General features: G+C 73.8%; 56 protein-coding genes and 1 pseudogene (1 of these 57 running past the window's edge). 27 read left to right on the top strand and 30 right to left on the bottom strand.

All coding sequences use genetic code 11. The annotated features are described in order from the left end of the window. Positions 1 to 483 precede the first annotated feature (483 nt). The 3 genes from AB0B83_RS02425 to AB0B83_RS02415 are packed head-to-tail and all read left to right on the top strand — an operon-like array spanning position 484 to position 5,305. Positions 484 to 1,842, top strand: coding sequence for an MFS transporter (locus tag AB0B83_RS02425; protein ID WP_357576626.1), 1,359 nt, complete (start codon positions 484 to 486; stop codon positions 1,840 to 1,842). Beyond that, positions 1,839 to 3,389, top strand: coding sequence for an amino acid adenylation domain-containing protein (locus tag AB0B83_RS02420; RefSeq protein WP_357576625.1), 1,551 nt, complete (start codon positions 1,839 to 1,841; stop codon positions 3,387 to 3,389). Before AB0B83_RS02425 ends, AB0B83_RS02420 begins: the two co-directional genes overlap by 4 nt. A 41-nt stretch (positions 3,390 to 3,430) precedes the next feature. Then, positions 3,431 to 5,305, top strand: a complete 1,875-nt coding sequence (locus tag AB0B83_RS02415) for an AfsR/SARP family transcriptional regulator (protein WP_357576624.1) — start codon at positions 3,431 to 3,433, stop codon at positions 5,303 to 5,305. Between the two features lie 80 nt (positions 5,306 to 5,385). Here AB0B83_RS02415 and AB0B83_RS02410 read toward each other — a convergent pair whose 3' ends face one another. After that, positions 5,386 to 5,781, bottom strand: coding sequence for a RidA family protein (locus tag AB0B83_RS02410; RefSeq protein ID WP_151455537.1), 396 nt, complete (start codon positions 5,779 to 5,781; stop codon positions 5,386 to 5,388). Between the two features lie 235 nt (positions 5,782 to 6,016). Between AB0B83_RS02410 and AB0B83_RS02405 the strand changes: the two genes are divergently transcribed. Then, positions 6,017 to 6,994 (top strand): zinc-binding dehydrogenase, encoded by a 978-nt coding sequence (locus AB0B83_RS02405; protein WP_357576623.1) that lies wholly within the window; start codon positions 6,017 to 6,019, stop codon positions 6,992 to 6,994. Positions 6,995 to 7,003: 9 nt separating this feature from the next. Here AB0B83_RS02405 and AB0B83_RS02400 read toward each other — a convergent pair whose 3' ends face one another. The 3 genes from AB0B83_RS02400 to AB0B83_RS02390 form a co-directional block, all read right to left on the bottom strand. After that, positions 7,004 to 7,666: a class I SAM-dependent methyltransferase gene (locus tag AB0B83_RS02400; RefSeq protein WP_357576622.1), complete on the bottom strand. Its 663-nt coding sequence runs from the start codon at positions 7,664 to 7,666 to the stop codon at positions 7,004 to 7,006. Positions 7,667 to 7,912: 246 nt separating this feature from the next. Further along, on the bottom strand, positions 7,913 to 8,512 hold the full coding sequence (locus AB0B83_RS02395; RefSeq protein ID WP_357576621.1) for an ATP-dependent Clp protease proteolytic subunit: 600 nt from the start codon (positions 8,510 to 8,512) through the stop codon (positions 7,913 to 7,915). A 138-nt stretch (positions 8,513 to 8,650) separates the two neighbouring features. After that, positions 8,651 to 9,148, bottom strand: coding sequence for a helix-turn-helix transcriptional regulator (locus tag AB0B83_RS02390; protein ID WP_357576620.1), 498 nt, complete (start codon positions 9,146 to 9,148; stop codon positions 8,651 to 8,653). A 206-nt stretch (positions 9,149 to 9,354) separates the two neighbouring features. Between AB0B83_RS02390 and AB0B83_RS02385 the strand changes: the two genes are divergently transcribed. Continuing rightward, a complete protein-coding gene (locus AB0B83_RS02385) occupies positions 9,355 to 10,368 on the top strand; it encodes a potassium channel protein (RefSeq protein WP_121396762.1) in 1,014 nt (337 codons plus the stop codon). Between the two features lie 615 nt (positions 10,369 to 10,983). Here the strand turns inward: AB0B83_RS02385 and AB0B83_RS02380 are convergent. The 3 genes from AB0B83_RS02380 to AB0B83_RS02370 all read right to left on the bottom strand — a co-directional run bounded on the left by AB0B83_RS02380 (position 10,984) and on the right by AB0B83_RS02370 (position 15,530). Beyond that, positions 10,984 to 12,018, bottom strand: a complete 1,035-nt coding sequence (locus AB0B83_RS02380; RefSeq protein WP_089002176.1) for a 2-oxoacid:ferredoxin oxidoreductase subunit beta — start codon at positions 12,016 to 12,018, stop codon at positions 10,984 to 10,986. Then, complete coding sequence (locus tag AB0B83_RS02375; RefSeq protein WP_357576619.1) at positions 12,011 to 13,858, bottom strand: 2-oxoacid:acceptor oxidoreductase subunit alpha; 1,848 nt, start codon at positions 13,856 to 13,858, stop codon at positions 12,011 to 12,013. Before AB0B83_RS02375 ends, AB0B83_RS02380 begins: the two co-directional genes overlap by 8 nt. Positions 13,859 to 14,171: 313 nt before the next feature. After that, positions 14,172 to 15,530 (bottom strand): hypothetical protein, encoded by a 1,359-nt coding sequence (locus AB0B83_RS02370; protein ID WP_357576618.1) that lies wholly within the window; start codon positions 15,528 to 15,530, stop codon positions 14,172 to 14,174. 182 nt (positions 15,531 to 15,712) lie between these two features. Between AB0B83_RS02370 and ndhC the strand changes: the two genes are divergently transcribed. Then, entirely contained in the window at positions 15,713 to 16,090 is a 378-nt protein-coding gene (gene ndhC, locus AB0B83_RS02365) for an NADH-quinone oxidoreductase subunit A (RefSeq protein ID WP_121396759.1), read from the top strand. Between the two features lie 9 nt (positions 16,091 to 16,099). Here ndhC and folP read toward each other — a convergent pair whose 3' ends face one another. Further along, positions 16,100 to 16,969 (bottom strand): dihydropteroate synthase, encoded by an 870-nt coding sequence (folP, locus tag AB0B83_RS02360; protein WP_357576617.1) that lies wholly within the window; start codon positions 16,967 to 16,969, stop codon positions 16,100 to 16,102. A gap of 199 nt (positions 16,970 to 17,168) precedes the next feature. On the opposite strand from folP, the pseudogene AB0B83_RS02355 reads away from it, so the two are divergent. From AB0B83_RS02355 to AB0B83_RS02340, 4 genes and pseudogenes are all read left to right on the top strand, one after another. Further along, positions 17,169 to 17,531, top strand: a pseudogene (locus tag AB0B83_RS02355) (DivIVA domain-containing protein); the annotation flags it as partial. Positions 17,532 to 17,992: 461 nt separating this feature from the next. Continuing rightward, complete coding sequence (locus tag AB0B83_RS02350; RefSeq protein ID WP_132231660.1) at positions 17,993 to 18,490, top strand: SRPBCC family protein; 498 nt, start codon at positions 17,993 to 17,995, stop codon at positions 18,488 to 18,490. 190 nt (positions 18,491 to 18,680) lie between these two features. Then, positions 18,681 to 19,262 (top strand): DNA-3-methyladenine glycosylase I, encoded by a 582-nt coding sequence (locus tag AB0B83_RS02345; protein ID WP_151454727.1) that lies wholly within the window; start codon positions 18,681 to 18,683, stop codon positions 19,260 to 19,262. A gap of 13 nt (positions 19,263 to 19,275) precedes the next feature. Continuing rightward, a complete protein-coding gene (locus AB0B83_RS02340) occupies positions 19,276 to 19,899 on the top strand; it encodes a hypothetical protein (protein WP_357576616.1) in 624 nt (207 codons plus the stop codon). Positions 19,900 to 19,967: 68 nt separating this feature from the next. Here AB0B83_RS02340 and AB0B83_RS02335 read toward each other — a convergent pair whose 3' ends face one another. Beyond that, positions 19,968 to 20,759: an enoyl-CoA hydratase-related protein gene (locus AB0B83_RS02335; RefSeq protein ID WP_357576615.1), complete on the bottom strand. Its 792-nt coding sequence runs from the start codon at positions 20,757 to 20,759 to the stop codon at positions 19,968 to 19,970. A gap of 2 nt (positions 20,760 to 20,761) precedes the next feature. Continuing rightward, positions 20,762 to 21,580, bottom strand: a complete 819-nt coding sequence (locus AB0B83_RS02330) for a PaaX family transcriptional regulator C-terminal domain-containing protein (RefSeq protein ID WP_357576614.1) — start codon at positions 21,578 to 21,580, stop codon at positions 20,762 to 20,764. A gap of 189 nt (positions 21,581 to 21,769) precedes the next feature. Between AB0B83_RS02330 and AB0B83_RS02325 the strand changes: the two genes are divergently transcribed. Further along, the gene (locus AB0B83_RS02325) at positions 21,770 to 21,937 is read left to right on the top strand and encodes a DUF3117 domain-containing protein (RefSeq protein WP_007455245.1); all 168 of its coding nucleotides are present in this window, start codon (positions 21,770 to 21,772) and stop codon (positions 21,935 to 21,937) included. A 129-nt stretch (positions 21,938 to 22,066) separates the two neighbouring features. Then, on the top strand, positions 22,067 to 23,533 hold the full coding sequence (locus tag AB0B83_RS02320; RefSeq protein WP_357576613.1) for a leucyl aminopeptidase family protein: 1,467 nt from the start codon (positions 22,067 to 22,069) through the stop codon (positions 23,531 to 23,533). A gap of 46 nt (positions 23,534 to 23,579) precedes the next feature. Here AB0B83_RS02320 and AB0B83_RS02315 read toward each other — a convergent pair whose 3' ends face one another. Then, complete coding sequence (locus AB0B83_RS02315) at positions 23,580 to 24,167, bottom strand: O-methyltransferase (protein ID WP_357576693.1); 588 nt, start codon at positions 24,165 to 24,167, stop codon at positions 23,580 to 23,582. A gap of 279 nt (positions 24,168 to 24,446) precedes the next feature. Between AB0B83_RS02315 and AB0B83_RS02310 the strand changes: the two genes are divergently transcribed. After that, positions 24,447 to 25,790 (top strand): trypsin-like peptidase domain-containing protein, encoded by a 1,344-nt coding sequence (locus AB0B83_RS02310; RefSeq protein ID WP_357576612.1) that lies wholly within the window; start codon positions 24,447 to 24,449, stop codon positions 25,788 to 25,790. A 73-nt stretch (positions 25,791 to 25,863) separates the two neighbouring features. Then, positions 25,864 to 26,286 (top strand): preprotein translocase subunit TatB, encoded by a 423-nt coding sequence (locus tag AB0B83_RS02305; protein WP_151454721.1) that lies wholly within the window; start codon positions 25,864 to 25,866, stop codon positions 26,284 to 26,286. Between the two features lie 199 nt (positions 26,287 to 26,485). Here the strand turns inward: AB0B83_RS02305 and AB0B83_RS02300 are convergent, their stop codons facing one another. The 3 genes from AB0B83_RS02300 to AB0B83_RS02290 all read right to left on the bottom strand — a co-directional run bounded on the left by AB0B83_RS02300 (position 26,486) and on the right by AB0B83_RS02290 (position 29,690). Further along, positions 26,486 to 27,634 (bottom strand): Mrp/NBP35 family ATP-binding protein, encoded by a 1,149-nt coding sequence (locus AB0B83_RS02300; protein ID WP_357576611.1) that lies wholly within the window; start codon positions 27,632 to 27,634, stop codon positions 26,486 to 26,488. 162 nt (positions 27,635 to 27,796) lie between these two features. Then, the gene (locus AB0B83_RS02295) at positions 27,797 to 28,411 is read right to left on the bottom strand and encodes a DUF1003 domain-containing protein (RefSeq protein ID WP_357576610.1); all 615 of its coding nucleotides are present in this window, start codon (positions 28,409 to 28,411) and stop codon (positions 27,797 to 27,799) included. Continuing rightward, complete coding sequence (locus AB0B83_RS02290) at positions 28,404 to 29,690, bottom strand: CBS domain-containing protein (protein WP_357576609.1); 1,287 nt, start codon at positions 29,688 to 29,690, stop codon at positions 28,404 to 28,406. The genes AB0B83_RS02295 and AB0B83_RS02290 overlap by 8 nt, the downstream gene beginning before the upstream one ends. A 33-nt stretch (positions 29,691 to 29,723) precedes the next feature. Between AB0B83_RS02290 and AB0B83_RS02285 the strand changes: the two genes are divergently transcribed. Both AB0B83_RS02285 and AB0B83_RS02280 read left to right on the top strand, forming a co-directional pair. Further along, on the top strand, positions 29,724 to 30,593 hold the full coding sequence (locus AB0B83_RS02285; protein ID WP_357576608.1) for a PhzF family phenazine biosynthesis protein: 870 nt from the start codon (positions 29,724 to 29,726) through the stop codon (positions 30,591 to 30,593). A 137-nt stretch (positions 30,594 to 30,730) separates the two neighbouring features. Beyond that, positions 30,731 to 31,240, top strand: a complete 510-nt coding sequence (locus AB0B83_RS02280) for a hypothetical protein (RefSeq protein ID WP_357576607.1) — start codon at positions 30,731 to 30,733, stop codon at positions 31,238 to 31,240. A 24-nt stretch (positions 31,241 to 31,264) separates the two neighbouring features. Here AB0B83_RS02280 and AB0B83_RS02275 read toward each other — a convergent pair whose 3' ends face one another. Further along, positions 31,265 to 31,996, bottom strand: a complete 732-nt coding sequence (locus tag AB0B83_RS02275; RefSeq protein ID WP_357576606.1) for an HAD family hydrolase — start codon at positions 31,994 to 31,996, stop codon at positions 31,265 to 31,267. Positions 31,997 to 32,102: 106 nt separating this feature from the next. On the opposite strand from AB0B83_RS02275, the gene AB0B83_RS02270 reads away from it, so the two are divergent. Beyond that, the gene (locus tag AB0B83_RS02270) at positions 32,103 to 33,065 is read left to right on the top strand and encodes a DMT family transporter (protein WP_357576605.1); all 963 of its coding nucleotides are present in this window, start codon (positions 32,103 to 32,105) and stop codon (positions 33,063 to 33,065) included. A gap of 218 nt (positions 33,066 to 33,283) precedes the next feature. Then, positions 33,284 to 35,479 (top strand): APC family permease, encoded by a 2,196-nt coding sequence (locus AB0B83_RS02265; RefSeq protein ID WP_357576604.1) that lies wholly within the window; start codon positions 33,284 to 33,286, stop codon positions 35,477 to 35,479. 30 nt (positions 35,480 to 35,509) lie between these two features. Here AB0B83_RS02265 and AB0B83_RS02260 read toward each other — a convergent pair whose 3' ends face one another. From AB0B83_RS02260 to AB0B83_RS02235, 6 genes are all read right to left on the bottom strand, one after another. Continuing rightward, positions 35,510 to 36,253: a methyltransferase domain-containing protein gene (locus AB0B83_RS02260; RefSeq protein ID WP_357576603.1), complete on the bottom strand. Its 744-nt coding sequence runs from the start codon at positions 36,251 to 36,253 to the stop codon at positions 35,510 to 35,512. Continuing rightward, positions 36,237 to 37,484, bottom strand: coding sequence for an MFS transporter (locus tag AB0B83_RS02255; RefSeq protein ID WP_357576602.1), 1,248 nt, complete (start codon positions 37,482 to 37,484; stop codon positions 36,237 to 36,239). The genes AB0B83_RS02260 and AB0B83_RS02255 overlap by 17 nt, the downstream gene beginning before the upstream one ends. Further along, positions 37,481 to 38,488, bottom strand: a complete 1,008-nt coding sequence (locus AB0B83_RS02250) for an alanine racemase (RefSeq protein WP_357576601.1) — start codon at positions 38,486 to 38,488, stop codon at positions 37,481 to 37,483. The genes AB0B83_RS02255 and AB0B83_RS02250 overlap by 4 nt, the downstream gene beginning before the upstream one ends. An 8-nt stretch (positions 38,489 to 38,496) precedes the next feature. Next, a complete protein-coding gene (locus AB0B83_RS02245; RefSeq protein ID WP_357576600.1) occupies positions 38,497 to 39,591 on the bottom strand; it encodes a SagB family peptide dehydrogenase in 1,095 nt (364 codons plus the stop codon). Positions 39,592 to 39,815: 224 nt separating this feature from the next. Beyond that, entirely contained in the window at positions 39,816 to 40,580 is a 765-nt protein-coding gene (locus AB0B83_RS02240; protein ID WP_357576599.1) for a GNAT family N-acetyltransferase, read from the bottom strand. Between the two features lie 40 nt (positions 40,581 to 40,620). Beyond that, a complete protein-coding gene (locus AB0B83_RS02235; protein ID WP_357576598.1) occupies positions 40,621 to 41,445 on the bottom strand; it encodes an SDR family NAD(P)-dependent oxidoreductase in 825 nt (274 codons plus the stop codon). 125 nt (positions 41,446 to 41,570) lie between these two features. Here AB0B83_RS02235 and AB0B83_RS02230 point away from each other — a divergent pair, with 125 nt between their 5' ends. Beyond that, positions 41,571 to 42,527, top strand: coding sequence for a CoA ester lyase (locus AB0B83_RS02230; protein ID WP_132231620.1), 957 nt, complete (start codon positions 41,571 to 41,573; stop codon positions 42,525 to 42,527). Between the two features lie 58 nt (positions 42,528 to 42,585). On the opposite strand, the gene AB0B83_RS02225 is transcribed toward AB0B83_RS02230, so the two are convergent. Then, positions 42,586 to 43,101, bottom strand: coding sequence for a DUF4190 domain-containing protein (locus tag AB0B83_RS02225; protein WP_357576597.1), 516 nt, complete (start codon positions 43,099 to 43,101; stop codon positions 42,586 to 42,588). Positions 43,102 to 43,222: 121 nt separating this feature from the next. Between AB0B83_RS02225 and AB0B83_RS02220 the strand changes: the two genes are divergently transcribed. Beyond that, positions 43,223 to 44,128 carry an SDR family NAD(P)-dependent oxidoreductase gene (locus AB0B83_RS02220; protein WP_311410655.1) on the top strand — a complete coding sequence of 302 codons (906 nt, stop codon included), beginning with the start codon at positions 43,223 to 43,225 and terminating at the stop codon, positions 44,126 to 44,128. Between the two features lie 9 nt (positions 44,129 to 44,137). On the opposite strand, the gene AB0B83_RS02215 is transcribed toward AB0B83_RS02220, so the two are convergent. Further along, positions 44,138 to 44,701 (bottom strand): DUF4190 domain-containing protein, encoded by a 564-nt coding sequence (locus AB0B83_RS02215; protein WP_357576596.1) that lies wholly within the window; start codon positions 44,699 to 44,701, stop codon positions 44,138 to 44,140. A 174-nt stretch (positions 44,702 to 44,875) separates the two neighbouring features. Here AB0B83_RS02215 and AB0B83_RS02210 point away from each other — a divergent pair, with 174 nt between their 5' ends. After that, the gene (locus AB0B83_RS02210) at positions 44,876 to 46,072 is read left to right on the top strand and encodes an acyl-CoA dehydrogenase family protein (RefSeq protein ID WP_357576595.1); all 1,197 of its coding nucleotides are present in this window, start codon (positions 44,876 to 44,878) and stop codon (positions 46,070 to 46,072) included. A gap of 27 nt (positions 46,073 to 46,099) precedes the next feature. Here the strand turns inward: AB0B83_RS02210 and AB0B83_RS02205 are convergent, their stop codons facing one another. The 4 genes from AB0B83_RS02205 to AB0B83_RS02190 form a co-directional block, all read right to left on the bottom strand. Beyond that, positions 46,100 to 46,864: a hypothetical protein gene (locus tag AB0B83_RS02205; protein WP_357576594.1), complete on the bottom strand. Its 765-nt coding sequence runs from the start codon at positions 46,862 to 46,864 to the stop codon at positions 46,100 to 46,102. Between the two features lie 114 nt (positions 46,865 to 46,978). Beyond that, positions 46,979 to 47,386: a CoA-binding protein gene (locus tag AB0B83_RS02200; protein WP_357576593.1), complete on the bottom strand. Its 408-nt coding sequence runs from the start codon at positions 47,384 to 47,386 to the stop codon at positions 46,979 to 46,981. 22 nt (positions 47,387 to 47,408) lie between these two features. Then, a complete protein-coding gene (locus AB0B83_RS02195; protein ID WP_357576592.1) occupies positions 47,409 to 48,134 on the bottom strand; it encodes a hypothetical protein in 726 nt (241 codons plus the stop codon). Positions 48,135 to 48,157: 23 nt separating this feature from the next. Beyond that, the gene (locus tag AB0B83_RS02190) at positions 48,158 to 49,207 is read right to left on the bottom strand and encodes an Rv2578c family radical SAM protein (protein ID WP_357576692.1); all 1,050 of its coding nucleotides are present in this window, start codon (positions 49,205 to 49,207) and stop codon (positions 48,158 to 48,160) included. Between the two features lie 102 nt (positions 49,208 to 49,309). Here AB0B83_RS02190 and AB0B83_RS02185 point away from each other — a divergent pair, with 102 nt between their 5' ends. Further along, entirely contained in the window at positions 49,310 to 49,729 is a 420-nt protein-coding gene (locus AB0B83_RS02185; RefSeq protein WP_311410661.1) for a DUF393 domain-containing protein, read from the top strand. Here AB0B83_RS02185 and AB0B83_RS02180 read toward each other — a convergent pair. The 3 genes from AB0B83_RS02180 to trxA all read right to left on the bottom strand — a co-directional run bounded on the left by AB0B83_RS02180 (position 49,693) and on the right by trxA (position 51,619). Then, positions 49,693 to 50,601, bottom strand: coding sequence for an HTTM domain-containing protein (locus tag AB0B83_RS02180; protein WP_357576591.1), 909 nt, complete (start codon positions 50,599 to 50,601; stop codon positions 49,693 to 49,695). The genes AB0B83_RS02185 and AB0B83_RS02180 overlap by 37 nt on opposite strands. Further along, the gene (locus tag AB0B83_RS02175) at positions 50,598 to 51,038 is read right to left on the bottom strand and encodes a hypothetical protein (protein WP_357576590.1); all 441 of its coding nucleotides are present in this window, start codon (positions 51,036 to 51,038) and stop codon (positions 50,598 to 50,600) included. The genes AB0B83_RS02180 and AB0B83_RS02175 overlap by 4 nt, the downstream gene beginning before the upstream one ends. 218 nt (positions 51,039 to 51,256) lie before the next feature. Further along, the gene (gene trxA / locus AB0B83_RS02170) at positions 51,257 to 51,619 is read right to left on the bottom strand and encodes a thioredoxin (RefSeq protein WP_151454943.1); all 363 of its coding nucleotides are present in this window, start codon (positions 51,617 to 51,619) and stop codon (positions 51,257 to 51,259) included. 548 nt (positions 51,620 to 52,167) lie between these two features. On the opposite strand from trxA, the gene AB0B83_RS02165 reads away from it, so the two are divergent. From AB0B83_RS02165 to AB0B83_RS02145, 5 genes are all read left to right on the top strand, one after another. Then, positions 52,168 to 52,683, top strand: coding sequence for a MaoC family dehydratase (locus AB0B83_RS02165; protein WP_132231598.1), 516 nt, complete (start codon positions 52,168 to 52,170; stop codon positions 52,681 to 52,683). Positions 52,684 to 52,745: 62 nt separating this feature from the next. After that, positions 52,746 to 53,273 (top strand): hypothetical protein, encoded by a 528-nt coding sequence (locus AB0B83_RS02160; RefSeq protein ID WP_357576589.1) that lies wholly within the window; start codon positions 52,746 to 52,748, stop codon positions 53,271 to 53,273. Between the two features lie 198 nt (positions 53,274 to 53,471). Next, a complete protein-coding gene (locus tag AB0B83_RS02155; RefSeq protein WP_311410700.1) occupies positions 53,472 to 54,095 on the top strand; it encodes an RNA methyltransferase in 624 nt (207 codons plus the stop codon). Positions 54,096 to 54,324: 229 nt separating this feature from the next. Then, positions 54,325 to 55,026, top strand: coding sequence for a DUF6758 family protein (locus tag AB0B83_RS02150; protein WP_327030417.1), 702 nt, complete (start codon positions 54,325 to 54,327; stop codon positions 55,024 to 55,026). Between the two features lie 133 nt (positions 55,027 to 55,159). Beyond that, positions 55,160 to 55,283: the 5' portion of a hypothetical protein gene (locus AB0B83_RS02145; protein ID WP_007455302.1), read on the top strand. 35 nt of this gene lie beyond the right edge of the window; only the first 124 of its 159 coding nucleotides appear in the window; it begins with the start codon at positions 55,160 to 55,162; the stop codon falls past the right edge of the window.

The following is a 55,283-nucleotide window of genomic DNA, read 5'->3' as shown; positions in this document are numbered from 1 at the left end:
GCCGTAATCGCCTCAGATGCGGCACCGGGCGACAGAAACGCCCGTACGTATTATTCGGGTCCCGGTGGACTGTCGTGGCCGCCGCCGGAGGAGCCGGCCGACCCGCTGACGTGAGGATGGACACGTTCCCCCGGATGACCTATGGTGCAACCAGCGCAACGCAGAGTATTCCCATAAGGCGCGAAAGGGACCTTCCGCTATTGTTGGAGCCGCCTGTCGATACCCGTACGACCGCCCTGTCAACGCGCGGACCCCGATGACCTGCGACTCCGTTCAGCCCCGGCGACCGGTTCGATCGGAATTGCCGGCGATGGCCGGGGCGGAAGTGCCGGATCGGTCCCCGACCCGCTCGGCATTGCGTGTCAGCTAATTGACAAGCACGGCCGGGTAAATGGTCCCTTACCGTTTGTCCGGGTGCTGTGCGAACTTCGCGGCGGAGTTCCGATTCACTTCTCCCAATTCAAGACCGTGCGAGGGATTGTCGTGGCCACAGCTCAAACCACAGCGCAGGCGGATCCGCCCGGAGCCAGGCGGAACGAATGGATTCTGGTCATCTTCACGGGCACCACGAACATCGCCGACGCGGTGGCCCGGATCGCCCTCCCGCTGCTAGCCGCCCAGATCAGTCGATCACCCGTCGTGGTCACCGCCGTCGCGGCCATCATGAGCCTGCCGTGGTTGGTGGCCGCGCTGCACGTCGGCGTCTTCGTCGACCGGATGGACCGGCGGGCCCTGCTGATGGGCGCCGAGATCGCCCGGATGGTCTCCGTCGGCGCGCTTCTCGTCGCCGTGCTCGCCGCGAGCCCGACCCTGGCGCTGATCTACGCCGCCGCCCTCGTCATCGGCCTGGCTGACGTGGTGGCCGGGATCGCCGGAGTCTCCATCGTCCCGTCGGCCGTGCCGAAACACCGCTGGGAGACCGCCAACGCGCGGATCACGGCCCTGGAATACCTGTTCAACGGCTTCGCCGGCCAGCCGATCGGCGGCTTCCTGGTGGCGGTCGGGTTCGGGCTCGCGCTCAGCGTCACCGGGTTCGCCTACGTGGCCGGCGCGGTCCTGCTGCTCCTGCTGGTCGGCAACTTCAAGGTCGCGGCCCCCGCGCGCAAGCGCTCGGTCAACGAGGACATCCGCGAGGGCCTCCGGTTCCTCTGGCAGCACCGGCTGCTCCGGACGATGGCGCTGCTCATCGCGATCATGGCCGGTTGCTGGGCGGCGTGGCTCGCCCTCATCCCGGTCTACGCCGTCGGCGGCCCGCTCGGCCTCGACGAGCGGCAGTACGGCTTCCTGCTCACCGGCCTCGGCGCGGGCGGGGTGATCGGCACCGTCATCGTCGGGCCGGTCAACCGGTGGATCGGCCGACGCTGGTCCATGTTCACCGACATCGTGGGCGCCTTCGCCCTCGTCGCGGCCCCGGCGCTGCTGCCCGCCGCGCCGTCCAGCGCCTGGGCCATCGGCGCTGCGGCGTTCCTCGCCGGCGCCGGCGGCACGATGTGGACGGTCAACTCCCGGTTCATCACGCAGTCGCTGGTGCCGGCCGACATGCTCGGCCGGTTCAGCGCCGCGAGCCGCCTCGTGGCCTGGGGCATGACCCCGGTCGCCGCGATCCTCGCCGGCGTCCTCGCCGAGTTCTTCTCCTACCAGGTGGCGTTCGGCTTCTTCGCGGTGCTCTGCGTACTGCTGATCTACCCGTTCTTCAAGGTGGTCACCCGGGAACGCATGGCGGAGGTCGACGGCCCGGCCGCCGCCCCGGCGCCCGGCGACCCGGACGACAGCGGGGACGCCGGCACCGCCGACGACGGCGGGGACCTGCCGGAGGCGGCGACCACCGGCGGCTCCCGGTGAGCGCGGACGGCCCGACGCTCTTCCAGGGGTTCACCGACACGGTCCGCCGGCATCCCGACGCCCCGGCGCTGCGCGTCGCCGGGCACGAGCTGACGTACGCCGAACTCCTGGACCGGGTCGAGCGGCTGGCCACCCGGCTGGTCGCCCTGCACGGCCGCCCGCCCCGGGTCGTCGGGCTCTGCGCGTCGCGCAGCCTCGCGGCGTACGTCGGCTATCTCGCCACGCTGCGGCTGGCCGCGACCGTCGTGCCGCTCGGCCCCGACGCGCCGGCGGAACGGATCCGGCGGACCTGCGCCCACGCCGGGGTGGACGCGCTGCTCGCCGACGACGCGGGCGGCCGGGTGGCCGACGAGGCGGCCGGGCCGGTCGGCGTCCTGCACCTGCCCGACACGCCGGAGCAGCGCTGGTACGACGTGCCGGCCGAGCGGTGGACCGACGCGTACGCCGGCGGCCCCGACGACGTCGCGTACACCCTGTTCACCTCCGGATCCACCGGCACGCCCAAGGGGGTGCCGATCCGGCACCGCAACCTCGCCCCCTACCTCGCGCACTGTGTGCGGGCCTACCAGGTGGGGCCGGGGTCACGGCTGTCGCAGACCTTCGAGCTGACCTTCGACCCGTCGGTGTTCGACATGTTCGTCGCCTGGTCGTCCGGCGCGCTGCTGGTGGTCGCCGCGCCCGGCGACACCCTGGCCCCCGTCCGCTACGTCAACGACAACGGGATCACCCACTGGTTCTCCGTACCGTCGGTGATCTCCCTGGCCCGCCGCCTGCGCACCCTGCGTCCCGGCAGCATGCCGGGCCTGCGGTGGAGCCTCTTCGCCGGTGAGCAGCTCACCCTGGCCCAGGCGCGGGCGTGGGCGGACGCCGCACCGGGCAGCACCCTGGAGAACCTGTACGGGCCCACCGAACTCACCGTCACCTGCACCCGCTACCAGCTTCCCGCCGATCCGGCGCGGTGGCCCCGCACCAGCAACGACACCGTGCCGATCGGGCGCATCCATCCGCACCTGGAGGGGGTCCTGCTGGCGGCCGACGGGACCGCCGGGGACGACGGCGAGCTCTGCGTGCGGGGCGGCCAGCGGTTCGACGGCTACCTCGACCCCGCGCAGAACCCCGGCCGGTTCGTCGACCACGACGGCCGCCGGACGACGCCGGTCGACGGCCCGCCCGGCCCGGCGAGCTGGTACCGGACGGGGGACCGGGTCCGCCGGGAGGACGGTGAACTGGTCCACCTGGGCCGGCTCGACGACCAGGTCAAGATCCATGGCTACCGGATCGAGCTGGGCGAGATCGAGTCCGTCCTGCGCCGGCACCCGGGGGTGCACGACGTCGTCGTCCTGGCGCTGCCCGGTGCCGGAGCGGTCGAGCTGCACGCGCTCTACACCTGCGACACCGTGGCGGAGGCGGCCCTGGCGGACCTGGTGGCCGACCACCTGCCGCCCTACATGGCGCCGGCGCGGTACCACCGGGTCGAGTTCTTTCCGGTCAACGCCAACGGCAAGGTCGACCGCCGGCGGCTGGCAGCGGACGTCGGACTGGTCTGAACGGCGCCGACTCCCACCACGCTCACGAATCGAGAGCAGAGATGCCCATCCCGCGGCAAGCACCACCCGCCCGCCTGCGTTTCCGGTTGATGGGGCCGGTGGAGTTCCACGACGGCGTCCAGTGGCGGGGCATCGGGTCGGCGAAACAGCGCGCGTTGCTGGCGATGCTGCTGCTCAAGGCCGACCAGGTGGTGTCGCTCGAACAACTGGTGGCCGAACTCTGGGACGACAACCCGCCGGCCTCGGCCAGCGGCCTCGTCGCCGGGTACGCGTGGCGGCTGCGCCGCGCCCTGAACGACCGCGACGGCCGCGTCCTGACCACCCGCAGTCCCGGCTACCGCCTGGTGGTCGCCGCGGAGACGATCGACATCGGCGAGTGTGAGCGGCTGATCAGGCAGGCCCACGCCGACCTCGCGGCCGGCCTGCCGGACGCCGCCGTCGAGGGGTTCGACGCGGCGCTGGCGCTGTGGCGTGGCGCCCCGCTGGCCGACGTCCGGCCGACCCCGCTGGTGATGGCCGAGGTGGCCCGCCTGGAGGAGACCCGGATCGCCACGGTCGAGGCCCGCATCGGTGCCGAGCTGGAGCTGGGCCGGCACGGCATGCTGCTGCCGGAACTCAAGGTGCTGGTCAGCCAGCATCCCCTGCGGGAGCGCCTGCACGCCCACCTGATGACCGCCCTGTACCGCGACGGCCAGCAGGCGGTCGCCCTGGGTGCGTACCGCGACCTGCGGCGGTTGCTGGTCGACGAGCTGGGCATCGAGCCCAGCGAGTCCCTGCGCGACCTGGAACAGCGGATCCTGCGCAACGATCCGGCGCTGCGGCTGCACCATCCCGGGGCCCGCCCACCCGTACGGGTGGTCACATCGAGCCCGCCGGCCTCCCGGTTCCCCGCCGACCCGGTGGCCCTGCACGGGCGGGGGGCCGAGCTGGGCCGGCTCGTCAAGGGTGTGCGGTCCGGGCGGCCGGGCGTGGTCCAGGGGCTGGCCGGCGCCGGCAAGACCGCCCTGGCGGTGCGCGCCGCACACGAGCTGGCCGCGGAGCATCCGGGCGGGTCGGTGTTCGTACCCATGGGCGGGGGGACACCCGACGGGCCGGCGGAGGCCGCCCGGGCGGTGCGGGTCCTGGCCGAGGCGCTCGGGTTGTCGTCGCCGACGGGCGACCACCCCGCGTCGGGCTGGTCCGCCCTGTTGACCGGCCGTCGGGTCGTGGTCGTCCTCGACGACGTGGCCACCGCCGCCCAGGTACGCGTCCTCGGGCCGATGCCCGTCGGCTGCGCCCTGATCGTCACCTCACGCTCCGGGATGACCACCCTCGACGGGGCCACCCGGGTCTCCGTCGGCTCCCTGGACGCGGACGACGCGCTCGACATGCTCCGGTACCACCTCGGCGCCGAGCGGGTGGACGCCGAGCCTGAGGCGGCGCGCACGCTCGTGGAGCGCTGCGACGCGCTGCCCCTGGCCCTGCGGATCGCGGCCGCCCGGCTGGCGACGCGGCAGAACTGGTCGCTCGCCGCCTTCGCCGAGCGGCTGGCCGATCCCGCCGCCCGGCTCGACGCCCTGGTCTGCGAGTCGATGTCGATCCGGGACTGCCTTGCCGGCGCGGTGCGGGTGCTGACCCGGTACGGCGACGGCGACGGCGTGGCGCTGCGGGCCCTGCGGCTGCTGAGCCGGCTGGACCGGGGCCTGGTCAGCGTGTCGAACCTCGCCGCGCTGTCGGGCCAGCCGATGGCCGCCGCCGAGGTCGCCGCCGAACGCCTGGTCGACGCGGGGCTCGCCGAGGCGCTGCCGGACGCCCGCTACCGGATCCCCGAGCTCGTCCGCGCCCACGTGCGCGAACTGGGCCGCAGCCCGGAGTGCGACCAGGTGGTGGCCCTGCGCGGTCAGCATTCCCCCACGACTGCCCGGCCGCGCCGGTGAGCCGGCCCGAACGGGCCCGTGGCGCGGCGGCCCGGCTGCCGGCGGCTGATCGTCGCCTGACCGGCCGTCGGACGGGCCGGTCAGGCGACGGCGATCGCCTCGATCTCGATGATCCACTCCGGGTCGAAGATCCCGGTGACGATCACCGTCAGCGCGGGGCGGTGTGCGCCGAGCACCTCGTTGCGGACCTTGGTGTTGACGTCGGCGTGCCGGCGGTCGGCCAGGAACGTGGTCACCTTGACCAGGTTGTCGACGTCCATGCCGGCGTCGGCGAGGACGGCCCGGATGTTGTCCCAGACCAGCCGGCACTGCGCCTCGGGGGTGGCCGGGACGTGGCCGTCCCGGGACTGGGGGATCTGCCCGCTGATGAACAGCATCCGCCCGGCGGTCTGGACCTCCAGCGCGTTGTGGTAACCGCCCGTGGCCTCCGGCACCGACTCGGGGTTGATCGGCCTCATCTGCATGGTCTCGATCACGTGTAGTCCTTCCGATTGTCCGGGGGAATCCGGATTACGGACTGTGACCTTAGTCTAAAGGTCGTCCCGGGGGACCGAATCCCGGACGGACCGGAACCGCGTCTCGTCCGGGTGCTTCTGATACCCGGATCGGGCTCTCGCCCAACCTTCCCCGGCGACGGGAACCACGATGGTGGTGCCGACAGTCTGACTCCGGGGTTGACCTGAAGCGGGATTGAGGTTGTCGGATGGGGGCATGCGTGCCATTCGGCTTCACGAGTTCGGTCCCCCCGGAAACCTGGTGCTCGACGACCTGCCCGACCTGACACCCGGCCCCGGCCAGGTCCGGATCGCGGTGTCGGCCAGCGGCGTGCACCTGCTCGACACGACCCTGCGCCGGGGCGAGGCCGGCGGCCCGCTCCCGCTGCCCGACCTGCCCACCGTCCCCGGCCGCGAGGTCGCCGGCGTCGTCGACGAGCTGGGCGAGAGCGTGGACGGGGCGTGGCGCGGGCGGCGGGTCGTCGCGCACCTGGGCATGGTGCCGGGCGGGTACGCCGAGCAGGCGGTCACCGACGTGGGCTCCCTGTACGCCGTACCGCCGGGGCTGAGCGACGCCGAGGCGGTGGCCGCGGTCGGCACGGGCCGTACCGCCCTCGGGGTCTTCGATCTGGAGCCGCCGACGGCGGACGACGTCGTCTTCATGCCGTCGGCGGCCGGCGGGGTCGGCTGGTTGCTGGCGCAGGCCGCGCGGACGACCGGCGCCACCGTGGTGGCGGCGGCGCGCGGTGCCGACCGGACGGCGAAGCTGCGCGAGCTGGGCGCGGACCTCGTGGTGGACTACGGCCACCCGGACTGGATCGAAACGGTGCGGGACCGGGTCGGCGGCCTGAGCCTGGTGTACGACGGGGTGGGCGGCGCGGTGGGCCGGGCCGCCCTGGAGCTGACGCGGCCGGGCGGCCGGTTCATGATGTTCGGCTGGTCGGCGGGCGAGGCGACCCGGATCGACACCGGCGACGTCATCGGCCGGGGCCTGACCGTGGGCTGGCTGGGTCAGCGGCTGCGCGCCCTGCCCGGCGGCATCCCGGCGCTGGCCGCCCGGTCGCTGGAGCTGGCCGGGCAGGGCTGGTGGCGACCGCTGGTCTCGACCTACCCGCTGGCCGACGCCGCCACCGCGCACGCCGACCTGGAGGGACGCCGGGCGCTCGGCAAGGTGGTGCTCACCGTCGCACGCTGACCCGGCGCCTCAGCCGGCCGGCCGGCGGGCCACCAGGTACGCCTGCGGCGTGCGTTCCGGCTGGCCGCCGAAGGCCTCGGGCTCGCGCACCAGCCGGACGCGGACGTCCAGCCCCGCGTCGGTCAGCAGCTCGGCGACCCGGTCGGGTCGGCGGCGCCGGAATTCCAGCGAGACCGGGTGGCCGAGCGCCTCGGTCAGGTGCAGCGGCTCGTCGCCGACCTGGAACGCCAGCACCAGGTGACCGCCGGGCGTCAACGTCCGGTGGAAGTCCGCGAAGGTGGCCGGGAGCAGGTCGTCCGGGACGTGGATGGTCGAGTACCAGGCCACGATGCCGCCGAGGGAGGCGTCGGGCAGCCCCAGATCGGGCATCGCGCCCACGTCGAAGCGCAGGTCGGGGTGGGCCCGGCGGGCGACCTCGACCATCCGCGGGGAGAGGTCGATGCCGAACGCGTCGAGCCCGAGCCCGTGCAGGTACCCCGTGAGCCGGCCGGGGCCACAGCCGACGTCGGCGACGGGCCCGTTACCGGCGGCGCGCACGAGGTCGGCGAAGGCGGTGAGAACCGCCCGCTCCCACGGGTTGGCGACCAGTTCGTCCTGGAACCGCTCGGCGTAGTCGACGGCCAGGGCGTCGTAGGACGATCGGGTGTCATGCGGGTGCTCGGATTCGATCACGCCCAGGCACGCTACCGGTCCTGCGCGCCGGACGGCGAACACCTGCGCTACGCGGCGTAGGCGGACGTAACGAGAATTGTGCACAAGACGCTGCGCCGGCAGTCCGCGCGGATTCCCACTGGCGGGAATAGGCTCCGTCTATCGGCGGCCAGCACGGCGATGGCCATCGCGTACCGGAGGTCGGACGCGGATCGAGGGGGCGCGTCCGGCGCCGGTGTCGCCGCCTCCCGTCGCGGCCCGGCTCCGTCAGCTCCCCGGGAGCTGCTCGGCCCTCGTGACCACCCGGTCGATCAGGCCGTACTCGCGGGCCTGCTCGGCGGTGAACCACCGGTCGCGGTCCCAGTCCCGCTGGATCTCCTCCAGGCTGCGCCCGCTGTGCCGGGCGATCAGCTCCTGCATGGTCCGCTTCACGTGCAGCATGTTCTCCGCCTGGATCGTGATGTCCGCGGCGGTGCCGCCCATCCCGCCGGACGGCTGGTGCATCATGATCCGTGAGTGGGGCAGCGCGTAACGCTTGCCGGCCGTGCCCGCACAGAGCAGGAACTGCCCCATCGAGCCGGCGAAGCCGAGCGCCACCGTCGCCACGTCGTTGCGGACGAACCGCATCGTGTCGTAGACGGCCATACCCGCGCTGACCGAGCCACCCGGCGAGTTGATGTAGAGCACGATGTCCCGCTCCGGGTCCTCGGCGGCGAGCAGCAGCATCTGGGCGCAGATCTGGTTCGCCGAGGCGTCGGTGACCTCGGTGCCGAGGAAGATGATCCGCTCCTTCAGCAGCCGGTCGAACACCTGGTCGCCGAAGGACGGCTGCCCACCGTCAAACATCCGCACGTCGAGACCGATCATCGCGTCCGCCCTTCCGGCACTGCCGGCGGGCGCCCGGAGGGCGCCCGGGGGACCGGCACGTCCAGCCTGCGCGGAACGGGACGCGCGAGGCCAGCCATTCTGCCGGCGGCAGATCAGCCGACGGCAGAACCGGCCGGCCTAGACGACGGTCAACGTCCGCGCGCCCGCCCGCGTCCGCCCGCAGCCCAGCGCGACGCGGGTACGCGGGCCGGAGCGCCCGCCCACGGCGGAGGCGGGCCGCCCGACCCGCAGGGTCGTGCCGCCCGGGCGCGGAGCCAGGTGGAGCAGGGGGCCACCGGCCCGGGGAGCGACCCGCACGGCCGGGGTGACGGCGTCGGGCCGGCCGACCTCCGCCCGCTCCAGCCGGGCCAGGCCGGCCCGGGGCGCGGCCGGGATGCGCGGCTCGACCCGACGCAGGTCGTCGCGCGCCTCCTCCAGCAGGTCGGACAGGTGGATGCCGAGCGCCCGGCAGATCGCCGCGAGCACCTCCGAGGAGGCCTCCTTGCGACCGCGTTCGACCTCGGACAGGTAGGGCACCGACACTCCGGCGGCATCGGCCACCTCGCGCAGCGTGCGGCCCTGCCGCAGCCGGAGCCGGCGCAGCACCCCGCCGATCACTCGTCGCAGCAACGACATGCGGGCCTCACTCTCGGGCTCGTCGTCCGGGACACCCCCATCATGCCCCCTGTCGGGCGCGCGGGTCGTCCCGTCGTGCCGCGCGTCGGCGGGTGAGCCGGGGGTGAGCCGTGGCGCCCCGGGTCGACGACCCCGCCATGCGAGATCCGCGAAGGCCGCTATGTTGTGGTCGTGCAGGCGACGACAGGGCCGGGACAGGTCCTCACGTGATCCACTTTCCCGCCCAGCGACGGGGCCCCCTGAGCGCGCTGAGTCTCCGGCTGGCCGCCGCCATCGGCCTGGTCTTCGCCACCGTCGCCGTGGTCTACCTCGACCGGGACGGCTACCGCGACGTCAACGAGGACGCGCTGACCCTCCTCGACTGCTTCTACTACGCGGTGGTCACCCTCTCGACCACCGGCTACGGGGACATCACCCCGGTCAGCCAGACGGCCCGGCTGATCAACGTCGTCTACATCACGCCGGCCCGGGTGATCTTCCTGATCATCCTGGTCGGCACCACCCTGGAAGTGCTGACCGAGCAGTACCGCACCGGGCGTCGCCTGTCGCGGTGGAGGAGAGCCGTGAAGGACCACGTCATCATCTGCGGCTACGGCACGAAGGGCCGCAGCGCGGTCTCCGCCCTGCTCGAGAACGGGCTCGACAAGTCCCGGATCGTGGTGGTGGAGCGCAGCGGTCCGGCGCTGCGGCAGGCCACCTCGGCCGGCCTGGTGGCGATCGAGGGCTCGGCGACCCGCTCGTCGGTGCTCAACGAGGCGCACGTACGCAACGCCAAGGCGGTGATCATCGCGACCGACAGCGACGACGCCTCGGTCCTGGTGGCGCTGACCGTACGGCAGCTCACCGCCGGGCAGGTGCGGATCATCGCCGCCGCCCGGGAGGCGGAGAACGCCCCGCTGCTCAAGCAGAGCGGTGCCCACCACGTGATCGTCTCCTCGGCCACCGCCGGCCGACTGCTGGGCCTGTCCACCTCGGCCCCGCCGCTGATCGACGTGGTGGAGGACCTGCTCACCCCCGGCCAGGGCATGGCGCTGGCGATGCGCTCCGCCGAGCGCTCCGAGGTGGGCCGCTCCCCCCGCGAGCTGGAATCGCTGGTCATCGCCCTGGTTCGCCGGGGCAAGGTGGTCACCCTGGCCGACAAGGCCGGCGCGGTCATCGAGACCGGCGACATGCTGGTGCACGTACGCGACGACCGCCCGCAGGCGACCACTGCCCCCTGATCCGTGGTCGCCCTGTCCCCTGATCTGTAGTCGCCCTTGGCCTCCGGTCGTTCTGGCCTGCGGTCGTCCTGGCCTCCGGTCCCTTGGCCTGCGGTCGTCCTGATCGGTCGGGCGTTGGCGGCCGGTCGCAAACGTCCGATCCGGGAGGCCCGAGCCGTCACCCGCTCTTCGCGTGGACAACGCACCATCTGTGGTCACCTTCGGTAACAACTCATCCTCCGGGCGCCACTGCAGTCCGCGCCCTTTGCTCTGCATCCGTATATGCGCCAGCGACCCTGAGTACCTGGTGCGTATGTGGCTGCAGAGCAAAGGGCGCACAGGGTCGGGCCGACTCGGTGCCGCGAAATTCGCTGAATCCGCTGGTAATAGGCCTGCCAGCCTGATTGGCGGCAGTCGGGATTCGCTTCAGTGTCGAAATCGCCGTTACTGAACGTAGCGAATCGCGAGGAGATGGGTCCTGTCACTCAACGTGACATGGGGTGCAACCCCGGCTCCTGAGTTCCAGCAACCGTAGAAGGGCCCGCCACCAGTCGGTGGCGGACCCTTCTCGCGGTTCTGGCCCCTTGGGCGGCCAGCCTCCCCGACTCCTCGCTCAGGGGCGGCCGGTCGCGCCGGTCAGAGGATCGTCCAGGTGTCCCCGCTGGCGAGGAGCCCGGCGAGCTGCTGCTCCGGGGTCTCGGTGACCTTCGCCTTCGCCTCGGCGAGCTGCTCCTGCACCACGCTGTCGTACGACGGCCGGTCCACCGAGCGGAACACGCCGATCGGGGTGTTCCGCAGGTCCAGGCCGGGCAGCCGGGAGAGCGCGAAGGCGTACGCCGGGTCGGTGACCGTCGCGTCGTGCACGACGATCTCACCCGGGCTGACCGACGCGGTCTCCCGGACCTCCAGGCCGAACCCGCCGGGCGGGTGCACGACGCAGAACTGCCCGTCCTTGCCGAACGTGATCGGCTGCCCGTGCTCCAGCCGGATCAGGAAGTCGTCGCGGGTGGCCGGCTCCTTGAGCTGGTCGAACGCGCCGTCGTTGAAGATGTTGCAGTTCTGGTAGATCTCCACGAACGCCGAGCCCTGGTGCTCCGCCGCCGCCCGCAGCACCGACTGGAGGTGCTTGCGGTCCGAGTCGATGGTGCGGCCCACGAAGGTTGCCTCGGCCCCGAGGGCGAGCGACAGCGGGTTGAACGGCGCGTCGGCCGAGCCGGCCGGGGTCGACTTCGTGACCTTCCCGACCTCGGAGGTCGGCGAGTACTGCCCCTTCGTCAGGCCGTAGATCCGGTTGTTGAACAGCAGGATCTTCAGGTTGACGTTGCGGCGCAGCGCGTGGATCAGGTGGTTGCCGCCGATGGAGAGCGCGTCGCCGTCACCGGTGACCACCCAGACCGACAGGTCGGGGCGGCTGGCCGACAGGCCGGTGGCGATCGCCGGGGCTCGGCCGTGGATCGAGTGCATCCCGTAGGTGTTCATGTAGTACGGGAAGCGCGACGAGCAGCCGATGCCCGAGACGAAGACGATCCGCTCGCGCGGGATGTTCAGCTCCGGCATGAACTGCTGGATCGCGGCGAGGATCGCGTAGTCGCCGCAGCCGGGGCACCAGCGCACCTCCTGGTCGGACTTGAAGTCCTTGGCGGTGAGCTTGAGGGCGACGGGCTCAGACATTCTTCAGGACCTCTTCCAGCATCGTCTCCAGCTCGGCGGCGGTGAACGGCAGGCCGCGGACCTGGTTGTAGCCGATCGCGTCGACCAGGTACTTCGCCCGGATCACGTGGGCGAGCTGGCCGAGGTTCATCTCGGGGATCACCACGCGGTCGTAGGAGCGCAGCACCGTGCCGAGGTTGGCCGGCATCGGGGCGAGGTGCCGCAGGTGCGCCTGCGCGATGGCGTGGCCGCGCTGGCGCAGGCCCCGGCACGCCGCGCCGATCGGCCCGTACGTGGAGCCCCAGCCGAGCACCAGCACCCGGGCGTCGCCGTCCGGGTCCTCGACCTCGATGTCCGGCACCGGGATCGTCTCGATCCGGGCCGCCCGGGTGCGCACCATGAAGTCGTGGTTCGCCGGGTCGTACGAGATGTCGCCGGTCTTGTCGGCCTTCTCCAGGCCGCCGATGCGGTGCTCCAGCCCGGCGGTGCCCGGGACGGCCCACGGCCGGGCCAGGGTCTCCGGGTCGCGCAGGTAGGGCAGGAACGTGGTGCCGTCGTCGCCGTTGGGCTTCGTGGCGAACTCGACCCGCAGGTCGGGCAGCGACTCGACGTCGGGCAGCAGCCACGGCTCGGAGCCGTTGGCGACGTAGTTGTCGGACAGCAGGATGACCGGCGTGCGGTAGGTCAGCGCGATCCGGGCCGCCTCGATGGCCGCGTGGAAGCAGTCCGACGGCGACTTCGGCGCGATCACCGCGATCGGGGCCTCGCCGTGGCGGCCGTAGAGCGCCATGTTGAGGTCGGCCTGCTCGGTCTTGGTGGGCATGCCCGTGGAGGGACCGGCCCGCTGCACGTCGACGATGACCAGCGGCAGCTCCAGCGCCACCGCGAGGGAGATCGTCTCGCTCTTGAGCGCGACGCCCGGGCCGCTGGTGGTGGTGACGCCGAGCGAGCCGCCGTACGACGCGCCCAACGCCGCGCCGACCGCGGCGATCTCGTCCTCGGCCTGCATGGTGAGCACGCCGAAGCGCTTGTGCTTGCTCAGCTCGTGCAGGATGTCCGAGGCCGGGGTGATCGGGTAGGCGCCCAGGAAGACCGGCAGCCCGGAGCGGACGCCGGCGGCCACCAGGCCGAGCGACAGGGCCGCGTTGCCGGTGATGTTGCGGTAGGTGCCCGGCCGCATCTTCGCCGGCTTGACCTCGTAGCGGACCGCGAAGTCCTCGGTGGTCTCGCCGAAGTTCCAGCCGGCCCGGAACGCCGCGACGTTCGCCGCGACCAGCTCGGGGCGGGCGGCGAACTTGCGCTCCAGGAAGCGCAGCGTCGACTCGTACGGCCGGTTGTACATCCAGGAGAGCAGACCGAGGGCGAACATGTTCTTGGCCCGCTCGGCGTCCTTCTTGGACACCGCGAGCTCGGCGAGCGCGCCCACCGTCATCGAGGTCAGCGCCACCGGGTGCACCACGTAGCCGGCGAGGGAGTCGTCCTCGAGCGGGTTCGACTGGTAGCCGACCTTGGCCAGGTTGCGCTTGGTGAACTCGTCGGTGTTGACGATGATGTCCGCGCCCCGCGGCAGGTCGGCGAGGTTGGCCTTGAGCGCCGCCGGGTTCATCGCCACCAGCACGTTCGGCGAGTCGCCGGGGGTCAGGATGTCGTAGTCGGCGAAGTGCACCTGGAAGCTCGACACGCCCGGCAGGGTGCCGGCGGGAGCCCGGATCTCCGCCGGGAAGTTCGGCAACGTGGAGATGTCGTTGCCCAGCTGCGCGGTCTCCGAGGTGAACCGGTCGCCGGTGAGCTGCATGCCGTCGCCGGAGTCACCGGCGAACCGGATGACCACCCGGTCCAGTTGACGGATCTGCTTGGTCACGCCTGCACCTCGCTTCGCTGGGCGCGGTCGCGCGGGCGGCTGAACGTGATGGTGACCTCGCCTTGCCCGGCCACGTGACCTCCTTGACGCACCGCTGCACCAGACCCGCCGAGGCGGGCCCGGTCCGCTGTAGTTACCTCACCTGAGAGCCTACGTCGAATCGCGGCCCCAACCTTCTCGGAGGCCGCCCTGTGGGATGCGATCCAGCGAGATTCCACCCCGATTTGAGGTGTTTCCGTCCGCCCGCCGTAATCCAGATCACCGGTCGCGGGGTGGGCGGGACGCAGACCCGGTCGGACCAGGGCCGCCCGGGTCACTCGGTCGGTGCCGTGGACGGTCCACCCGCCGGGGCGGTCATCCGCCGCCGCAGGGAGGTGGTCGCCAGCGTGAGGGCGAACACCACCAGCAGCGTGGAGACCACGATCAGCAGGATCGCCGTCCGCCGTACCGAGCCACCTCCGCCGTCGCCGCTGACGGCCGCGGCGTCGGCGGCGAGCACGCCCTGCGACCCGGTCGGCGCGGGCGGCGAGGCCACCGGGGTCGCCAGCGCGGCGGCGGCGGTGATCCGGAAGCTCATCTGCACCTGCCGGGCCCGGCCGCTGCGCGGGTCGAGCTGGCCGAGCACCGCGCCGGCCAGCGGGGCCTGCCGCTGCGCCTCGGGGGTCGCGGAGACCGGCAACCGCAGCTGCGCGGTCCGGCCGGCGGCGAGGGTGCCCAGCTCGCAGCGCGTACGGGAGGGGTCGACCGTGGTGCAGCCGGACGGGGGCGTCGGCACGGTCACCCCGGCCGGCAGGACCACCTCGATCCGGCCCTCGGCGTCCACCCTGCCGGTGTTGCCCAGGCGCACGTCGAGCCCGCTCGACCCGCCACTGATGTCGAAGGAGACCGGGTCGGCGTCCAGCCTGATCCCCGGCACCGGCGGGCCGGGCGGGAAGAGCACGGCGAACCCCTCGTCGTCGCCCACCGGGCCGGGCACGCCGGGGGCGGTCGCGGTGACCCGGACGGAGCCGCTGAGCGGCATCCGCTTCCAGGCGTCGCCGTCGACGCGTACCCGGAGCAGGGTGCTGAACCGGGCGCCGGGCGCGCTGGCCCACTCCCCGCAGCGGTGCTCCCCGCCGCCGACCAGAGCGCAGCCCGCGGTGCCGGCGTCGGACAGCCCGGCCGGCAGCGTGTAGGACAGCCCGATCCGGGCGGGCGTGGCGCCCGTGTTCGTGATGGTCACCCGGAGCGTGGTCACCGTGCTCGCCGCGTTCCAGTACGCGGCGGTCAGGGTGATGTCGTCGGTCGTGACGCTGACCCCGGCCAGGGGCGCCGGCGGGGTGGCGGCGGGCGCGGAGGGCCGGACCGGCGGCACCGACGGCGCCGGGGGCGGTGCGGCGGTGGTCGGCGCGGCGGTGGTCGGCGCCGGCTGCTCCGGGGCCGTCGTCGTCGGGGCCGGCTCGGTCGTCGGGGCCGGTGGCGTGGTCTCCGGCGGCGGCGCGGTGGTCGAGGGCGCCTCGGTGGGCACCGGCCCCGTGTCCGTCGGATCCGCGGTGGGAGTGTCTCCGCCCGGCTCGCCGGCCGGCTCGGTCGCGATGGAGGCGGCCCGGGCGGCGGTCGGTGCGGCGGTCGCCCAGCCGGGCACCGCGGCGACGGTCAGTCCGACCGCGAGGCCGATCGCCAACAGGGGCACGACGCGTCGGTCACGCGCCCGCCGGCTAGGCCGTACGTCCACGCGAGCCATCTGTCCTCCGGTGACGATGAGTGAGATCCCAATATTCGACAATTGTTGCCAGAGGGCACTAGTCCCGCCGGGAAACGAATCCGTAACGGGTTCGACCCGAGCCGCGACGAGGAGCGGTAGGCTCAGCGACCGTGACCGGTTACCTGGGCTCGTACGCGACGCTCGGGCTGCTGCTGCTCGCCAGCGTCCTCTTCTTCGTTACGGCGTTCTCGGCCAACCGGGTGTTACGCCCTGCCCGTCCGGCGGATCCCTTCGGCAAGCGCACCAGCTACGAGTGCGGCCTCGACCCCGTCGGCGCCGACTGGGCGCAGATGCAGATCCGTTACTACGTGTACGCGTACCTCTACGTGTTGTTCGCCGTGGAGTCGGTGTTCCTCTTCCCGTGGGCGGTCGTCTTCGACCGGCCGGGGTTCGGCATGGTCACGGTCGTGGAGATGGCGGTCTTCGTCGCGGTGCTGGCGCTCGGCATCCTCTACGCCTGGCGCAAGAACATCCTGCGCTGGTCCTGACCTCGACGGTCAGGCGAGGCCGCGCCGGGTCAGCGTCGGCGGACGGTCGCCCCGGATCGAGGCGACCATGTCGAGCACCCGCCGGGTGGGGCGGACCTGGTGCGCGCGGAACACCCGGGCGCCCAGCCAGGCCGAGACCGCCGTGGCCGCGAGCGTTCCCTCCAGCCGTTCGGCCACCGGCAGGTCCAGCGTCTCGCCGATGAAGTCCTTGTTCGACAGGGCCACCAGCAGCGGCCAGCCGGTGCCGGAGAGCTCGCCGAGCCGGCGGGTGATCTCCAGGGAGTGTCGGGTGTTCTTGCCGAAGTCGTGCGCCGGGTCGATCAGGATCCCGTCGGCGCGTACGCCCAGCGCGACCGCGCGGTCGGCGAGCCCGGTCACCGTCGTGAGCACGTCGGCGACCACGTCGGCGAAGGCCGCGCGGTGCGGGCGGGTCCGGGGCGCCAGGCCGCCGGCGTGCGAGCAGACCAGGCCGGCGCCCGTCTGCGCCGCCACCTGGGCCAGGGCCGGGTCGGCGCCGGACCAGGTGTCGTTGAGCAGGTCGGCGCCCGCCGCCACCGCCTCCACCGCCACCTCGGCCCGCCAGGTGTCGATCGAGATCACCACGTCCGGGAAGGCGGCCCGGACGGCGGCGATGGTCGCCACCGTGCGACGGATCTCCTCGGCCACGTCGACCTCGGCGCCGGGACCGGCCTTGACCCCGCCGATGTCGATGATCTCGGCGCCCTCCTCGACCGCCCGCTCCACGGCGCGCAGCGCGCTGTCCTGCGCGAAGGTCGCGCCCTGGTCGAAGAACGAGTCCGGCGTGCGGTTGACGATCGCCATCACCACCAGCTCGTCCGGGCCGAACGTGCGCCCACCGAGCCGAAGCGCCCCGGCCATGCCGCCTCCTGAAGGTCACCGCCGACCCGTCCCCGCCGTCGGCCGATGACGACGCTAGCCGGTCCGCCCGGGTCGGACCCCGCCGGTCCGCCGTCGCCGCCTCCCGTACGGGTGCGTCGGGCGGGGGTCTTCGGCACGGATCCGGGGCGCGGCGGGTGGCGGGGTCGCTCCCGGCGGTTCGACATGCCACGATCTGTGCATGGGTCAGGTTCTGCTCCTGCTGGTCGTGGCGTTGACCGTCGCGGCGGTCGTGTTCGGGGTGACGGTGCTGGTCTCCGGCCGGGATCCCGGCCTGGTGCCGGCCGAGCCGGACGGACGGTCCGTGCCGCTGCCGGCGTCCCGCCCGCTCGCCGAGTCCGACGTGGGTGAGGTCCGGTTCGACACGGCGCTGCGGGGCTACCGCATGGCCCAGGTCGACCACGCTTTGCGCCGGGCGGCCTACGACATCGGCTACAAGTCCGAGCTGATCGGCGTGCTGGAGGCGGAGGTCGCCGCGCTGCGCGAGGGGCGGACGGCGGATGCCGACGCCCTGCGCCGGGCGCGGGAGCAGGCGGCCGGGGCCGCCGCCGAGTCGTCGCCGGAGGCCCGGGGGACGGTGCCGGTCGGGGCCGACCGCCCGGACGCACCGGGGGACACCGACGTGGTCGTCGCGCCGATCCCCGCGTTCGCGGGCCCGACCGTCGCGTCGGCGGCGAAGGACGCGACGCCGGCCGGCTCCGCAGCCACCGGGCACCCCGGCGACGCCGCCTTCGCCCGGCCCGGCACCGACCGCACCGCCGACCGGACCGGCGACACCGACGCCGACACCGCCGTGGACCAGACGGAGGCGGGCGATACCGCCGTGGACCGGTCTGACGCGGCCGACACCGCCGTGGACCGGTCTGACGCGGCCGACACCGCCGTGGACCGGCCCGGCGCGGGGGACACGGCCGTGAACCGGACCGACGCGGGCGACGGCACGACACAGCCGGCGGGTGACGCGACCAGCCCCGGCCCGGTGGTCGGGTCGGGGTCGGAGTCGAAGTGACCGGTCCGGAACCCGGCGACGACCTGCGCGACGTGGCGCAGCCCGGCGCGGGCGAGGTCACCGCCACGGTGATCGTCGACGCGCCGGCGGAACGGGTCTTCGCGGCGCTGACCGCCTGGGAGCGGCAGTCGGACTGGATCCCCTTCACCACCGTCCGGGTGGTCGAGGGCGACGGCGGCGAGGGCAGCCTGGTCGAGGCGGTCACGGCGCTCGGCCCCGCCGTGCTGCGTGACGAGATGCGGGTGGTCCGGGTGGACGCGCCCTACGAGGTGGGCGTGGTGCACTGCGGGAAGTTGCTGCGCGGCCCCGGCGTGCTCCGCTGCACGCCGCTGGAGCGGAACCGCACCCAGGTGGTCTGGCACGAGTGGTTCCACCTGCCCGGTGGGCCGGCGGGCCGGGTGGCCTGGCCGGTGCTCTGGCCCGGGTCGAAGTTCAGCCTCAGCCAGGCACTGAAGAAGTTCGGTCGGCTGGTGGAGCAGGGCCGGCTCCCCTGACCGGGGCGGCCGTGGATCGTGCCCCGTCGGGCGACTTGGCTTGATCGACTCGATGTCGCCGACATCGGGGTGTCGGCGTGACCGGGACGCCCCGATGTCGGCGAACCCGGGCGGACCGGGCCCGGCGGCCGGGGCGCTGCGCGGGGCCGCAGGGCGCGGGCCCGTCGGGGCCGTGCCCTAGCGTGGACGTGTGACTGACCTGGTGATCGGCGCCGACGGGCTGCCGCGATGCGGCTGGGGGCACAGCACCCCCGACTACGCCGCCTACCACGACACCGAGTGGGGCCGGCCCCTGCGCGGCGACGACGCGCTCTACGAGCGGCTTACGCTGGAGGCGTTCCAGTCGGGGCTGTCCTGGCTGACCATCCTGCGCAAACGTCCCGCGTTCCGGCTGGCCTTCGACGAGTTCCGGATCGAGACCGTGGCCGACTACGGCGACGCCGACGTCGCCCGGCTGCTCGCCGACGCCGGCATCGTCCGCAACCGGGCCAAGATCGAGGCGGCGATCGCCAACGCCCGGGCGGCGCTGGAGCTTCCAGAGGGGCTCTCCGCGCTGCTCTGGTCCTTCGCCCCGCCGCCCCGGCCGGCCCGACCCACGTCGTTCGCGGAGGTGCCGGCGTTGACCGCCGAGTCCACCGCGATGGCCAAGGCGCTCAAGAAGCGGGGCTTCCGCTTCGTCGGCCCGACCACGGCCTACGCGCTGATGCAGGCCACCGGGATGGTCGACGACCACCTTGCGGGCTGCCACGTCGTGGCGGCGCGGGCGGCGTGATGGGATGGAGGCCATGACGACCGACACCGCGCACCGGGTGGACGGGGCGCGCCCCGCCGACGGCACGGGCGCCTGGGCGGTGCTGCTGCCCACCGGGCGCTACGAGGCCGAGCGGCTCGTCCACCACGACACGCTCGAGTTGACCGGCCTGGCCGACGCCGCCCGACCCCGCCCCGGCGACCGGGTGGCCGTGCTGGTCGACGCGCCGCCCCGGCTGGTGGCGCTGGGCCGGGTCACCGGGGCCGGCGGCGAGGAGCGGGAGGACCCGGACGACCCGCAGTCCGAGCAGGTCGAGGCGCCGCTGGTGGTGGCGTACACCCGGCGGGCCTTCGACGAGCCGGCGCCGGCTGACGCGCTGGCGCTCGACGGGCCGGTGACGGCGCTGGACCCGGCGGCCTTCCGGGCCCTGGCCGACCGGCTCGGCCCGCCGCCGCAGCGGCGCTCCTGGCTGGTCAGCCTGGACCTGCCGATCGAGGCCGCGTCGCCCGCCGAGGCGGTCCGCCTGTTCTGGGCCTACGTGCAGGAGTTGGGCCCCCGCGAGCTGCCGGCCTTCGTCTCGCCCTCCGGCGACGAGCTGGCCATGCAGGCGTTCGTGCTTGGCGCGGAGGCCAACCAGGATCCGGAGGAGGACGACTGACCCGACCGGCGACGGCCGCCCGGCCCACCGGCGGTGGAATGCGGGGCCGGGCCGGCCCGGGGGAGGCGTCAGCGGCCCTCGAAGACCGGCTTCTGCTTGTTGACGAAGGCCAGGGTGCCGGCGCGGTGGTCGGCGGTGCCCCCGCAGATCGACTGCGCCTGCGCCTCGGCGGACAGGGCGTCGGCCAGCGTGCCCGCGTCGGCGATGGAGAGCTGCCGCTTGATCGCCCCGTACGCGACGGTCGGGCCGGCGGCCAGCCGGGCGGCCAGCTCCTGCGCGGTCGGCAGCACCTGCTCGTCGTCCTCCACCAGGCGGTTGAGCAGCCCGATCTGGCAGGCGTCCGTGGCGCCCACCGGCTCGGCCAGCATCAGCAGCTCGATGGCCTTCGCGTGCCCCACCAGCCGGGGCAGCGTCCAGGAGGCGCCGGTGTCGGCGGCGAGCCCGACCTTGGCGAACGCCATCAGGAAGCTGGTCGACGGCCCGCCGATGCGGATGTCGGCGAGGAACGCCAGCGAGGCGCCCGCCCCGGCGGCCATGCCCCGCACGGCGGCGACCACCGGCTTGGGCAGGTTGGCCAGCCGGGCGGCGATCGGGTTGTAGTGCGCGCGGACGGTGTCCAGCGGGTTGCCGTCGCTGGACTCCAGGGTCTGCACGTGCTCACGCAGGTCCTGGCCGGCGCTGAACGACCGACCCGCGCCCGCGAGCACCACCGCGCGGCAGGACCGGTCGGTCTCCAACTCGGCCAGCGTGTCCCGCAGCGCCTCCTTGAGCGCGACGTCGAGCGCGTTCATCGCCGTGGGGCGGTTCAGCGTCAGGGTGACGACGGCGTCGGTGCGGTCGACGAGCAGCGGCTCGGTCACTTCTAACGACCCTTCTGTCGGGCGATGCGGTTGCCGGAGTCGAGGCACTGCTCGACGTACCGGTCGGCGGCCGGCCGCAGCCGTGCCGCGTGCCGGTCGAAGAAACTGGCCGCGGCGGTGCCGGGCCAACGCTCGGGGAGCAGCGCCGGGGGCAACTGCGGGTCCCGGAACAGGAAGGTACGCCACGCGTGCACGAGCCGGAACCGGGCGGCGTACGCCTCCTCGTCGAGGCTGCGCACGGTGACCCCGGCCAGCAGCGGTCGCTGCTCGGCGACGAACTGCTCGTACGCCTGGCCGATCTCCGTCAGGTCCCAGGCCCGGCGCACCACGCCCATCGCGCCGGGGGTGCCGGCGGTGTGCGCGGCGGTGAACCGCTCGTAGCGCACGCCCGCCTCGTCGAGCAGCACGTCCACGTCCTCGCCGGGCCGGGTCGCCACCCAGGTGCACTCGTCGAGGGCGCCGTAGCCGAGGAAGGTCAGGTTGGCGGCGAGCCGCTGCCGGTCCCGCCGGGACAGGGGGGCCTCCAGGACCAGCAGGTCGAACCGCCCGTCCCAGGTGATCCGGCCCGTCCGGTAGATCCGCGCGGCCGCCTCGTCCAGCCGGCGGGCGGCTTTCGGGGTGATCGAATATCCCGGTCCGGAGGTCAGCCGACACGGGTCGAGCCACCCCTGACGGACCATCCGGGAGACCGCCGTACGCACGGCGGGCGGGGCGATCCCGAGCGGCGCCAGCAGCCTGACCAGGGCGGCGACGGGTGCCCGGCCGCCCCTCGCCCGGAGGTGGTCGCCGTACAGGTCGAAGAGTGCCGACCGTGCCTGCATGACCGCACATTGTGACAGGCCTTCTCAGGATAAGCTAGATGCTGTTACATCAATGCTGCTTCGGTTTGGGTCCGGCGGTGTTCATCAGGGAAAATCGTTGGTCGACACCCCCGCGTAGGTTGCGGTGGTCAAGACGAAGTGGCTGTGGGGCAACCCACCGACCCTGGTGTAGGTCTGAGGGGAGACAACATGGCGGCGATGAAGCCGCGGACGGGCGACGGTCCGCTGGAAGTCACCAAGGAGGGCCGGGGCATCGTCATGCGCGTCCCGCTGGAGGGCGGTGGCCGGCTCGTCGTCGAGATGACTCCCGACGAGGCCAACGCGCTCGGTGACGCACTGAAGGCAGCCGCCGGCTGACCGAGGAACGGTCCGCGCGCCCGCGTGGGCCTTTCGTCAACCCCTGAGCCACCGGCCCCGCCGGTGGCTCAGGGTCTTCATTCTCCCGCGGAGCCACGCTCCGCGAGCTTCCTGGAGGTACGGCTCCGCGTGCTCGCCATCCGTCTGCTCGCCGAGCCGGACCGGCTCGACACCCTCGTTCTGCCCGTCCGGCCAGGTGCGGCCGGCGACGAACCGGCCCGACCGGCCCCGACCGGGGCGACGCTGCCCGACGGCGTGGCCGAGGAGGCCGTCGCCCTGGTGCCGGCGGCACGACTGACCGGGCGCCCCGGTGAGGTCCATGCGCAGTTGCGACCCGGGCGGGACCCCGGCCGGCTGCTGCTGCTCGGCGTCGGCGAGGGCGACGAGGCGGGCTGGCGGACGGCCGGCGCGGCTCTGGCCCGGGCCGCGAAGGATGAGATCCACGTCACGTTGGCCATGCCGGCCGACGCCACCGAGGCGGCCGTACGCGGACTGGTCGAGGGCCTGCTGCTGGCCTCGTACCGGTTCCGGCTGACCGACGCCGGCACCGCCCCCGCCCTGGCGGAGGTCGACGTCGTGGTGGCCGACCCGGACGCGCACGGCGCGGCCCTGGAGGTGGCCCGGACGACGGCCCGGATGACCCGGTTCGCCCGCGACCTCACCAACACCCCCTCGTCGGTGAAGAACCCGCAGTGGTTCGCCGACCAGGTCGCCGCCCTCGCCGCCGACGTGCCGGACCTGCACCTGCGGGTACGCGAGCCGGAGGAGCTGGCGGCCGAGGGCTTCGGCGGGATCCTGGCCGTCGGGGGCGGCTCGGCCAGCGGCCCGCGCCTGGTCGAGCTGGACTGGCGGCCGGCCGACGCGCGTACCCACGTGGTGCTGGTCGGCAAGGGGATCACGTTCGACACCGGCGGCATCTCGATCAAGCCGGTGGCGTCGATGAAGCTGATGCGCAAGGACATGGCGGGGGCGGCGGCGGTGGTCGCGGCGACCCTCGGCGCGGCGGCCCTGCGCCTGCCGGTCCGGGTCACCACGCTGGCACCGCTGGCGGAGAACATGCTCAGCGGCTCGGCGTTCCGCCCCGGCGACATCATCCGCCACTACGGCGGCACGACCAGCGAGACCACCAACTCCGACGCCGAGGGGCGGCTCGTCCTGGCCGACGCGCTCGCGTACGCCGTCGCCGAACTCCAGCCCGACCTGCTGGTCGACCTCGCCACGCTCACCGGGGCGAACGCGGTAGCGCTGGGCAAGCGCACCGGCGCCCTCTACAGCGACAACGACGCGCTCGCCACGGACGTGCTGGCCGCGATCGCCGCCGCCGGCGAGGCCGCCTGGCGGATGCCGCTGCCCGCCGACTACGCCGAGCACCTCGGCAGCGACCTGGCCGACCTGCACAGCTCGCCGGACCGGGGCGCCGGGTCCGTGATGGCCGCGCTCTACCTGCGGGAGTTCACCGGCGGGCTGCGCGACCGGTGGCTGCACGTGGACATGTCCGCGCCGTCGTGGGCCGACGGCGACGACGCCGAGCTGACCCGGGGCGCGACCGGCTGGGGCGTACGCTCGCTGCTGCGCTGGCTGGGCTCGCTGGGTTGACCGTCCGGCGGCGCCCGCCCCCGGCGGGCCCCCGGTCAGCGGCGGGTCAGCACTTGACGGCGGCGAGCAGCCCGTGGCCGACCGGCAGCAGCGCCGGGATCCAGTGCTCGGACTCCCGGATCGCCTTGATCGCCTCGCGGACGGTCACCGTCTCGACGTCCCGGGCGGCGGGGTCGCCGATCCGGCCGCCGGCCAGCGTGCCGTTGAGCGCGACCACGCCGCCCGGCCGCAGCAGCCGCAGCGCGGCGTCCACGCAGGCGGCGAACCCGGTCGACTCGGCGTCCACGAAGACGAGGTCGTACGCGCCGTCGGCGAGCCGGGGGAGCACGTCCAGCGCCCGGCCGGTGATGATCCGGGTGCGACCGGCGGCGAAGCCGGCCTCGGTGAAGATCCGCCGGGCGATCCGCTGGTGCTCGACCTCGACGTCGATGGTGGTGAGTACGCCGTCGGCGCGCATCCCGCGCAGCAGCCAGACCCCGCTGACTCCCGTGCCGGTGCCGATCTCCACCACCGCCCGGGCGCTGCCGGCGGCGGCGAGCAGGCGCAGCGCCGCGCCGGCGCCGGGGGTCACCGCCTCCAGGCCGACCTCGTGGGCCAGGCTGCGGGCGGTGCGCAGGACGAGATCCTCGGTCACGTACGACTCGGCGAAGTGCAGGGTCTGGGCCGTCGAATTGCCGGAACCGGCGACCGTGGCGATGGGACACCTCCGGGCGGCATGCGTGGTGCGGGGGCGGGTGGGCACTGTGAGCCTAGAGGCGACGTCGAACGGGCGCAGCCGCGCGTCCGCCACCCGACGATCACGGTCGGCAACCGGTGACTCCATCCGCGGCATCCGTGTAATCCTGGAAGCGGTGTTCCGGCCAGCGCGACCGGGCGACGCTGTCGCCGGGTCCGTGGAGCGCGGGATCCGGGGATGGACTGGGAGGGCACCGACGTGACCGACGGCTGGGACTGGCGCCAGCCCGGGGGAACTCCGGCGCCGGCGCGACCGCCGGTGTCCGGACATCCGCCGGTGGGGTCGCCGCCGACGCCTCAGGGCGCCGGGGGCGGCACGACTTCGCCCTGGTGGTCCGACGCGCTGGCCGACCCGTGGCGCGACCCGGCCGCGCCGACCGCCGTGGTGCTGCCGGCCGCGCCGAGCCCCGGCACCGAGCCGGAGCCGGTCAGCGACCCGGATGCCCCGGGCCGGCCGACGCTGCGGCAGCTCCTCCTCATCCCGTTGATCACCGCGCTGCTCGCGGGCAGCCTGGGCGGCGCGCTCGGGTACGCCTTCGCGGTGCGCGGGGGCGCCATGGGCGGCACGGTGCTCGGCGCGGACCCGCAGGCGCCCGGCCTGGCCCAGCGCAGGCCCGAGTCGCTGGCCGGGGTCGCCGAGCGGGTGCTGCCCAGCGTGGTGACGGTCCGGGTGGCGGGCCTCGGCGGCACGAGCGAGGGCTCCGGCTTCATCGCCAGCGCCGACGGGCACGTCATCACCAACGACCACGTGGTGGCGGGGGCGACCGGCAAGGCGTCGGTGGTCTTCAACGACGGCAGTTCGGCCCCGGCGACCGTCGTCGGGCAGGACCCGGAGTCCGACATCGCGGTGATCAAGGTCTCCCGGACGGGCCTGCGGCCGGTCGAGTTCGGCGACTCCGACGCGCTGGCCGTGGGCGACCCGGTGCTGGCCATGGGCTCGCCGCTCTCGCTGGCCAACACGGTCACGGCCGGCATCGTCAGCGCCCTGGACCGGACGATGCGGGCCGGCGAGCCTGGCGGCCCGACGCGCTACTACGCGGCGATCCAGACCGACGCGGCGGTCAACCACGGCAACTCGGGCGGCCCGCTTGTCGACGGCGCGGGCCGGGTGATCGGGGTCAACTCGACGATCAAGTCGCTGGTCTCCGAGGGGCAGGAGGCGGGCAACATCGGCCTTGCCTTCGCCATCCCGATCAACCAGGCGAAGCGGATCACGCAGGACATCATCGGCACCGGCAAGGCCCGGCGCACGGTGATCGGCGCCCAGGTCGGCGGGTCCGGCGCGGGCACCGGAGGAGCCGGCGTACGCCTGGCGGCCGTGGAGCCGTCCGGCCCGGCGGCGGGCGCGGGGCTGCGGGCCGGTGACGTGATCCTGAAGCTCGACGGCCGTCCGATGACCGAACCGACCGACCTGATCGCCCTGGTCCGGAAGTTCGCGCCCGGCGCGGTGGTGACCGTGGAGTACCGCCGGGGCGCCAACCGGCAGAACGCCTCCGTGACCCTGGCCGCGGACGCCAAGTAGGGACCGTCACCCCCTCCCCGGCCGGTGCCCCACGTGCGTAGTCTTGCTGCTGACGCCGAAGGAGGCCCGCGCAGTGTTCGAGAACCTGAACTGGTGGGAGATCGGTGCGCTGCTGCTCCTGGCGCTGCTGATCTTCGGTGACCGGCTGCCCGCGGTGATCAGCGACGGCCTGCGCATGGTGCGCAACCTGCGCGCGATGGCCAGCAACGCCACCACCGACCTCAGCCGCGAGCTGGGCACCGACATCCAGCTGGAGGACCTGCACCCGAAGGCGTTCATCCGCAAGCACCTGCTCAGCGAGGAGGACGAGCAGGCGATCCGGAAGCCCCTCCAGGGCGTCTACGACAACCTGCGGGCGGACGTCACCGGCGTGCACAACGAGCTGAAGGACGTGGCATCCGCCGCCGACGTGCGCGCGAACGGCAGCCGCCCGGCGACCGCCACCGGCGCCGCCCCGGCCCCCGCCCCCCGGGCCAGCTACGACGACGCGACCTGATCCCGGGTCAGCTACGACGCGACGCGACCTGATCCCGGGCCAGCGGCGCCGACGCGACCTGACTCCGTGAACGGCGAGGTCGCGCCGATCCGGCCCCGGCCCGCCTCGGCGTCGCCACGGACGGCGACGGGGGCGGCGCTCCCGGGGGAACGCCGCCCCCGTGCGGGTGGCGACAGCGCCGGCCGTGGCCGGCGTACGGTCAGCGGCCGGCGGGCTTGAGGCCCAGCGGCTTGCCGAGCAGCGACTCCCGGCGCAGGGCGAGCCGGTCGGCGACCTGGCCCAGCGCCTTCGCGGCCGGCGACTCCGGCTCGGCCAGCACGATCGGGGTGCCCACGTCGCCGGCCTCGCGCACGCGGGTGTCGAGCGGGACCTGCCCGAGCAGCGGCACCTGCGCGCCGATGGTCTTCGTCAGCGACTCGGCGACCGCCTGGCCGCCGCCCGCGCCGAAGACCTCCATCCGGGAGCCGTCCGGCAGCTCCAGCCAGGACATGTTCTCGATGACGCCGACCACGCGCTGGTGGGTCTGCAACGCGATCGCGCCGGCCCGCTCCGCCACCTCGGCGGCGGCGGTCTGCGGGGTCGTGACGATCAGGATCTCGGAGTTGGGCAGCAGTTGGGCCAGGGAGATCGCCACGTCGCCGGTGCCCGGGGGCAGGTCGAGCAGGAGCACGTCCAGCTCGCCCCAGTAGACGTCGGCGAGGAACTGCTGCAACGCCCGGTGCAGCATCGGGCCGCGCCACACCACGGCGGCGTTGCCGGCGGTGAACATGCCGATCGAGATGACCTTCACGCCGTGCGACTGCGGCGGCATGATCATGTCCTCGACGCGGGTCGGGCGGCCGTCCGCGCCGAGCATCCGGGGCACCGAGTGGCCGTAGATGTCGGCGTCGACCACGCCGACGGAGAGCCCGCGGGCGGCCAGCGCGGCGGCCAGGTTGACCGTCACGCTGGACTTGCCGACGCCGCCCTTGCCGCTGGCGACCGCGTACACGCGGGTGCGGGAGCCCGGCTGGGCGAACGGGATGACCGGCTCCTGGGAGGCGCCGCCGCCGCGCAGCTTCGCCTGGAGCTCCTGGCGCTGCTCGGGGCTCATCACGCCGAACTCGATCGCCACGCCGGTCACCCCGGGCACCGCGCCGACGGCGGCCGTGATGTCCGAGCGCAGCTTGTCCTTCAGCGGGCAGCCGGCGACGGTGAGCAGCAGCTCGACCCGTACGACGCCGTCGTCGCCGACCTCGGCGGAGCGGACCATGCCCAGCTCGGTGATGGGCCGGCGGATCTCCGGGTCGTTGACGGTGGCCAGCGCGGCCTGGATCGCGTCGGAGACGGTGCTGACGGGTGCTGACATGCCCGCAATGCTACGTCGGCGGCCCTGCCCCACCGCCGTCAGCGGGGGGCGGTGTGAGCGAATCGATGGCGACGGCTGCGCTGGGCGGCATACCGGACGTAGCGGGACGATCGAGTCGGTCCCGCTGCGCCGGGCCCCCGGGGCAGGCGGCGTCCGGGCCGCTCAGGCGTCGGCCTCCCGGCCCTCCGGGCGGCCGTCGTGGGCCTGATCGCCGTCCAGGTCGTCGCGGGGCTCCTCCAGCCCGTCGCCGTGCTGCGGGACCCTGTCCTGCTGCCGGCGCTCCAGCCGCTGCCGGCGCCGGCCCGCCTCGTCCAGCTCCTCGGCCAGCCGGGCCAGCTCCGAACGGAGGAAGTCCCGGGTCGCGACCTCGCCCATCGCGTTGCGCAGCGCGGCGATCTCCCGCGCCAGGTACTCCGTGTCGGCCTTCTGCATGGTCGCCCGGCGGCGGTCCTCCTCCAGGGAGACCCGGTCCCGGTCGGCCTGCCGGTTCTGCGCCAGCAGGATCAGCGGGGCCGCGTAGCTGGCCTGGAGGGACAGCACCAGGGTCAGGAACGTGAAGGTGTACGGGTCGAAGCGCAGGTGCGCCGGGGCCAGGGTGTTCCAGCCGAACCACAGCGCGATCACGATCGTCATGTAGACGATGAAGTTCGCGGTGCCCATCCCCCGGGCGATCCCCTCGGACCACCGGCCGAAGGCCTCCGGGTCGAACCGGGGCAGCTTGACGCCCCGGGGCTCGCGCGGCTGGTCGAGCCGCTGCGCCCGTCGCTGCTCAGCCATCCGCGCCGTCCAGCGTCGGCCCGGTGGTGGACGGGCGCTCGGCGGCGTCCCGGTCCCGCCAGTCCCGGGGCAGGAGGTGGTCCAGCACGTCGTCGACCGTGACCGCGCCGACCAGCCGGTTGTTGCGGTCGATGACGGGCATGGCGACCAGGTCGTACGTGGCCATCCGGCGGGTGATCTCCGGCAGCGGGGTGGTCGGCCGCAGCGGGTCGATGTCGTTGACCACGATGCCGCCGAGCAGGTCGGCCGGCGGCTCGCGGAGCAGCCGCTGGAAGTGCACCATGCCGAGGTAACGGCCGGTCGGCGTGGTCATCGGCGCCCGGGACACGAAGACCTGCGCGGCGATCGCGGGGGAGAGCTGCGGTTCCCGGATCCGGGCCAGGGCCTCGGCGACGGTGGCGTCCGGCGGCAGGATGACCGGCTCGGAGGTCATCACGCTGCCCGCCGTTCCCGGCGTGTACTTGAGCAGCTGACGCACCGGGTCGGCCTCGCCCGGCTGCATCAGGTCGAGCAGGACGTCCTGCTCGGGCGGCGGCAGCTCACTGAGCAGGTCGGCGGCGTCGTCCGGGTCCATCTCCTCCAGCACGTCGGCGGCCCGCTCGCGGTCCAGCGCGGCCAGGATCTCCACCTGGTCGCGCTCCGGCAGCTCGCTCAGCACGTCGGCCAGGCGCTCGTCGTCGAGCGCGGCGGCGACCTCGTTGCGCCGGGTGTCGGGGAGATCCTGGAGGGCGTTGGCGAGGTCGGCGGGGCGCATGTCCTCCAGCACCGAGAGCAGGTTGGCCGTGCCCCGGCTGTCGGCGATGCCGCTGAGCCCGCGTACCCGCTCCCACTCGACCTGGTGCAGGTGGCCCCGGCGGGTCAACCGGCCGGTCTGCTCGCGTACGGCGACCCGGGCCAGCGACCACTCGCCGCCCCGGCTGCACTCCATCGCCACGTCGACCACGGAGCCCGACTGCCCGCCGGGCTCGACCTGTACCCGGCGGTCCAGCAGCTCCTGGAGCACGAGCAGCTCGTTCGGGCGCTTCTCGAAGCGGCGCAGGTTGAGCGTGCCACTGCCGAGCACGACCGCGTCGGCGTCGATGGAGGTGATCCGGTTCAGCGAGAGGAAGATGCGCCGCCGCATCGGCATCTCGGCGACCAGACCGACCACCTCGGGCGGGCGTTGCGTCGGCCGCAGCCTGCCCACCGCGTCGCGGACCCGGCCCACCTGGTCGCCGTTGGGATCGAAGACGGCCACCCCGGCGAGCCGGGCGAGGTAGACCCGGGTCGGCGTGCTCACGGGCACCAGCCTAAGCGCCTAGTGTTTATCAACATGTCGACCTTGGCCTACGAGATCGTGGACGTCTTCACCGACCGCCCGTTCGCCGGCAACCCGCTGGCGGTGGTGTTCGGCGCCGAAGGGCTGGCCACGGAGCAGATGCAGGCGCTCGCGCTGGAGTTCAACCTCTCCGAGACGGTGTTCGTGCTCCCGCCCACCCAGGTCGGCGCCACCTACCGGGCCCGCATCTTCACCCCGGCCGAGGAGCTGCCCTTCGCCGGTCACCCCAGCGTCGGCGCGGCGGTGACCGCGAGCCGCCGTGGGATGTTCGGTGTGGGGCAGGTCACCCAGGAATGTGGGGCGGGCGTGCTGCCGATCGAGGTGACCGCGACCGGGGCCACGCTCACGGGCGGCGTACCCACCCTCGGCCCCGAGCTGGACCCGGAGCCGCTGCTGGAGATGGCCGGCCTGGACGCGGACGACCACGTCGGCCCGGCGCCCCGGGTGGCCGGCTGCGGGCTGGAGTTCCCCTACCTCCCGGTCCGCCCGGACGCGGTGGCCCGCGCACGGGTCAACGCGGCGGCGGCACAGCGGTACGGAGTGGAGCACGTCAGCGTCTTCTCCTGGGACGCCGCCGCTCAAACCGCGCACGCCCGGGTCTTCGTCCCCGGGTTGGGTGTGCCGGAGGACCCGGCCACCGGCTCGGCGGCCCTGGGCCTGGGGGTGTGGCTGGTCGCCAGCGGCCTGCTGCCCGCCGACGGGCGCGCTGAGTACACCGTCCACCAGGGCATCGAGATCAACCGCCCGTCCGTGCTGGCCTGCACGGTGACCGCCGAGGACGGTCAGGCGGTGGGCGCCACCGTGGCCGGGCACGTCGTACCGGTGGCCCGGGGCGAGATCACGGTCCCGCCGTTCGTCGGCTGACCTGCGCGATCCGTGCCGCCGGACCGGATCGCCCGGCGTCGTGCCCGTGCCGTGCGTGCCGACCGCGTCGACGGCGGCGCGCGGCCGGACCCCGGGCGGCGCTGACGGGACGGGGGTGGATGCGGGAGGATGCGAGGGTGACCGACGCGGAGCGGACCAGCACGCCGCTGGTCGACGAGGCGATGAAGAAGGCCGCCGTGGCCTGGGTGAGCGTGCCCGGCGGGCCGGCGCTCGCGCTGTGGTGCCTGCCCCTGGAGGGGGCGCTCTTCGTGGTCAGCGGCCCCGGGGAGCAGTCCGCCCCAGGGCTGGCCGACGCGACCGAGGCACAGGTCACCCTGCGCGGTGACCACGGCGGGCGGATCGTCACCTGGCCGGCGCGGGTGAGCCGCCTGGCGCCCGGCACCGAGCACTGGGAGACGACCGCGCCGCTGGTGGCCGCGAAGCGGCTCAACGCGCCCGGGCCCACGGCCGAACTGGTGCAGCGCTGGGCGGCCGACGGCTGCGCGGTGAACCGGCTGGAGCCGGCCGGCGAGCCGCTCGCCGGCGCCGGGCTGCCCGCGGACTCGCTGGCCGAGGTGCCCCGCGAGACGCCGGCGGTCCGGGCGACCCGCAAGCCGTTCCGCCTGCACCGGGTCCGCCGCCGCTGAGACGCCCGGCCCGGGTCCCGGGCTTCACGCGGGGACGCAACCCGCCGGCACGGGCACGCCCGCCCGCCCCGGCACCCCGTCGACGAGGCCGACCACCTCGTCGAGCGAGCGCAGCATTGGCCCGGTCCAGGTCTCGTCGGCGTTGAACACCATGTGACCGGCCAGGTCCGGCGCGGCCAGCCGTACGGCTGTCATCCCGGCCCGCTCCGCCCCGGTCAGCTCCTGGCTGCCGCCGTCGCCGACGTAGAGGCAGTCCGCCGGCGCCAGGTCGAGCCGCCGGCACGCCGCCTGGTAGAGCGCCGGGTCCGGCTTGCAGCGCCCCACCTGCACGGAGAAGACCCGCACGTCGAGCAGCGGGGCGATCGGCAGTTGCGGCAGGAACGCCGGCAGCTCGTGCGTGCAGTCGCTGATCACTCCCGTACGCAGGCCGAGCCCCCGCAGCGCGGCGAGCGTGGGCACCGCCTCGTCGCGCAGCCGGGTGTCGGCGCGGATGGCCCGGTGGCGGGAGGCGACCGCCGAGCGGACGGCGTCGTCGGAGGGGTGCACCCCGGCCTGCTCGCAGACCCAGCGCAGGGTCGCCTCGGCGTTGCCGAGCCGCCCGCAGGCCCGCTCGTAGTAGGTGCGGTCGAGCACGTCGACGAGCGTGCGCGGGGCGCAGCCCAGCAGCTCGGCCGTCGACCGGTGGGCCTCGCCCCGCTGCACGGAACGGGTCAGCGTGCCGAAGAAGTCGAACAGGACCGCCTGGTAGATGGGCATGGGGGAGCGCCTCCGGGCGGTAGGGGAATCGCCGGCGCGGACAGGCATGATCGTAACGGAGTGCTGACGTTCCGTGTTGGCCTGTGGCGTGTGAGGATTGCTCCCCGTGTCCCCCGCAGCGCACCGCCCGTCGTTCCACCCGGCGACCACCGGGGCGCTCGTCCTGGCCGTGGTCGCCGTCTCGTCGTCCGCGCCGCTGGTGGCCGTCGCGGCGGCGCCGGCGCTGGCCGTCGCGTTCTGGCGCAACCTGCTCTCGGTCGCCGTGCTCGGCCCGTTCTCGGCGACCCGGCGACGCGCCGAGTTCCGGTCGCTGACCATCGGCGCCGGTCGGCGTGAGGGCGTCTACTGCGTGCTGTCGGGGGTCGCGCTCGCCGCGCACTTCGCCACCTGGATGCCCAGCACCAAGCTCACCTCGGTCGCGGCGGCCACCGCGCTCTGCGCCACCCAGCCGGTCTGGCAGGGGCTGATCGCCCGCGCCCAGGGGCGCCGGCTGCCGGGCGCCGTCTGGGTCGGCATCGGGGTGGCGGTCGCGGGCGCGGTCGTGGCGACCGGGGCGGACTTCGCCGTCTCCGGTCGGGCCGTGGCCGGCGACCTGCTCGCGGTGGCCGGCGGCCTGTTCGCGGCGGTCTACACCGCGCTCGGCGAGCGGGCCCGTACGACGATCAGCACGACCACCTACACCACCGTCTGCTACGGGGTCTGCGCCCTGGTCCTGCTGGTGGTCTGCCTGGTCGGCCGGGTGCCGCTGACCGGCTTCGACACCGGCACCTGGCTCGTCGTGCTGGCCCTGGTGGCCGGGGCCCAGCTGCTCGGGCACTCGATGTTCAACTACGCCCTGAAGAAGGTCTCGGCGACCACGGTCAGCGTGCTGGCCCTGCTGGAGGCCCCGGGCGCGGCCCTGATCGGCTGGGCCTGGCTGGGGCAGCTGCCCGGGGTGACCGCCCTGGCGGGGCTGGGGCTGCTGCTGGCCGGCGTCGCCGTGGTGGTGCTCGGCGGCGCCCGCTCGGCCCGCCGCGTCCGCCCGGTCGCCACCGCCGTCCCCGCCGACGCCGGCCCACCGCCCGACTGACCCGCCACCCGACAGGCCCCGCCGGACGCTGCCCGCTGCCCGTCGGACGCGTCCGACCGACCTGCCGCCTGCCGCCTGCCGCCTGCCGCCTGCCGCATGCCGCATGCCGGCCCGCCGGACGGCGGCCACTCCTTCGGCGCGGGAACGGCCGTTCCGCCTGCCGGATCCGGCGGCGTCCGTGAGAGTGCGAGGGAGGGCACGCGGCGGCGGGAAGGCGGATGGCGGAGCGGGACGGCGACGAGGGCGGCACCACCGTCACGCCGTCGGCCGAGTTCCCGCCGCTCGACCCGGACGAGCTGCGGGCCCTACGCCGGATCGGTGACCGGTGGCGGGTTGCCCGGCGGGGCCGAGGGCCCGGCGCGGACATGCTGCCGGTGGACCCGACGCTGCGCCGGCACCCCGACCGGCCGGCCCCGACGCGGTTCGGCCGGCTCGCCCCGATCGCGATGTTCCGGATCGGGGAGCCGGACGAGTTGGTCGCCACCGCGCCGGCCAACCTGCCCGGCAGCCGGCTCGGCCGGGCGACCACGCGGCTGCGGCGGGGGCTGTTCGGGCCGCCGCTGAGCAGCGCCGCCGTCGTCTACGAGCGGATGCGCAAGCTGGTGGCCCTGCCGGTGCTCTCCTCCGACCTGCTCAGCTCGGTGGCGTACGGGCCGGAGGCGATGCTCGCCGTGCTGCTGCTCGCCGGCAGCGGGGCGCTCGGGCTGTCCCTGCCGCTGGCCGCCGGGCTGGCGCTGCTCATGATCGCGGTCGGCGTCTCCTACCGGCAGACCGTCGCCGCCTACCCGCACGGGGCCGGGTCGTACATCGTGGCGGGCGACAACCTGGGCGCGGGGGCGGGGCTGGCCGCGGCGGCGGGACTGATGACGGACTACGTGCTCACCGTGGCGGTGTCCGTCTCCGCCGGCGTCAGGGCGATCACCTCGGCGATGCCGGGACTGGCCGCCTGGACGGTGCCCCTCGGGCTCGCCGTGATCGGTCTGCTGCTGGCGGGCAACCTGCGCGGCGTACGGGCCGCCGGCAACCTCTTCGTGCTGCCCACGTACGCCTTCGTGGTCGCACTGCTGGCGCTGCTCGCGGTCGGCTGGTTCCGCGCGGCCGGGCGGGGTTTCGTCCCGGTCGCCCCGCCGCCGGTGCCGGCCGTGGAGGGGCTGGGGCTGCTGCTGGTGCTCCGCGCGTTCTCCTCCGGCGCGGTCTCGATGACCGGCATCGAGGCGGTCTCCAACGCGGTTCCGGCGTTCCGGCCTCCCGAGTGGCGCAACTCGCGCACCACGCTCACCTGGATGGTCGCGATGCTGGTGCTGTTCTTCGGCGGCCTCGTCGGGTTGATCCACCTGTCCGGGCTGGTGCCCACCGCCGAGCAGTCGATCCTCTCCCAACTGGCCCGGGTCACCTTTCCCAGCGGTCCCTGGTACGCCCTGATCCAGGCCGCCACCGCGCTGATCCTGCTGCTGGCCGCGAACACCGCCTTCAACGACTTCCCCCGCCTGCTCTTCTTCATGGCCCGGGACGGGCACGCGCCGCGCCGGTTCCTGCACATGGGCGACCGGCTGGCCTTCAGCAACGGGCTGGTGGCGCTCACCGTCGCGGCGGCGGTGATCCTGGTGGCCTTCCGCGGGCACACCGAGGCGCTGATCCCGCTCTACGCGGTCGGGGTGTTCCTCGCGTTCACCCTGTCCCAGGCCGGGATGGTGCGGCACTGGCGACGCCGGCGCGGCCCCGGCTGGCGCCGCCGGGCGACGATCAACGCGGTGGGCGGCACCTTCTCCGGCCTGGTGCTGGTGACCGCCGCGGTCACCAAGTTCACCGAGGGCGCCTGGGTGGTGGTCGTCGCCGTGCCGCTGCTGGTCCTGCTGTTCCGGGCAATCCACCGGCACTACCGGAGGCTGCACCGGTCCCTGGCGCTGCACCCGCCGCCGGGCGGCCCGGCGCCCGGGCCGCCGGTGGTGCCGGCTCCGCCGCCCGCCGCCGGGCCCGCCGCGCCGGAGGACGAGGAACTGCCCGAGCAGGTACGCCACCTCGTGGTGGTGCCGGTCGCCCGGCTGAACCGGGCCTCGCTGCGGGCCCTGGCGTACGCGGCCTCGCTCGGGCAGCCGACGCTGGCCGTGCACATCGCCCCGGAGGAACCGGAGGCGGACCGGTTCCGGGAGCGGTGGCGGTTGTGGGGCGACCACCTGCGGCTGGAGACGATCGTGTCCCCGTACCGGGCGGTGGTCGGGCCGCTCGCGCACTACCTGGAGGCGCTGCACGCCTCCCGGGCCGACCTGGTGCTGACCGTCGTCGTGCCGGAGGTGGTGGTGCGCAGCCGCTGGCACCGGCTGCTGCACAGCCGCACCGAGCACCGGCTGCGTACGGCGCTGCGCCGGCTGCCGGGGGTGGTGGTCACCAGCCTCCCGGTGCACCCGGGCGGGTAGCGGCCCGAGGGACGGCTGCGGCGCGGGTCGTCAGTCGCGTCGGGCGAGCACGGCGACCCGGGGCAGCGCCTCCGGGTCGGGTACCGGGGTGAGCAGGTCGTCGATGGCGGCGACGTGGCTCGTCGTCCAGCCCGCGTCGGCCAGGGCGGAGAGCACGTCGGCCACGGGGTGGGCGGTGTTGGTGATCGTCGTGGTGAAGGGGGCCGTGCGGCCGTCGTCGGTGCGTAGCTCCCCGGTGACGTGCAGCGGGCGGCGGTCGCCGTCGAGCGGGCCCCGGGACACCTCGACCGAGACGGTGCCGTCCTGCCGGGCGACCGGGGGGACGTCGGCGAGGAGTCCCTTCGTCGTGGACATGTCGAAGCCGAACCAGCCGCCCGGCGCGACCGCCCGGTGCACGCAGCGCAGGTAGGCCCGGACCCGGTCGATGTCGCCGACGTGGTTGAGGACGTCGTACGTGGAGACCGCGAACGCGCAGGGGCGCGGCACCTCGAAGTCGGCGGCGTCCGCGGCGATGAGCACCGCGTCGGTGCCGGCCAGCCGTTCCCGGGCGCGGGCGATCATCGCCGCGGAGACGTCGACCCCGACGACCCGGTAGCCGGCGGCGGCGAACCGGGCGGCCACGATGCCGGTGCCGCAGCCGACGTCCAGCAGGCTCAGCTCCGACCCGGGTGCGACGTGCGCGTGCAGCCGCAGCCACGCCTCGCCCATCCGCTCGGGGTACGGCGCCCAGAAGCGGTCATACGCCGTGACGAAGGCGTCAACGTACTCGGCCATCGGGTTGCCTTTCGTAGTGCCGGACGGTGGAACTGGCCAACGGGACGAGCGCGGCCACGAAGATCACCGTGGCCAGGGCGAGCAGGGCCGTCCGCACGCCGATCGCGGGTACGACGAGACCGGCGGCGATCATGACGGGCGGGCCGAGCCCCACCGCCCCCAGCCACTCGTACGCGCTCACGCGGGACATCGCCTCCGTCGGCACCTCGGACTGGACGGTCGTCTCCCACAGCACGCCGAAGACGTCGAAGGCGACCCCGGCCAGCACGGCGGCGAGGATCACGAACGGCAGGGCGGCACCGGCTCCGAGCAGCAGCGCCGGCAGACCCAGCAGCGACACGGCGAGGACGGCCGTACGCAGGGGGCGGGTCGTCCTGATCCGCATCGCCACCAGCACGCCGGCGAACATGCCGACCGCGTACCCGGCCAGGACGCCGGACCAGGCGCCCGCCCCGCCCAGGTGCGCCCTGGCGAGCAGCGGACCCGCGAGCCCGAAGGTGACCCCGACGGCGGCGTTGATCACCGCTGCGGCGAGCACGATCTGCCACAGCCATCGTCGCCGGACGAACTCGCGCCAGCCGTCGCGCAGTTCGGCCGGCAGGTTCCGCCTGGCCGGCCGGGTCGTCGCGGCCAGGCGCAGCCGCGCGAGGAGTAAGGCGGCGACGGCGAACGTCGCGGCGTCGAGGGCCAGCGCCCAGCCCGGCCCGAGCCAGGTGATCAGCGCGCCGCCCGCCGTGAAGCCCGCCACCGTGGCGGTGTTCGTGCCGAGCCGCAGCAGGGCGTTGCCACGCTGGCGCGCCTGCGGCGCGACGAGTTCGGCGGTCAGCCCGTTGAGCGAGGGCAGCAGCAGCGCGGAGGCGGTGCCGGCGACGGCCGCGCAGACGGCGAGGGTGGCGACGCCGGCCCGCCCGCTCAGCACGAGGACGGTCATCGCGCCGTACGCCGTACCGCACATCAGTTCCGCCGCCACGAGTACGCGGTGACGCGGCAGCCGGTCGCCGATGACGCCGCCGAGCAGCATCAGCGCGATCCGGGGTACCGAGATCGCGGCGAGCACGAGCGACAGCGCCGTGGGCGATCCGCCGGGAAGGTCGAGCACGGCGAAGGTCAGCGCGAGCGGGCCCATCGCGTTGCCGAAGACGGAGATCGTCCTGGCCGTGGCGAACAGGACGAACCGGCGCTCGCGCAGCGGGTCCGCCGGGCGGTCCACGGACGCGACGGTGTCGGTCATGCCCGGTCCGGGCGGACGATCGCCTGCCACCGCGCCACCGGCTCGCCGGCGTCGAGCACGTGCAGCAGCGGCCGGCGGGCCACCACGGGACACACGTGCCCGGGCAGCACCCGCAGCACGTCGCCCACTGACACCGACCCCGCGTCGACCGGCCCGCCGTCGGGCGCGGTCAGCACGACACCGCTCATCCAGGTCTGGTCGGCGCCCGCCAGCAGCTCGTCGGCGTCGGTGCGCAGCACCTGTTCGTCGGTGCCGGTGACGGTCGTGGTGACGGCTATCGCGACCGCCCCGGGGTCGCACTCGCCCAGCCGGGCGAACCCGCCGTCGAGCAGCGCGTACGCCCCGGCGCAGACCTCGGTCACGCCGGCGACGTCCAGCACGCCGGCGAGGGTCGGGGTGCCCCCGACGCTGACGGTCGGGCAGGGCGACCCGGCCGCGCGGATCCGCTCGGCGACCGACACCAGCAGGCGCGCCTGCCGGCGGCCCAGCTCGACCCGGTCGCGCGCGGCGGCGGGGTCGGTGATCCCCACGTAGCCGGTGACGCCCGCCATCCGCAGCCCGCCGGTCCGCGCGACCGTGGCGGCCAGCCCCACGGCGGCGTCGGGCTCGACGCCGACGCGGTGCAGACCGGTGTCGACCTCGATGCGTACGCCGAGTTCGACGCCGTGGGCCTCGGCCGCCGCGCCGAGCCCGGCCACCGCGTCGGGGTGGTCCACGTGCACGGTCACCGCGCAGTGCCGCGCGAGCTGGGCGAACCTGGTCCACCGCCACGGGTCACGCCAGGGCCACGCCACCGTCACGTCCGTCACGCCCACCGCCACGTAGGCCTCGGCCTCGGCCGCCGAGTGCACCGCGACGCCCACCGCGCCCGCGGCCACCTGCCGGGCGGCGATCTCGGGACTCCGGTGTCCCTTGACGTGCGCGCGCAGGGCGACGCCGGCCTCGGCCACCCGCCGGCTGTACCGCGCGACGTTCGCGTCCAGCCGGGCCAGGTCGACGGTCACCCGCGGCGTCATTCGCCGCGCCCGTGCCAGGCGTCCGGCGGGAAGGAGAACGCCGCGTCGCCGCCGGCGAGCATCGCCGCCTGGCGGTCCCGCTCGGCGGGGTGCGGCACGCCGACGCCGGAGACGCCGAGGAAGGCCTCGTCCGGCCAGGACAGCCCGAGGGCGTCCTCGACGGGCGCGTCGCGGGTGGCGGCGGTGAAGAACGTACCCAGCCCGAGCGCCGTCGCGGTGAGGTACACGGTCTGGCTCAGGTGGCCGACGTCGAGCAGGAGCGCACGGTACGCGCGGGCGGCCGGGTACTTCCACACGGTCCGGTCGAGCACCGCCGCGTACATCAGCAGGAAGCCGGCCTGGGCGGCGTGCGGCTGCCCGCCGCACCACTCGCGCAGCCGGTCCTCGCCGGGGGCGGGCGCGAGGCGCACCAGCTCGTGGCGGCGCACCGCGTAGTGGTAGATCCCGGGTTCCAGCCCCGCCACGTCGCGGACCACCGGGTAGACCTCGACCGGGTGGCGGGCCCCGCCGGAGGGGACGGTCTTGAGCAGCGCCGTCCCGACCCCGGAGACGTCCACCTCGCGGCGCACCCCGGCCGTCCAGCGCAGCAGGGCGGCGAACGCGGGCAGCGGCACCGGGCGGTCCGGGTCGAACCATCGGGTCGAGCGCCGGGCCGCGAGGACCGTGGTGAAGTCGACGGCGGGCGGGTCGGCGGGGGGCAGGGCGATGCGTGGCCCGTCGTGCTCCCTGACCGGATCCGGCTGGCCGGACTTGGCGCGCAGCACCGCCGCGTCCTGCGCCGCCGAGCGGAAGACGTCGCTGCCGAGCGTACGGCTGGCCAGGTGGTAGTAGGTGGCTGCCGGTCCCAGGTCGCGCCACGCGCCGAGGCGTTCCTCCCGGTCGTGCTCCGGCGAACCCTCGGCGACGAGCACGTGGGCGTCGAGGAGCTGCTGCGCGAGTCGGCCTTCGGGCTCGGCCCAGTCGGCGTAGTCGCGCAGCAGCCTCTCCGCCTCCACAGTCAACGCGAACTGCCGGTGCCTCAGCGGGTCGTCGCAGACCAGTTGACCGTCACGCCACAGGAAGACGACCAGCCGCGACACACGGACACGCATGACTACTCAGGCTTCGCGACCGGTCAGACCTCGACCGGAGGCTCCAGGCAGGTCAGTTCCTGGTCGTAGTCGTCGGACGCCACCGGCTCGAAGGCCTCGATCTGCTCGGTCATGCGGGAGCTCCCCTCACTAATCGGCGTTGATCACTGCGTTGCACCGTAGCAGACCGTCCACAGTGAACACGCCCGCCGACGTGGAGCGAGCCGACCCGCTCCCGCGCCGCCTCAGACCTCGTGGACCTCCAGCACCCGGGTGGCCGGGGCGGCGTCGCCCAGCTCACCGCGCAGCGCCACCCGCTCCGGATCGGCAAGGAAACCGTCGTAGCCGTCGCGGGTGTCGAACCGGATCAGGTGCACCTCCGTACGCCCGTCGCCGGTGCGCTGCCGACGCTCCAGCCGCCCGCCGTGCCGCCCGAGCAGGCCGAGCACCGCGTCCTCGTACCGCTGGCCGGCCTCGACCGAGTCGGGGGCCAGCTCCACCAGCGCCACCAGGCGCACGGCGGCGGCCGGGTCGGTGACCAGCGACTTGAAGAAGTGGTGGTCGACGTGGCCGCCGGGGATGCCCTCCCGGCGGCCCGTGTCGAGGTAGCCGTGCCGGCGGTAGAACTCCGGTGCCTGGAACGAGAACGAGGAGACCGAGAGCTCCGTGCAGCCGCGCCGGCGGGCCTCGTCCTCGGCGGCCCGCAGCAGCCGGCCGCCCCAACCCTCGGCGCGGCGGCCCTCGCGCACCCACACCATGTCGATCCCGGCGCAGCCGCCCCAGGTCCACCCGGTCAGGCCGGCCACCAGCTCGCCGCCGGCGTCGTCGACCCGGACGCAGAGGCCGGCCTCGTCGTCCGCGCCGGTCGCCCGGTTGTTGAAGGCGGTCAGCTCCGCGTCGAGCCGCGCCTGGAGCTCCTTGTCCTCGCGGAGCACCCGCAGGACGCCGCCGCCCGCGTCCCCGTGCCCGCCCGCGTCTCCGTGCCCGTCGGTGTCGTTCCCCGTCGTCATGGGGCGGAGTATGGCAGCGCTCCGGTCGCGGGCGACACCGTTATCCGGCGACGCCGACCGCCTCGGCGCTGGCCGTCCAGAGCCGGGCGGCGAGCTGCGGGTCGGACGCCCTGGGCAGCGGTCGGCGCAGCCGTCGGTCGATGTAGTAGCCGCCCGTGATCAGCCGCTCCGGGTCCTGGTTGGCCAGCCAGACCAGCGTCTCCGCGCCCTTCTCCGGGCTGCGCAGCGGCAGGATCCGCATGCCCAGGGCGACCAGCCGGTTGTCGTTGCCGAACCGGCTGCGCACCACCCCCGGATGGAAGGAGTACGCGGGGATCTCCGGCCAGCGCCGGGCCGCCTCGGCCGTGAAGAGGATGTTCGCCTGCTTGCTGGTGCCGTACGCCTGCATCGGCCGGTAGCGGCGCAGCGCGGCGTTCAGGTCGGCCGGGTCGAGCACGCCGCTGCGGTGCGCGCCGGAGGCGGTCACCACCATCCGGCCGATCCGGTCGCGCAGCAGGTTGCTGAGCAGGAACGGGGCCAGGTGGTTGGCCTGGATCGACAGCTCGAAGCCGTCGACCGTGGTGAGGGGCTGGAGCGCGATCGCCCCGGCGTTGTTGGCGAGCACGTCGATCCGGTCGTACGCCTCGCGCAGCTTGCCGGCCAGCCGGCGGACGTCGTCCAGGACCGCGAAGTCGGCCCGGAACAGCTCCGGTCGCTCGCCGGACGCCTCCCGCACCTGTTCCGCCGCGGCCTGGAGCCGGGCCGGGTCGCGGCCGACCAGTACCACCTGGTCACCGCGGCGCGCCAGGTCGACGGCGGCCGCCAGCCCGATGCCCGAGCTGGCCCCGGTCACCACCACGATCCGACGCCCAGTGAGATCTTCCACAGGTCCATTCACCCCGGTCACGGCACGAGGTTACCGTGGCGTCACAAAGACCTTTGGGATCGTCAAGCCCTCGCATTTCGTCAGGTGACGTCGGCGTGCCCGCGCACGCTGGAAGGAGCGCATCCATGGCCGCAGTCGGTCGCCCCCGTCGGTCCTGCCTCGCGGTACCCGGCTCCAGCGTCAAGATGCTCGGCAAGGCCCAGGGGCTCCCGGCCGACCAGGTCTTCCTGGACCTGGAGGACGCGGTCGCCCCGCTCGCCAAGCCCGACGCCCGGAAGAACATCGTCGCGGCGCTCAACGAGGGCGACTGGTCAGGCAAGACCCGCGTCGTCCGGGTCAACGACCTGACCACGCCGTGGACCTACCGGGACGTCATCGACGTGGTGGAGGGTGCCGGCGCCAACCTCGACTGCGTCATGCTGCCCAAGGTGCAGAACGCGGCCCAGGTGCAGTGGCTCGACATGACCCTGACCCAGCTGGAGAAGACGCTCGGTCTGGAGGTCGGCCGGATCGGCATCGAGGCGCAGATCGAGAACGCGGCCGGCCTGGTCAACATCGACGCCATCGCGGCCGCCTCGCCCCGGGTCGAGACCATCATCTTCGGTCCGGCCGACTTCATGGCCTCGATCAACATGAAGTCCCTGGTGGTCGGCGCGCTCATCCCGGACTACCCGGGCGACCCCTACCACTACATCCTCATGCGCATCCTGATGGCGGCCCGGATGCACGACAAGCAGGCCATCGACGGCCCGTTCCTGCAGATCCGCGACGTGGACGCGTTCCGCGAGGTGGCCAAGCGCTCGGCGGCGCTCGGCTTCGACGGCAAGTGGGTGCTGCACCCGGGCCAGATCGACGCCGCGAACGAGGTCTACTCGCCGGCCCAGGCCGACTACGACCACGCCGAGCTGATCCTCGACGCGTACGAGCACTACACGTCGGAGGCGGGCGGCCGGCTGGGCGCGGTGATGCTCGGCGACGAGATGATCGACGAGGCGTCCCGCAAGATGGCCCTCGTGGTGGCGGCGAAGGGCCGGGCCGCGGGCATGACCCGTACCTCGTCCTTCACCCCGCCGGCGGAGTAGTCCCCGCCCCTCCCGACATCCGTGCCGCCCCGGTCCGCGCCGGGGCGGCACCGTCGCGTCAGTAGTTGGTGCCGCCGGTGTCGGCCTGGGAGATCGCGAAGATGATGATCGCGACGTAGAAGAGGACCACCAGCAGGTAGAGGCCGGTGACGATCCAGCCGACGATGATGCCGGCCTTCGCCATGCCCTCGCCGCCCTCGCCGGTCTCCCGGATCTGCTTCTGCGCGACGTGGCCGAGGATCGCGCCGATCGGCGCGGTGACGCAGGAGCCGATGCCGACCAGGGCGAGCACCAGTGCGGCGATGGCCAGGCCGTTGGTCCTCAACGAGGGCGCGTAGCCGTAGTTCGGGTAGGCCGGCGGGTAGGCGGCGGGCCCGGGCTGCCCGGCGGCGTGCTTCATCCCGGCGTACGGGTCGCCGCCCGCGTACGGGTCCGGGGCGTACGGGTCGGGGCCGGTGGGCTGGGCGGGGACGGGTTGACCGCTCACCGGGAGGGCGGGGTCGGCGGGTGGGCTCGACTGCTGGCCCGACCACGCGGGGTCGTTCCAGCCGCCGGAGGGCGGGGGATATGTCATTCGTCTGCTCCGTAGGGTGCGGGGTGCGCCCGTCAGGGTAGTCAGGCCTGCCCAGACCCCGAGGTGTCACCACCGGGTGTGCCGCGTTGCCCGGGCCGGAGGAAGCGGGCAGGATCCTGGCATGGTGATTGACGCGCGAGCCGCGGACCGCTCCGGCAGCCGACCGAGACGGGACGCGAGCCGCCCCGGCGTGGCCCGGCGCACCCGCGCCGCCGCCCAGCCGGGCACCGCCGGCATCGACGAGCCCGCGCCGCTGCCGGACCCGGTGACCCTGCGCCTCGACGGGAAGGTCGCCCTGGTCACCGGGGCGGGCAGCCCGGACGGCATCGGGTACGCGACGGCCCGCCGGCTGGCCGACCTCGGCGCCCGGGTGGCCATCGTCTCCACCACCCGACGCATCCACGACCGGGCCGGCGAGCTGGGCGTGACCGGCTTCGTCGCCGACCTCACCGACGAGTCGGAGGTGGGCGCGCTCGCCGACGCGGTCGCCGAGCAGCTCGGGGACGTCGAGGTGCTGGTCAACAACGCGGGCCTGGCCAGCCGGGCCAGCCCCGAGGTGCTGCGACCGGTCGCCCAGCTCAGCTACGACGAGTGGCGCGGTGAGATCGACCGCAACCTCACCACCGCGTTCCTGTGCAGCCGCGCCTTCATCGGCGGCATGGCCGAGCGGGGCTGGGGCCGGATCGTCAACCTGTCGGCCACCGCCGGGCCGGTCAACGCCCTGCCCACCGAGGCGGCCTACGCGGCGGCCAAGGCGGGCGTGGTCGGACTGACCCGGGCGCTGGCGATGGAGATGATCGCCGACGGGGTGACCGTCAACGCCGTCGCACCGGGCACCATCCACACCGCGGCCTCCACGGTGGCGGAGATCCGGCAGGGCCTCGGCACCCCGGTCGGCCGCCCCGGCACACCGGACGAGGTGGCCGCGGCGATCGTCTTCCTCTGCTCGCCGGCCGCCTCGTACATCACCGGGCAGATGCTGGTGGTGGACGGCGGCAACAGCGTCCGTGAGGCTGAGTTCCGCTGATCTGCGGGCTCAGTAGTTGGGGCCGTTGTTGCCGGCGAGGGCGATCAGCGCGATCCAGCCGCAGCAGGCCAGCACGCCGAGCCCGGTGATGACGTAGCTGAGGATGAGGCCCCACGTGGCGAGCTGGTCGCCCTCCTCGCCCGTCGTGCGGATCTGCCGCTTGGCCAGGTGCCCGAGGACGATGCCGATCGGGGAGAAGACGAACGCGAAGACCAGCGAGAGGATGGCGAGCACGTTCGTCCCGCCGGCCCGGGGACCGGACGGCGGGCCGTACTGCCCGTAGGGCGTCTGCGGGGTGTACGGGGGCTGGTGCCCCCACTGCTGCCCGTGCGGCGGTTCGCCGGGCTGCTCGTAGCTGGGCTGCCCGTATGCGGGCTGCTGGTGGGCCGGCGGCTCGTAGGACGGCGGCTCGTAGGACGGCGGTTCGTAGGGCGGCTGCTCGTGGGCCGGCGGCCCGTACGACGGCGGCTCCGGTGGGGGCTCGTAGCTCGACGGGTCGTGCCCCGGCGGGGGCTCCCAGGGTGACGGCGACCGGTCCGGATCGGGCGGCCCCGACGACGGTGGCTGGCTCACGGTCTCCTCCTGCCGGTGGCGGATCGCGTCCCCTCTTGCCGGACGCTACCCGCAGCGGTGAACCTTTTCACAGCGGTTGTGTGGACTGGTCACCTTGGCCTCGACCGCCGTGCGGCCAATACTGACGGAGCGTTCAGTTACCCATGAGTAAGGCGCCGACCCCCGGAGGCTGAGATGGCCCGACTCGCCCAGACGCCCGGCCTGACCGATGTGCAGCGGTCGATCCTGGAGACCGTCCGGGAGTTCGCCGACAAGGAGATCATCCCGCACGCGCAGCGGCTGGAGCACGCCGACGAGTACCCGAGCGACATCCTCGACGGGATGCGCGAGATGGGCCTCTTCGGTCTCACCATCGACGAGGAGTACGGCGGGCTCGGCGAATCCCTGCTCACCTACGCGCTGGTGGTCGAGGAGCTGTCGCGGGGCTGGATGTCGATCTCCGGCATCGTCAACACCCACTTCATCGTCGCGTACCTGGTCTCCCAGCACGGCTCCGCCGAGCAGAAGGCCCGGCTGCTGCCGAAGATGGCGACCGGCGAGGTGCGTGGCGCCTTCTCGATGTCCGAGCCCGAGTGCGGCTCCGACGTCTCCGCGATCAAGTCGAAGGCCGTCCGCGACGGCGACCGGTACGTGATCAACGGCCAGAAGATGTGGCTGACCAACGGGGCGTACTCCTCCGTGGTGGCGACCCTGGTCAAGACCGACACGGGCGCCGACTCGGTCTACGGCAACATGAGCACCTTCCTGCTGGAGAAGGAGCCCGGCTTCGGCGAGACCGCGCCCGGCCTGACCATCCCCGGCAAGATCGACAAGATGGGCTACAAGGGCGTCGAGACCACCGAGATGGTGCTCGACGGCGTGACCGTCCCCGAGTCCGCCGTCCTCGGCGGCGCGGAGAAGGTCGGCCGCGGCTTCTACCAGATGATGGACGGCATCGAGGTCGGCCGGGTCAACGTGGCCGCTCGCGCCTGCGGCATCTCCATCCGCGCCTTCGAACTCGCCGTCGCGTACGCCCAGCAGCGCCACACCTTCGGCCAGCCGCTCGCGAAGCACCAGGCCGTCGCGTTCAAGCTCGCCGAGATGGGCACCAAGATCGAGGCAGCCCACGCGCTCATGGTCAACGCCGCCCGCCTCAAGGACGCCGGCCAGCGCAACGACGTCGAGGCCGGCATGGCCAAGCTGCTCGCCTCGGAGTACTGCGCCGAGGTCGTCCAGGAGGCGTTCCGCATCCACGGCGGCTACGGCTACTCCAAGGAGTACGAGATCGAGCGCCTGATGCGGGAGGCCCCGTTCCTGCTCATCGGCGAGGGCACCTCGGAGATCCAGAAGACCATCATCTCCCGCGGCCTCCTCAAGCAGTACAAGCTCTGAGGTAAGGAAGGGCACCTTCCTGACGCCTCAGGTAGAGGAAGGTGCCCTTCCTGACACGTCGGCACCGGCGGCGGGCTCAGGTGCGGTGACCGGCCCCGCCGCCAGCACCTGCGGTCGTTCCCGGTACGCCTCGATCGCGGCCGCCAGGCGCTGCTCCGGCACCGCCACGTCCCGCCCGCCGACCACGGGCGCCGGCTCGAACGACCGCCGCACCCTCGGCCGCAGCCGCACTCCGGCGAGCCGGCCGTCCTCCCGGTGCAGGCTCACCCGGTCGATGTTGGACCAGTCGTACCGTCGGCGGCCGTGTCTGATCCCGCTCGCCGTGAGCGCCAACCGCCCGGTGAACCGCACGCCGGAATAGGCGACGACACCGCCCGCTGCCGCCACCGCGACCAGGAGCACCAGCCGTACGACCCGGGCCCACTGCGGGTCGGCGGGCAGCGTCATCGTCACCACCAGCATCACCGCCGTCGCCCAGGCCAGGGCGGTGACGAGGTCGACCCAGCCGGCCAGGGACCGCCGAGCGACCAGACCGGGCTCCGTGCCGTCGAGGCCGGCCACCCGTTCCCGCCAGACCAGCCGGGCGTCCTGCCGCGGACACCACCGCCGCAGCAGCGCGGTCACACCGACGAAGAGCCAGAAGACACAGACATCGGGATCGAACCGGGGAACCCGGAACAGCGCGGCGGCCACCGGCACCGTCACCATTGCGGCCACCGTCGCGGCCAGCAGCCGCCGCGGCCAGAGCCCGTCGTCGCGCTTCGGCAGCCGGCCGGACAGGCGGAAAGACATGACCGCAGGGTACGAGCCGTCGACAACGTGCGGGCCTGACCCGCCGCCCAGCCGACTCGTGCAACCGCCACGGCGGGCGGGACTGACCGCAGTGCCGGGATTCCCCGAACCCGGTCAGCCCAGCCGGGTCAGGCCGGCGGCGGCGCGCTCGACGATCAGGCAGCGGTCCTCGACGTAGTCGACGCCCGCCTCCGTGGCGATCCGCCGCGCCTCGGCCGAGACGATGCCGAGCTGCAACCAGACCGCCGGGGCGCCGATCGCCACCGCCTCGCGCACCACGTCGACCGCGTCCTGCGCCGGCCGGAACACGTCGACAAGATCGACCGGGTGCGGGATGTCGGCAAGCGACCGGTAGACCCGCTCGCCGAAGAGTTCGTCGGCCGTCGGGTTCACCGGAATGATCCGCCAGCCGTGCCGCTGCATCTGCAACGGCACGCTGTGCGCGGCCTTGCGCGGGTCGCGGGAGGCGCCCACGACGGCGATCACGGCGGAGTCGGCGAGGATCTGCTGAGCGGAGCGCACCCGCCGACTCTAACCCCGTCGCTCAGCCGCCGCCCGCGAGCACGTGACGCAGCCGGGCGTACTCCTCGGGCGTGCCGATCGCCGCGCGGTGTTCCGGGTGGGCGGCGTAGTGCGCGATCGCCCCGGCCAGCAGCTCCGGCGCGACATCCAGGCCCCAGGTCTCCACGTCCACCTGGCGACGCCGGATGATGCCGCCGCGACGGACCGACTCCGGACTCCGCACCGGCAGCCGGAGCGAGCCGATCCGTAGCGGGTAGACCCAGGCCGCCGGGGCCAGCGCCTCCCACGGCACGTGGACGTGCCGCAGCGGGTCGCCGGCGGTGATTCCCGTCGGGGTCAGCGCGACCCCCGGCACCCGTCGCCAGTGGGCGACCGTCAGCACGACGGTCAGCGGGCCGGAGATGCTCGGGTAGATCCACCAGAACTCGTCGGGGCTCGCGAGGGCGGGGTAGGTCACCTGGTACGCGAGGAAGCCGAGGATGGCGCAGCGGTAGTTCGTCCGGAACCTGGGGGCGCTGAAGAAGGCGGGCTCGTGCTCGTCCACCCGCAGGTCGGCTGTGCCCGGCCGTCCGAAGATCGGCACCAGGCTCCACGCCAGCATCAGCAGCGGCGGCAGCATGAGCAGGGCGGCGGGGCCGCCGGTCCGCGACGCCCACCCGGTCAGCACGCCCCAGAGCAGCCCGAGGAGTACCGCGACCGCCGTCGTGACCCGCTGCCGGCGGAGCGCCCGGACGATCGTCTCCCGCACGCCGGCAGCGTATCGGCAGCCGTCTACAAGAGAGTGAGCTGCTCGGCGGGCGGCGGCGCGGGCGCTGGTTCGGTGCGGCGGTGGTCGTCGCCGCGTTCGCTCCGGGGCAGCCCGTGCCGGCGTGCCGCGATGCGCACCCGCGCCGTCAGTTCCCGCTGGTAGGACTGCGGGGCGTACGCGCCGGAGCGGTAGAGCTCGCGGTAGCGGGGGACCAGGTGCGGGAACTCGCGACCCAGCCAGCGCGCGTACCACTCCCGGGCACCCGGGCGCAGGTGCAGCGCCAGCGGCGTCGCGCTGGTCGCCCCGGCGGCGGCGATGGCCGCCACGGTCGCGTCGATCGACTCGTCGTCGTCGCTGAGCCCGGGCAGGATCGGCGCCATCAGCACACCGACGTCGAAGCCGGCGTCGGCCAGCGCCCGTACGGCGTCGAGCCGCCGCCTCGGGCTGGGGGTGCCCGGCTCCACCGCCCGCCAGAGCCGCTCGTCGACGAAGCCCACCGAGTACGACACGCCGACCCGGGTGACCTCGGCGGCCTGGCGCAGCAGCGGCAGGTCACGCAGGATCAGCGTGCCCTTGGTGAGGATCGAGAACGGGTTCGCGAAGTCGCGCAGCGCCGCGATGATCTGCGGCATGAGCTGGTAGCGCCCCTCGGCCCGCTGGTAGCAGTCGACGTTGGTGCCCATCGCGACGGGCGCGCCCCGCCAGCGCGGCGCGGCCAGCTCCCGCCGGACCAGCTCACCGGCGTTGACCTTGACGATGACCTTCCGGTCGAAGTCGTCCCCGGCGTCGAGGTCGAGATAGGTGTGCGTGTTACGCGCAAAGCAGTATCTGCATGCATGACTGCATCCGCGGTAGGGGTTGATCGTCCACTCGAACGGGACCCGGGACGTGCCGGGCACCTTGTTGATGATCGACTTGGCCTGCACCTCGTAGAACGTCATGCCGGCGAAGCCCGGCGTGTCGAAGGTGCGGGCGACTGCTCCGGGCAGCGCCAGCGGCAGGGGTGGTGTCGCCGGCGCTGCCCGGTCGGGGACTCCCTCGTCCGGGGGAGCGGCGAGGTTGTCCCAGCGCATGGCCCTCATTCGAACACGCGTACGAGCAGAGCGCAAGCGACCCGCCGTGTTCCCGCCCACCTCGCGGCACCGCGCGCGCCCGGCGGGTGGAGGATGGGGGGCATGGAGAGGTCGACGTTCGTCTACGACGGGGACTGCGCGTTCTGCACCCGGTGCGCCGAGTTCATCGACCGGCGCATTCCGACGGGCGTGCGGGTGGTGCCGTGGCAGTTCGCCGACCTCGACGCGCTGGGCCTGAGCGAGGCCGAGTGCGAGGAGGCGGTGCAGTGGGTGGGCGCCGACGGCTCCCGCGCGGCCGGTCCGGACGCCATCGCCAGGCTGCTCCGCGACAGCGGTCCGCTCTGGCGGGTCGCGGGCGCTGGCCTCGCCTTCCCGCCGGTACGCGCCGCCGCCTGGCCCGCGTACCGCTGGGTGGCCCGAAACCGGCACCGGCTGCCTGGTGGCACGGCCGCCTGCGCGCTGCCGCAGGAGGCGCGGGAGCGCCTCTACGGACCGTCCGGTCGCCCGGCCGCCGACGCCTGACCCGCGAGTGCCGGCGCGGCGCCGGCGGGCGCTGCGGTGTCCCGTCCCCGGCGGGTGAGCAGCCGGCGCGCCCAGACGATCGGCCGGACCCGCTCCAGCGGCAGGAAGCTGGTCATCGCGGCGAGGTGCGGGGCGAACGAGATCGTGATGGTCGCGACGGTGACCAGGTGGAACGAGTAGAAGAAGCCCACCGTGGCCAGCCGCCAGCGTTCCCTGAGCAGGAACACCACCGGGCTGAACAGCTCGAACGCGACGATGCCGAACTGGGCGACGATCAGCAGGTACGGCACCGAGGCGATCAGGTCGGCCAGCTCGGTGCCGCGCCGCAGGATCGCCCGGGCCAGCACCGAGCCGGTCAGCCAGTCCAGCCCGCCGAAGCGCAGCTTGGCCCAGGCGGCCAGGAAGTACGTGCAGATGACCGCGATCTGGGTGACCCGCAGCGCCCAGCCGCCCGCCTCGGTGCGGGTGGTGTCGCCGTGCCGGGCCCGGCCGGCGGTGGGCAGCACGGCCAGCGCGACGAGCAGGCCGAACCGGTCGTGGTCGACCTTGCCGTAGCTCATCGCGACGATCATCCACTCGAAGTAGAGCGCGAAGACCGCCCAGCCGAGCAGGCGTGGTGCCCGGCCGGTCGCGGCGAGCAGGGCGAGCAGCAGCAGGGCCCAGAAGACGACGGTGACAAGCGTCTGGGTCGGCGTCGGCAGGGGCAGCACCCGGCCGACCAGCAGCGGCTGGTAGAGCTCGCCGGGCACCGCCACCCGGGTGCGTACCCAGGGCGTGAAGACGACCAGGTCGGCGGCGACGAAGAGGTAGATCAGCGTGCGGAAGGCGGCCACCCGGCCGCGGGGCACCGCCTCGGTCAACCAGCGGCTCATCGGTCCGCCTGCCAGGCGACCACGGTCTCGTCGGTCCAGCGGCCGGTGGGTCGCCCGTCGCGGATGCCGTGCCAGCGGATGACGATGCGGACCTCGACCAGCTCCGCCGCGTCCGGGTGACGCTCGGCGTACGCGTCGGCGACCTCGGTGAGCAGCGCGGGGTCGGCGGCGTAGCGGCTCTGCTGGCCCTCGATCTCGGCCCGGCGGATGCCGGTGGCCCGCTCGCCCAGGTCGACGACCGCTCCGCTGCTGTCCACGCCCTCGACGCGGGTGTCAGGGGCGGGGGAGTTCGGCGGGTTGGACGTGGAGTACATCCGGAACGGGCCGAACGGGAAGTGGTCGTCGGTGCCCCAGGCGGTGCCGGCCGACAGGACGGCCAGGCCGAGGGCGGTGACGGCGAGCCGGACGGCGCGACCGCGGGTGGTCAAGGTTTCCATCGGGTCGTGACGATACGGGATGTACCGCCCGCCTCGGCTCCCTCCGACGGCCACTTCCCGCTGGCCGGCGGGCCAGGGCTGCCGCGTTCCGGGCCCAGGGCGGAGACGTCTCCACGGGCGCAGGGTGGGGATGCGGGTGCCGGCCGTTCCCCGCCACCCGGCGGGTGTACGACGACGGCCGGGCCCGTCGGGGCCCGGCCGTCGTGGAGCGCTGCGGCTCAGTGGCTGTGTCCGGCCAGCTTCTCGCGGACGTCGTCCATGTCGAGCGCCTGGACCTGCTCGATCAGGTTCTCCAGGGCGGACTCGGGGAGGGCGCCGGGCTGGGCGAAGACGATGACGCCGTCGCGGATCGCCATGATGGTCGGGATCGAGCGGACGTCGAACTTGGCGGCCAGCTCCTGCTGCGCCTCGGTGTCGACCTTGCCGAACACGATCTCGGAGTGCTTGTCGGAGGAGCGCTCGTAGACCGGGGCGAACCGCTTGCACGGGCCGCACCAGTCGGCCCAGAAGTCGACCAGCACGATGCCGTCGCTGCCGGTCACCTCGTCGAAGTTTGCCGTGGTCAGCTCTACGGTTGCCATGAAAGTCTCCGATCGGCGCGGAATAGCTACGTCTGGTGGAACCAGGGCGTACCTCGTGGAATTCCCGGCCCGCTTCCGCCGAAACGTGCTCGTCACGGCGTTGCGCAGGTCACGTTCACATCGATGACGATGGTTCCTGTTCGCCGTTGCGGTACGCAAGTGCACGACGCATTTGCGTGACCGGTCGTGATGGGAGCGTTTCCAAGGAGATCGACACGATTGACCGGAACGAATGAGCAATCAGGCGGTTGACAAGCGACGATCCGGCGTGCGGAGATCGCCGAGGTCCGGTCGGCCGAGCACGCACAGTAGTGTTACGAAAAGGTAAATGTGACCTCCGTCTCTGTTCGGTTCGCCTTCCCGTACGGCAGAATCTTCCGCATCAGAGCGTGGGCGGCGGGTGCCGGGGAGGGCCCCGCCGCTCATTGCGTCTCCCCCCGGTTGTGGCGGTGTGACATTTCCGCACGCCCCGCGCCCCGCGCCTCGCCTTAACACTCCATAAGGCATGCTGTGCCGAACTCCATCGCCGCCCGTCGAAGGGGACAAGGATGCAGTTCGGCCGCTACTACGAGGAGTTCGAGGTCGGCGCGGTCTACCGGCACTGGCCCGGCAAGACGGTCACCGAGTACGACGACCACCTCTTCTGCCTGCTCACCATGAACCACCACCCGCTGCACATGGACGCGCACTACGCCGAGACGGCGAGCCAGTTCAAGCGCAACGTGGTGGTCGGCAACTACATCTACTCGCTGCTGCTGGGCATGTCGGTGCCCGACGTCAGCGGCAAGGCCATCGCCAACCTCGAGGTGGAGTCCCTGCGGCACGTGGCGCCCACCTTCCACGGCGACACGATCTACGGCGAGACCACCGTGCTGGACAAGCGCGAGTCGTCCTCCAAGCCCGACCGGGGCGTGGTCTCCGTGGAGACCCGGGGCTACAACCAGGACGGCACGATGGTGTGCGTCTTCCGCCGCCGGGTGATGGTCCCGAAGAAGGAGTACGCGACGGCGGCGGTGCCCGAGGGCGTCGACCCGGAACGGCCCAGCTTCCCCGAGCCGCGCTGACCGACGGGCCCCTTCTCATCCGGGTTCCGGGTGGTAGGGGCCCTTTTTCCGATCCGGGGCATATGCTGGCGCCGGAGGTCCCCATGAGCCACTCCGTCGCCGGAGAGCCGTCCTCTGCCGGCCGCCGTGCCGCACCGCTGACCACCGCCGTCTACTCCGCCGCCGAGTGGGACCTGCTGACCAGCCTGCCCGGCCGCGTGATCGTGGCCGCCGCCGCGCCCGGCCCCGGACGGCCCCACCCGGGAGTCGCCGCCGGGCTCGCCGGCCTGGACGCGGTCGCGGCCGGCCGGGCCTTCGACAGCGATCTCGTACGCGCGGTGGTCGCCGCCATCTACGCCCGGCACGACGGGGCGGGCGATCCCGTCGAGCGCCTCACCGACGTGGTGGACCTGCTCGCCGCCTGCCGGGCCGCGACCCGGGTGCTGCGGCGGCGGGCCGATCCCGCCGACTCGGCCGCGTACCGGCAGTGGGTGCAGTCGGTGGCGGCCCGGGTGTGCAGGGCGGCGACGGCCGGAGCCCCCGGGCTGCTGCCGGCCCCCGCCGACCGCCGCTTCCTCGACCGGCTCGGCGGCGCGTTGGGGCTGCGCTGAACCGCCCCGGTCGCTCCGTCCCACCCCGGCCGACCCGGCGTCCGCCCCGGTCGGCCTTCGCGTCCGACCCCGTTGACCCGGCATCCGCCCCGGTCGACGGGCGCCCGCCCGGTCGGTGCCGTCCGCGTCGGCCCGGTCCGGTACCTGCGCCGGGGTCGCGACCCGGGGCGGGGTCCGTGGGCCGTACCCTGCGTGACCGTGACCGGAGACCAGCTCGACGTCGGCGTGGGACCGTGGCCCGGGGACCCGCCGGACGACCCGCGGTACGACCCCGAGCTGCTCGCCGAGGGCGACCGGCGCAACGTCGTCGACCGGTACCGCTACTGGCGGCGCGAGGCCGTGGTGGCCGACCTGGACCGGCGACGGCACGACTTCCACGTAGCGATCGAGAACTGGCAGCACGACTTCAACATCGGCACTGTCGTCCGCAACGCCAACGCCTTCCTCGCCGCCGAGGTGCACGTCGTCGGCCGCCGGCGGTGGAACCGGCGCGGTGCCATGGTGACCGACCGCTACCAGCACGTCCGGCACCACGAGACCATCGAGGAGTTCGTCGCGTGGGCGGCCGGACGGGAGCTGCCGGTCGTCGGCATCGACAACCTGCCCGGCTCCCGGCCGCTGGAGACCACCACCCTGCCCCGGCGCTGCGTCCTGCTGTTCGGGCAGGAGGGCCCGGGCCTGTCGGATCCGGCGCGTGCCGCCTGCGACCAGCTCTTCTCGATCGCCCAGTACGGCTCCACCCGGTCGATAAACGCCGGCGTGGCCAGCGGCATCGCCATGCACGCCTGGATCCGTACGCACGCCGGGCCGCCGCCGGGCTGACCGCCGCCACGCCCGGACTGACCGCTGTCGCTCCCCGGGCTGCCTGGCGTCGCTCGCCGGGCTGCCTGGCGTCGCCCCCGGATATCTGCCGTCGCTTGCCGGGCTGACCGCCGTCGCTCGCCGGCCTCGGGCTCGTCGGGAGACCTGAGCCGCCCCGCCCCCGGGAGGAGTCGGCGGCACCGAAACCGGCGCTCCGCTTGACGGGGCGGCGTGCGGGGGTGACGGTGGGATGGTGAGTGTCGCGGTGAGTTGCCCGAAATGTGGTGGACCGGTGCGGGCGCCGGACCTGATGCACACCGAGTCGCGCTGCCTGGACTGCGGGCCGGTGTCCCCGCTGCACGTGCCCGAGCACATCGGGACCGAGATCGTGGCCAGCGTGGTGGAGCGGATCGTCGCCGCCGCCGACCCGCCGACCCGGCCGAGGACGCCACTGTGGTGCCCGTGGCCGCTGCCGACGGGCTGGACCATGACCGGTGTGGCGTACGCCGGCGACGACCGCACCGGGGTGCGCGCCACGGCGGTCGCCTGCGCCGGGCCGGAGCCCCTCGGCGGTGGCCCCGCGGACCTGGTCTTCGTCGCCGAGGAGCCGGGCGTCGGCCTGGGCACCCGGTTCGCGGGCCTGGCCGGCCCGGATCCGGGACCGGAACTCGCGCAGGCGTTGACGGATCCCGGCCCGGGGCATCCGGAGCATGTCGGGCAGGCCAGGATCAAGGTGGCCGGCCATCCGACTCCACTGTGGCTCGTGAACTCGCCGACGGATCGAAGCGCGTACGCCGGCGAGGCTCGGGGATTGTGGCTCCATGCGATAGCCTGGCCGGCGAGTGCGGGTCACCTCCTCGCGGAAGAAGTCGTGCTGCACGACCTGACCGAGTGGACACCGCCCGAGCTCGTGTACGGCGCACCGTCTCCGTATCTGCACGGGAAGGCTTGACGGGCCTCAGGGCTTGACAGGCATCCCGGAATGTCGGAGAACGGACGCAGATATTCACTGTACGACACCACACTGATACTCTGGGTGCCGCTGCGGTAATGGGACCCGGCGCCGCGCGAGAGGATGGCCCGCCATGGTCAAGAAGGTCCTCACCTGGGCCGGAATCGCATTCTTGATCTTCTTCGTCGCATATCGGCCAAATTCTGCGGCGGACGTGTTCAAGTCACTGGGCGGCGGGATCATGGACATCGCCCAGG

The sequence above is a fragment of the Micromonospora sp. NPDC049060 genome (genome assembly GCF_040649055.1).
Lineage (GTDB): Bacteria > Actinomycetota > Actinomycetes > Mycobacteriales > Micromonosporaceae > Micromonospora > Micromonospora reichwaldensis.
The sequence above is the reverse complement of the archived record's forward strand: the minus strand, read 5'-3'. Positions and strand labels throughout refer to the sequence as shown.

Coding starts and splice junctions, on each gene's coding strand:
- AB0B83_RS02205 (WP_357576594.1), bottom strand. CDS start 46,864: ATGTCTTTCCGCCTGTCCGGCCGGCTGCCGAAGCGCGACGACGGGCTC.
- AB0B83_RS02185 (WP_311410661.1), top strand. CDS start 49,310: ATGGAGAGGTCGACGTTCGTCTACGACGGGGACTGCGCGTTCTGCACC.
- AB0B83_RS02160 (WP_357576589.1), top strand. CDS start 52,746: ATGCTGGCGCCGGAGGTCCCCATGAGCCACTCCGTCGCCGGAGAGCCG.
- AB0B83_RS02340 (WP_357576616.1), top strand. CDS start 19,276: ATGACGACCGACACCGCGCACCGGGTGGACGGGGCGCGCCCCGCCGAC.
- AB0B83_RS02295 (WP_357576610.1), bottom strand. CDS start 28,411: ATGGCTGAGCAGCGACGGGCGCAGCGGCTCGACCAGCCGCGCGAGCCC.
- AB0B83_RS02260 (WP_357576603.1), bottom strand. CDS start 36,253: ATGGCCGAGTACGTTGACGCCTTCGTCACGGCGTATGACCGCTTCTGG.
- AB0B83_RS02255 (WP_357576602.1), bottom strand. CDS start 37,484: ATGACCGACACCGTCGCGTCCGTGGACCGCCCGGCGGACCCGCTGCGC.
- AB0B83_RS02300 (WP_357576611.1), bottom strand. CDS start 27,634: ATGTCAGCACCCGTCAGCACCGTCTCCGACGCGATCCAGGCCGCGCTG.
- AB0B83_RS02230 (WP_132231620.1), top strand. CDS start 41,571: ATGGCCGCAGTCGGTCGCCCCCGTCGGTCCTGCCTCGCGGTACCCGGC.
- AB0B83_RS02190 (WP_357576692.1), bottom strand. CDS start 49,207: ATGCGCTGGGACAACCTCGCCGCTCCCCCGGACGAGGGAGTCCCCGAC.
- AB0B83_RS02285 (WP_357576608.1), top strand. CDS start 29,724: ATGTCGACCTTGGCCTACGAGATCGTGGACGTCTTCACCGACCGCCCG.
- AB0B83_RS02240 (WP_357576599.1), bottom strand. CDS start 40,580: ATGACGACGGGGAACGACACCGACGGGCACGGAGACGCGGGCGGGCAC.
- AB0B83_RS02210 (WP_357576595.1), top strand. CDS start 44,876: ATGGCCCGACTCGCCCAGACGCCCGGCCTGACCGATGTGCAGCGGTCG.
- AB0B83_RS02380 (WP_089002176.1), bottom strand. CDS start 12,018: ATGTCTGAGCCCGTCGCCCTCAAGCTCACCGCCAAGGACTTCAAGTCC.
- AB0B83_RS02330 (WP_357576614.1), bottom strand. CDS start 21,580: ATGCAGGCACGGTCGGCACTCTTCGACCTGTACGGCGACCACCTCCGG.
- AB0B83_RS02245 (WP_357576600.1), bottom strand. CDS start 39,591: ATGCGTGTCCGTGTGTCGCGGCTGGTCGTCTTCCTGTGGCGTGACGGT.
- AB0B83_RS02395 (WP_357576621.1), bottom strand. CDS start 8,512: ATGATCGGTCTCGACGTGCGGATGTTTGACGGTGGGCAGCCGTCCTTC.
- AB0B83_RS02165 (WP_132231598.1), top strand. CDS start 52,168: ATGCAGTTCGGCCGCTACTACGAGGAGTTCGAGGTCGGCGCGGTCTAC.
- AB0B83_RS02390 (WP_357576620.1), bottom strand. CDS start 9,148: ATGTCGTTGCTGCGACGAGTGATCGGCGGGGTGCTGCGCCGGCTCCGG.
- AB0B83_RS02415 (WP_357576624.1), top strand. CDS start 3,431: ATGCCCATCCCGCGGCAAGCACCACCCGCCCGCCTGCGTTTCCGGTTG.
- AB0B83_RS02405 (WP_357576623.1), top strand. CDS start 6,017: ATGCGTGCCATTCGGCTTCACGAGTTCGGTCCCCCCGGAAACCTGGTG.
- AB0B83_RS02325 (WP_007455245.1), top strand. CDS start 21,770: ATGGCGGCGATGAAGCCGCGGACGGGCGACGGTCCGCTGGAAGTCACC.
- AB0B83_RS02150 (WP_327030417.1), top strand. CDS start 54,325: ATGGTGAGTGTCGCGGTGAGTTGCCCGAAATGTGGTGGACCGGTGCGG.
- AB0B83_RS02175 (WP_357576590.1), bottom strand. CDS start 51,038: ATGGAAACCTTGACCACCCGCGGTCGCGCCGTCCGGCTCGCCGTCACC.
- AB0B83_RS02225 (WP_357576597.1), bottom strand. CDS start 43,101: ATGACATATCCCCCGCCCTCCGGCGGCTGGAACGACCCCGCGTGGTCG.
- AB0B83_RS02220 (WP_311410655.1), top strand. CDS start 43,223: ATGGTGATTGACGCGCGAGCCGCGGACCGCTCCGGCAGCCGACCGAGA.
- AB0B83_RS02265 (WP_357576604.1), top strand. CDS start 33,284: ATGGCGGAGCGGGACGGCGACGAGGGCGGCACCACCGTCACGCCGTCG.
- AB0B83_RS02310 (WP_357576612.1), top strand. CDS start 24,447: ATGGACTGGGAGGGCACCGACGTGACCGACGGCTGGGACTGGCGCCAG.
- AB0B83_RS02180 (WP_357576591.1), bottom strand. CDS start 50,601: ATGAGCCGCTGGTTGACCGAGGCGGTGCCCCGCGGCCGGGTGGCCGCC.
- trxA (WP_151454943.1), bottom strand. CDS start 51,619: ATGGCAACCGTAGAGCTGACCACGGCAAACTTCGACGAGGTGACCGGC.
- folP (WP_357576617.1), bottom strand. CDS start 16,969: ATGGCCGGGGCGCTTCGGCTCGGTGGGCGCACGTTCGGCCCGGACGAG.
- AB0B83_RS02275 (WP_357576606.1), bottom strand. CDS start 31,996: ATGCCCATCTACCAGGCGGTCCTGTTCGACTTCTTCGGCACGCTGACC.